The 52,447-nt window shown below is 73.1% G+C and carries 46 protein-coding genes and 1 pseudogene (1 of these 47 running past the window's edge); 29 read left to right on the top strand and 18 right to left on the bottom strand.

The genetic code is table 11. The annotated features are described in order from the left end of the window. On the bottom strand, positions 1 to 533 hold a 533-nt coding region (locus tag BLR33_RS16350), incomplete at its 3' end, for an FAD-dependent oxidoreductase (RefSeq protein WP_176930283.1). Between the two features lie 297 nt (positions 534 to 830). Here BLR33_RS16350 and BLR33_RS16345 point away from each other — a divergent pair. After that, entirely contained in the window at positions 831 to 1,739 is a 909-nt protein-coding gene (locus tag BLR33_RS16345) for an SDR family NAD(P)-dependent oxidoreductase (protein WP_093785172.1), read from the top strand. A gap of 218 nt (positions 1,740 to 1,957) precedes the next feature. Here the strand turns inward: BLR33_RS16345 and BLR33_RS16340 are convergent, their stop codons facing one another. Continuing rightward, positions 1,958 to 2,434, bottom strand: a complete 477-nt coding sequence (locus BLR33_RS16340; RefSeq protein WP_218136659.1) for an MEKHLA domain-containing protein — start codon at positions 2,432 to 2,434, stop codon at positions 1,958 to 1,960. Positions 2,435 to 3,048: 614 nt separating this feature from the next. Between BLR33_RS16340 and BLR33_RS16335 the strand changes: the two genes are divergently transcribed. Next, positions 3,049 to 4,011 (top strand): thaumatin family protein, encoded by a 963-nt coding sequence (locus tag BLR33_RS16335; RefSeq protein WP_093785171.1) that lies wholly within the window; start codon positions 3,049 to 3,051, stop codon positions 4,009 to 4,011. 94 nt (positions 4,012 to 4,105) lie between these two features. On the opposite strand, the gene lepB is transcribed toward BLR33_RS16335, so the two are convergent. Then, positions 4,106 to 5,026: a signal peptidase I gene (lepB, locus tag BLR33_RS16330; RefSeq protein ID WP_093785170.1), complete on the bottom strand. Its 921-nt coding sequence runs from the start codon at positions 5,024 to 5,026 to the stop codon at positions 4,106 to 4,108. A gap of 290 nt (positions 5,027 to 5,316) precedes the next feature. On the opposite strand from lepB, the gene BLR33_RS16325 reads away from it, so the two are divergent. Next, positions 5,317 to 8,154 (top strand): ATP-binding protein, encoded by a 2,838-nt coding sequence (locus BLR33_RS16325; protein WP_245771440.1) that lies wholly within the window; start codon positions 5,317 to 5,319, stop codon positions 8,152 to 8,154. Here the strand turns inward: BLR33_RS16325 and BLR33_RS16320 are convergent. Continuing rightward, on the bottom strand, positions 8,138 to 8,719 hold the full coding sequence (locus BLR33_RS16320; protein ID WP_093785168.1) for a TetR/AcrR family transcriptional regulator: 582 nt from the start codon (positions 8,717 to 8,719) through the stop codon (positions 8,138 to 8,140). The genes BLR33_RS16325 and BLR33_RS16320 overlap by 17 nt on opposite strands. A 133-nt stretch (positions 8,720 to 8,852) precedes the next feature. Here BLR33_RS16320 and BLR33_RS16315 point away from each other — a divergent pair, with 133 nt between their 5' ends. The 3 genes from BLR33_RS16315 to BLR33_RS16305 all read left to right on the top strand — a co-directional run bounded on the left by BLR33_RS16315 (position 8,853) and on the right by BLR33_RS16305 (position 11,148). Further along, the gene (locus BLR33_RS16315) at positions 8,853 to 9,701 is read left to right on the top strand and encodes an alpha/beta fold hydrolase (RefSeq protein ID WP_093785167.1); all 849 of its coding nucleotides are present in this window, start codon (positions 8,853 to 8,855) and stop codon (positions 9,699 to 9,701) included. Positions 9,702 to 9,804: 103 nt separating this feature from the next. Next, on the top strand, positions 9,805 to 10,284 hold the full coding sequence (locus tag BLR33_RS16310; RefSeq protein ID WP_093785166.1) for a RidA family protein: 480 nt from the start codon (positions 9,805 to 9,807) through the stop codon (positions 10,282 to 10,284). A gap of 84 nt (positions 10,285 to 10,368) precedes the next feature. Continuing rightward, entirely contained in the window at positions 10,369 to 11,148 is a 780-nt protein-coding gene (locus BLR33_RS16305) for an IclR family transcriptional regulator (protein WP_093785165.1), read from the top strand. 85 nt (positions 11,149 to 11,233) lie between these two features. Here the strand turns inward: BLR33_RS16305 and BLR33_RS16300 are convergent, their stop codons facing one another. After that, positions 11,234 to 12,085, bottom strand: a complete 852-nt coding sequence (locus BLR33_RS16300) for an alpha/beta fold hydrolase (protein ID WP_093785164.1) — start codon at positions 12,083 to 12,085, stop codon at positions 11,234 to 11,236. A 143-nt stretch (positions 12,086 to 12,228) separates the two neighbouring features. Further along, positions 12,229 to 13,050 (bottom strand): alpha/beta hydrolase, encoded by an 822-nt coding sequence (locus BLR33_RS16295; RefSeq protein ID WP_093785163.1) that lies wholly within the window; start codon positions 13,048 to 13,050, stop codon positions 12,229 to 12,231. Positions 13,051 to 13,783: 733 nt separating this feature from the next. Between BLR33_RS16295 and BLR33_RS16290 the strand changes: the two genes are divergently transcribed. The 4 genes from BLR33_RS16290 to BLR33_RS16275 all read left to right on the top strand — a co-directional run bounded on the left by BLR33_RS16290 (position 13,784) and on the right by BLR33_RS16275 (position 18,133). After that, positions 13,784 to 14,560: an SDR family NAD(P)-dependent oxidoreductase gene (locus tag BLR33_RS16290; protein ID WP_093785162.1), complete on the top strand. Its 777-nt coding sequence runs from the start codon at positions 13,784 to 13,786 to the stop codon at positions 14,558 to 14,560. A 45-nt stretch (positions 14,561 to 14,605) separates the two neighbouring features. Then, positions 14,606 to 16,105, top strand: coding sequence for a metallophosphoesterase family protein (locus BLR33_RS16285; protein WP_093785161.1), 1,500 nt, complete (start codon positions 14,606 to 14,608; stop codon positions 16,103 to 16,105). Between the two features lie 85 nt (positions 16,106 to 16,190). Further along, positions 16,191 to 17,153, top strand: a complete 963-nt coding sequence (locus BLR33_RS16280) for an RNA polymerase sigma factor (RefSeq protein ID WP_245771439.1) — start codon at positions 16,191 to 16,193, stop codon at positions 17,151 to 17,153. 83 nt (positions 17,154 to 17,236) lie between these two features. Further along, a complete protein-coding gene (locus tag BLR33_RS16275) occupies positions 17,237 to 18,133 on the top strand; it encodes an alpha/beta fold hydrolase (RefSeq protein WP_093785159.1) in 897 nt (298 codons plus the stop codon). 112 nt (positions 18,134 to 18,245) lie between these two features. On the opposite strand, the gene BLR33_RS16270 is transcribed toward BLR33_RS16275, so the two are convergent. Together BLR33_RS16270 and BLR33_RS16265 are read right to left on the bottom strand one after the other, a co-directional pair. Continuing rightward, on the bottom strand, positions 18,246 to 19,049 hold the full coding sequence (locus BLR33_RS16270; RefSeq protein ID WP_093785158.1) for a maleylpyruvate isomerase N-terminal domain-containing protein: 804 nt from the start codon (positions 19,047 to 19,049) through the stop codon (positions 18,246 to 18,248). An 8-nt stretch (positions 19,050 to 19,057) separates the two neighbouring features. Next, positions 19,058 to 19,822: an enoyl-CoA hydratase/isomerase family protein gene (locus tag BLR33_RS16265; RefSeq protein ID WP_093785157.1), complete on the bottom strand. Its 765-nt coding sequence runs from the start codon at positions 19,820 to 19,822 to the stop codon at positions 19,058 to 19,060. Between the two features lie 218 nt (positions 19,823 to 20,040). Here BLR33_RS16265 and BLR33_RS16260 point away from each other — a divergent pair, with 218 nt between their 5' ends. Further along, positions 20,041 to 20,937 (top strand): LysR family transcriptional regulator, encoded by an 897-nt coding sequence (locus BLR33_RS16260; RefSeq protein ID WP_093785156.1) that lies wholly within the window; start codon positions 20,041 to 20,043, stop codon positions 20,935 to 20,937. A 100-nt stretch (positions 20,938 to 21,037) separates the two neighbouring features. Here BLR33_RS16260 and BLR33_RS36155 read toward each other — a convergent pair whose 3' ends face one another. Then, on the bottom strand, positions 21,038 to 21,292 hold the full coding sequence (locus tag BLR33_RS36155; RefSeq protein ID WP_245771438.1) for a glycosyltransferase 87 family protein: 255 nt from the start codon (positions 21,290 to 21,292) through the stop codon (positions 21,038 to 21,040). A gap of 174 nt (positions 21,293 to 21,466) precedes the next feature. Here BLR33_RS36155 and BLR33_RS34380 point away from each other — a divergent pair, with 174 nt between their 5' ends. From BLR33_RS34380 to BLR33_RS16240, 3 genes are all read left to right on the top strand, one after another. Further along, entirely contained in the window at positions 21,467 to 22,360 is an 894-nt protein-coding gene (locus BLR33_RS34380; protein ID WP_107408888.1) for a hypothetical protein, read from the top strand. Beyond that, complete coding sequence (locus BLR33_RS16245; RefSeq protein WP_093785154.1) at positions 22,357 to 23,316, top strand: hypothetical protein; 960 nt, start codon at positions 22,357 to 22,359, stop codon at positions 23,314 to 23,316. The genes BLR33_RS34380 and BLR33_RS16245 overlap by 4 nt, the downstream gene beginning before the upstream one ends. Positions 23,317 to 23,556: 240 nt before the next feature. Further along, on the top strand, positions 23,557 to 24,300 hold the full coding sequence (locus BLR33_RS16240; protein ID WP_093785153.1) for a TetR/AcrR family transcriptional regulator: 744 nt from the start codon (positions 23,557 to 23,559) through the stop codon (positions 24,298 to 24,300). 48 nt (positions 24,301 to 24,348) lie between these two features. Here BLR33_RS16240 and BLR33_RS16235 read toward each other — a convergent pair whose 3' ends face one another. Continuing rightward, a complete protein-coding gene (locus tag BLR33_RS16235; protein WP_093785152.1) occupies positions 24,349 to 25,413 on the bottom strand; it encodes an alpha/beta hydrolase in 1,065 nt (354 codons plus the stop codon). A 100-nt stretch (positions 25,414 to 25,513) separates the two neighbouring features. On the opposite strand from BLR33_RS16235, the gene BLR33_RS16230 reads away from it, so the two are divergent. The 15 genes and pseudogenes from BLR33_RS16230 (at position 25,514) to BLR33_RS37140 (ending at position 43,135) form a co-directional block, all read left to right on the top strand. Then, positions 25,514 to 25,963, top strand: a complete 450-nt coding sequence (locus tag BLR33_RS16230; protein WP_093785151.1) for a MarR family winged helix-turn-helix transcriptional regulator — start codon at positions 25,514 to 25,516, stop codon at positions 25,961 to 25,963. 767 nt (positions 25,964 to 26,730) lie between these two features. Further along, entirely contained in the window at positions 26,731 to 28,278 is a 1,548-nt protein-coding gene (locus BLR33_RS16225) for a class I tRNA ligase family protein (RefSeq protein WP_093785150.1), read from the top strand. Between the two features lie 71 nt (positions 28,279 to 28,349). Beyond that, positions 28,350 to 29,441 (top strand): NAD(P)/FAD-dependent oxidoreductase, encoded by a 1,092-nt coding sequence (locus BLR33_RS16220; RefSeq protein ID WP_218136657.1) that lies wholly within the window; start codon positions 28,350 to 28,352, stop codon positions 29,439 to 29,441. Further along, the gene (locus tag BLR33_RS16215) at positions 29,438 to 30,790 is read left to right on the top strand and encodes an MFS transporter (RefSeq protein ID WP_093785149.1); all 1,353 of its coding nucleotides are present in this window, start codon (positions 29,438 to 29,440) and stop codon (positions 30,788 to 30,790) included. The genes BLR33_RS16220 and BLR33_RS16215 overlap by 4 nt, the downstream gene beginning before the upstream one ends. Then, on the top strand, positions 30,787 to 32,049 hold the full coding sequence (locus BLR33_RS16210) for an ATP-grasp domain-containing protein (protein WP_093785148.1): 1,263 nt from the start codon (positions 30,787 to 30,789) through the stop codon (positions 32,047 to 32,049). The genes BLR33_RS16215 and BLR33_RS16210 overlap by 4 nt, the downstream gene beginning before the upstream one ends. Positions 32,050 to 32,360: 311 nt before the next feature. Then, on the top strand, positions 32,361 to 33,674 hold the full coding sequence (locus BLR33_RS16205) for a lysine N(6)-hydroxylase/L-ornithine N(5)-oxygenase family protein (RefSeq protein WP_093785147.1): 1,314 nt from the start codon (positions 32,361 to 32,363) through the stop codon (positions 33,672 to 33,674). Then, on the top strand, positions 33,674 to 34,972 hold the full coding sequence (locus BLR33_RS16200) for an ATP-grasp domain-containing protein (protein WP_093785146.1): 1,299 nt from the start codon (positions 33,674 to 33,676) through the stop codon (positions 34,970 to 34,972). Before BLR33_RS16205 ends, BLR33_RS16200 begins: the two co-directional genes overlap by 1 nt. Next, positions 34,969 to 36,240, top strand: a complete 1,272-nt coding sequence (locus tag BLR33_RS16195; RefSeq protein WP_322987164.1) for an acyl-CoA dehydrogenase family protein — start codon at positions 34,969 to 34,971, stop codon at positions 36,238 to 36,240. Before BLR33_RS16200 ends, BLR33_RS16195 begins: the two co-directional genes overlap by 4 nt. Before the next feature lie 106 nt (positions 36,241 to 36,346). After that, entirely contained in the window at positions 36,347 to 37,555 is a 1,209-nt protein-coding gene (locus BLR33_RS16190; RefSeq protein ID WP_093785145.1) for an acyl-CoA dehydrogenase family protein, read from the top strand. 49 nt (positions 37,556 to 37,604) lie between these two features. After that, positions 37,605 to 39,329 (top strand): tryptophan 2-C-methyltransferase, encoded by a 1,725-nt coding sequence (gene tsrT / locus BLR33_RS16185; RefSeq protein WP_093785144.1) that lies wholly within the window; start codon positions 37,605 to 37,607, stop codon positions 39,327 to 39,329. A gap of 556 nt (positions 39,330 to 39,885) precedes the next feature. Further along, entirely contained in the window at positions 39,886 to 40,518 is a 633-nt protein-coding gene (locus BLR33_RS16180; RefSeq protein WP_245771437.1) for a LuxR C-terminal-related transcriptional regulator, read from the top strand. 387 nt (positions 40,519 to 40,905) lie between these two features. Next, a complete protein-coding gene (locus BLR33_RS16175; protein ID WP_093785142.1) occupies positions 40,906 to 41,289 on the top strand; it encodes a cupin domain-containing protein in 384 nt (127 codons plus the stop codon). Further along, positions 41,286 to 41,747, top strand: a complete 462-nt coding sequence (locus BLR33_RS16170) for a hypothetical protein (RefSeq protein WP_322987163.1) — start codon at positions 41,286 to 41,288, stop codon at positions 41,745 to 41,747. Before BLR33_RS16175 ends, BLR33_RS16170 begins: the two co-directional genes overlap by 4 nt. 2 nt (positions 41,748 to 41,749) lie before the next feature. Beyond that, positions 41,750 to 42,277 (top strand): annotated as a pseudogene (locus BLR33_RS37145) (FAD-binding oxidoreductase); the annotation flags it as partial. A gap of 663 nt (positions 42,278 to 42,940) precedes the next feature. Continuing rightward, entirely contained in the window at positions 42,941 to 43,135 is a 195-nt protein-coding gene (locus BLR33_RS37140; RefSeq protein WP_407639687.1) for a BBE domain-containing protein, read from the top strand. A 172-nt stretch (positions 43,136 to 43,307) separates the two neighbouring features. Here the strand turns inward: BLR33_RS37140 and BLR33_RS16160 are convergent, their stop codons facing one another. The 8 genes from BLR33_RS16160 to BLR33_RS16125 form a co-directional block, all read right to left on the bottom strand. Then, positions 43,308 to 44,681 (bottom strand): tryptophanase, encoded by a 1,374-nt coding sequence (locus BLR33_RS16160; protein WP_093785141.1) that lies wholly within the window; start codon positions 44,679 to 44,681, stop codon positions 43,308 to 43,310. A gap of 101 nt (positions 44,682 to 44,782) precedes the next feature. Further along, positions 44,783 to 46,051 carry a tryptophan dimethylallyltransferase family protein gene (locus BLR33_RS16155; RefSeq protein ID WP_093785140.1) on the bottom strand — a complete coding sequence of 423 codons (1,269 nt, stop codon included), beginning with the start codon at positions 46,049 to 46,051 and terminating at the stop codon, positions 44,783 to 44,785. Positions 46,052 to 46,402: 351 nt separating this feature from the next. Beyond that, positions 46,403 to 47,746, bottom strand: coding sequence for a cytochrome P450 (locus BLR33_RS16150; protein WP_093785139.1), 1,344 nt, complete (start codon positions 47,744 to 47,746; stop codon positions 46,403 to 46,405). Further along, positions 47,743 to 48,345, bottom strand: coding sequence for a GTP-binding protein (locus BLR33_RS16145; RefSeq protein ID WP_093785138.1), 603 nt, complete (start codon positions 48,343 to 48,345; stop codon positions 47,743 to 47,745). The genes BLR33_RS16150 and BLR33_RS16145 overlap by 4 nt, the downstream gene beginning before the upstream one ends. After that, a complete protein-coding gene (locus BLR33_RS36145) occupies positions 48,320 to 48,652 on the bottom strand; it encodes a DUF742 domain-containing protein (protein ID WP_245771456.1) in 333 nt (110 codons plus the stop codon). Before BLR33_RS36145 ends, BLR33_RS16145 begins: the two co-directional genes overlap by 26 nt. Before the next feature lie 374 nt (positions 48,653 to 49,026). Next, entirely contained in the window at positions 49,027 to 49,428 is a 402-nt protein-coding gene (locus BLR33_RS16135; RefSeq protein WP_093785136.1) for a roadblock/LC7 domain-containing protein, read from the bottom strand. Then, positions 49,425 to 50,546 (bottom strand): ATP-binding protein, encoded by a 1,122-nt coding sequence (locus BLR33_RS16130; RefSeq protein WP_093785135.1) that lies wholly within the window; start codon positions 50,544 to 50,546, stop codon positions 49,425 to 49,427. The genes BLR33_RS16135 and BLR33_RS16130 overlap by 4 nt, the downstream gene beginning before the upstream one ends. 667 nt (positions 50,547 to 51,213) lie before the next feature. Further along, positions 51,214 to 52,447, bottom strand: partial view of a vWA domain-containing protein gene (locus BLR33_RS16125; protein ID WP_093785134.1) — the 3' portion only. The gene runs 14 nt beyond the window's last position; the window shows 1,234 of its 1,248 coding nt (coding positions 15-1,248); its start codon lies beyond the right edge, outside the window; its stop codon occupies positions 51,214 to 51,216.

The raw sequence follows: 52,447 nt of genomic DNA, 5'->3' as shown, positions 1-52,447 counted from the left end.
ACCGTCGTTTCGAGTGCGGGATGGGCCCGCAGGAAGGTGCCCAGCGGGCGGTCGGCGCCCAGGATGAGGAGACAGCCGGGCCCGGTCTCGGGGGCCTTCGCGCCCCACAGGGTGGGCAGAGCCACCCCATCGGCAGCGGTCAGCCAGGAGGCGTCTTCCACAGCGAGCGGGCCTACGCCGGTGGCCACCACCGCATAGGGTGCGGTCAGCCGGGGACCGCTGTCGAGGGTGACGGTGACGTGGTCGTCGGAGGCGTTGATCTCGGTGGCGCGTACGCCGAGTTCGACACTGCAGAGGCTGGCACGGGTGACGTCCTTGGCGATCGCGGCGGCGAGTTCGGGTCCACTGGCGTGGCCGCCGACCACGTTGGTGACCGCCGCGATGTGCTGGAGCTTGGCGCAGAGAGCGTCCGCCTCGATCAGGACCGAGCGCATGCCGACGCTCGCAGCCATCAGCGCGGCGGCGCAGCCGGCCGGACCGCCGCCGACGATGATCAGATCGGTGCTGTCGTCGCGGGGTGCGTTCGCTGCCATGGCGTCTATTCCAGCACCGGTTCCTGGAGGTCTGTCGCGGAACACCGACGTCGCTACGGCGTGCAGCGGCTGTGCATCGTTGTCCTCCCGATCCTGCTTCTGCTATCGGCATGTCGCGGCCGCCCTCCGTCGCGCGGCCGGAGCCGTGGTGCTGCTCACGGCGACGGCAAGGACGGACACATCTCGTGGATGTTCGGACCTGGCGCCGGGGCGAGGCCACCGCGTCGGGGGACGGGCGGGCAGGGTGGGGGAGGGCCGCACGGGCGCGGCCCGCGCAATCCCCCGAAAGGATCGGACATGAACAAGACGGTCGTCGTCACGGGTGCGGGGTCGGGCTTCGGGCTGCTCACCGCCCAGGCGCTGGCGCGCGCCGGACATGTCGTCTACAGCGGCATGCGGGAAACCCGGGGGCGCAACGCCGGGGCGGCGGAGCAGGCCGAGGCCTACGCACGCGCACACGGGGTGCACCTGCGCCCGGTCGAACTCGACGTGAGTTCGGAGGAGTCCGTGGCGGCGGCGATCGGCACGGTCATCGGTGAACAGGGTGCTGTGGACGTGGTCGTCCACAACGCGGGACGTCTGATGGTGGGACCCGCCGAAGCCTGCACCCCCGAGGAGATAGCCGCGGTCCTGGACACGAACGTCCTCGGGCCGCAGCGGGTGAACCGCGCGGTGCTCCCGCACATGCGGGCCCGGGAGCACGGCCTGCTCGTGTGGATCGGGTCGTCCAGCACCAAGGGCGGCACTCCGCCCTACCTCGCTCCCTACTTCGCGGCGAAGGCGGCCATGGACGCCCTGGCGGTCTCCTATGCCGCCGAGTTGGCCCGCTTCGACATCGACACGTCCATCGTCGTCCCCGGTCCGTTCGCCCGGGGCACCGACCTGTTCGCGAAAGCCGCCCGCCCCGCGGAGCAGGACCGGCTCGCCGCATACGACGCGCGTTATCCCCGGCTGGCCGAGCACGTGGGTGCCAGGCTCGCGGCCCTGTCACCCGAGGATGCCGATGTGGCGCAGGTGGCGGCGGCCGTGGTCGAGGTCGTCGGCATGCCGCACGGCCGGCGGCCCTTCAGGGTGCACGTCGACCCGGTGAACGACGGTTCGGAGGAAGTCAGCAAGCTGGCCGACGAGAAGCGGGCCTGGTTCCTGGAGCGGATGCAACTCGCCGATCTGCTCGCGCCGCACCGGGGGATCAGCGATCCCGCCTAGTGGGGGCCGCAACCGAAGCGGGACTGCCCAGTTCCGACGAGGGCGACGTCCACGCGGTGGTCCGGGGCAAGGGGCAGAGGATGGTGGAGACGCCGGAGCCCGATGCCGTGTCGAAGTCCGGCGTTCCCAGGGGCATGAACCTGCTTCGTTCGCCTGGCAGCCGCTTCGCCCCCGCCGTTCACGGCCGACGGGAGGGCGGGCCCCGCGGCCGGACGTCCTCAGCCGTCGGACCAGGAGCGGATGAGCGCGGCCTGCCCGTGCACTTCGCCGTCCGCGTCGGCAAGGTTCCAGATGGTGACGTCCTCGATCCAGAACCGCTTGCCGGTGCCGGACTCCCGCAGCCCGCGGTAGCCCTCGGCGTAGCCCTTGCTTCTGACACCCGCCATGAGACGGTCCCGCGACTCCCGGTCGGCGACCGGGGCGGACAGGCGGGAGGGGAGACCGACGAACTGCTGCCACGTGTACGCGAACAGCCGTTGCGCCGTGGTGTTGGCGTAGACGAAGGCCGGATCCTCGGCGGCGTCCTGGGCGAGGACCGCGTACGGCGCGTCCCGGTACAGCCAGTCGGCGGCCTCCGCGTCATCCGGCAACCCGGATGTCAGAGGCCTCCCGCACAGTCGTTGATGACTGCCGCTCAGCAGGGAGAAGAACGCGGTGTCAAGCGGTGATGCAACGGATATCACGCTGTTCCTCATGGCGTCGGGATTCACCGTTCGGAGAAAAATACCCTGCCACTCCGGAGCGCGGCTCACCGCCGGAGGAGGTGGCTCGGCTTCCTTCCTCCGCCTGGAAGGGGCGGACGCCGACTGCCTGCTGCACGATGGCGCACCGTCGTGGGCGCCGCATGAACCTCGGCGAGTCAGGACAGCACCCGCCTGGCCGCGGAGAGCGATACCCCATGCCGGCCGGACTGTCGACGGGCCCGGCTGTCGTGGCGGCTGCGGTCCGGTGACGGCTGGTCCTGGGGGACGTGCCGGTGCTGGTGCCAGCGCTGCGCGACGACGCCGCACACGGCCCCGTTCGGCCTCGCCGCCGACGAAACCGTTATCCGGCGGCGCCGGGGACCGTCTCCGAAGGGAAGCCCTCACCGGCTCGGGCCGTCGCGGAGCGGTACCCCGAGTGGTGGGAGGGAGCGACGTCCGGGAGTGGTGGGATGCATCGTCGTGAGGCGCGGGGCCGTGGGCGGGAGCCGGTGACGGGACGGCGCGGGAGTGCGCGCCGGAGCAGGGGACGGCGAAGGTCGCCGCGCGGGCTTTGGGGGCGCGGCGGGATACCCGTCCTCGGGGTCGTCCTCTTCGCGTGCCTCGCCGTGGTCACCGGGGTGCTGGTGGCCGGCCTGCAGGGCAACGGCGGCACCACGGCGGCGGACGCCGCCGGGCCGCGGCCCTCTGCCGCCCCACCGGCGGCCACGCCGCCGGCGGACGCCACGAGCACCGCCGCGGCGAGCCCGACGCCGGCCCGTACGTCGACGCCCTCGCACGCGGCAACCGCCTCCCCCAAGGCCACGGCCGGCGCCCGCCCGCACCAGCCCGCCCCCGCTTCCGGCAAGGCCCCCGCGCCCGCGGGGAAGGGGAAGCGGACCATGACCCTGGTCAACCGGCTCGACCAGACCATCTGGCCGGCCATCGCAGCCGACCCCAACCACCCGGTGGCCGCCACCGGTTGGGTGCTGAAGCCCGGTGCCAGCCTGTCGTTCGCGATCCCGGACCACTGGGACGTACGGGTGTGGGCCCGGAACGGCTGCTCCTTCGACGCCGCGGGCAACGGCCACTGCACCAGCGGCGACTGCGGCCATTTCCAGTGCGGCAGCACCTGGGGCGAGTTCCCCTCGACGCTGGCCGAGTTCAATCTCAACGCCTGGAACGGCATGGACTTCTACGACGTGAGCCTCGTGGAGGGCAACAACCTGCCCATGTGGATCAACAGTTCCGGCGGCTCGTCCACCGACAAAATCGATTCCAGGGGCTGTTCGGCGGCCGGCTGCACCCACGACGCCAACGCGTCCTGCCCCACCAAGCTGCAACGGGTGCGCGGCGGCAAGGTCGTGGCCTGCCTCAGCGCCTGCCTGGCCTTCGGCACCGACCAGACGTGCTGCACCGGCGCCTACGCCGCCCGCTCGGCCTGCGTCCCCTCCTCCTGGCCGATCGACTCCGCCGCCGTCTTCAAGAAGGCCGAGCCCTTCGCCTACTCCTACGTCAACGACGACGCGACCAGCGTGCTGACCTGCTCGGGCGAGTGCGACTACCGCATCACCTGGGGTGTCAGCCCATAAAGGCCCTGGTCGTCCCGCAGCCGTCCCGCTCAGTGCCGGTTCCCGTCGGCGGCCCGCCCCCGGCACGCCGGACGGCCGGCATCCGCTCGTCCCGTCAGAGCTTGCGCCTGCGTCGCCACAGCACCAGGGGGACCGCCCCCGCCACGCCCACCGCGGTCGGGGCAGTCGCGGCCGCCGCCGAGATGCCCGGCTGGCTGAAGGTGTGGGGGACGGGCAGGGTGGACCACCGGTCGAGGGGCCAGGCGACGACGACGGCGCGGCCGACGACGTTGCCGACGGGGACGAAGCCGTGCGTGGTGTCCTGCTGGTGGTAGCGGGAGTCCAGGGAGTTCTGGCGGTGGTCCCCCATCACCCAGATCGTTCCCTTGGGCACGGTGACCTTGAACTGGCCGCCCTGGCCGTCCTCGGTGCACGGGGTGTTGCCGGGCATCAGGTACGGCTCGTCCAGCGGCCTGCCGTTGACCTTGACCGGGCCCGTCCCCTGGCACTCCACCGTGTCGCCGGCGACGCCGATGACCCGCTTGATCAGGTCGCGCTCGCCCGCGGCCGGCATGAGGCCGATGAATCCGAGGGCCTTCTGGATGACGTTGGGGTGCGGGGCTTCCTCGTCGCCCAGCCAGTCGGCGGGGTCGTGGAAGACGACGACGTCGCCGCGCTCCGGCTTCGACCCGAACCACGGGGTCAGCTTGTCCACCAGGACACGGTCGCCCGGCTGCAAGGTGTTCTGCATCGACTCCGAGGGGATCGAGAACGCCTGCAGCAGGAACGTCTTCACGATCAGCGCGAGCACCAGGGCGACGACGACGAGGACCGGCAACTCCTTCCACAACGGGCGCTGCGGGCGCCCGCCGCCCCGCTCCCGCGGGGCCCGCCGGCGCCGACCGCGCCCGCCGCGATGCCCGGACGCGCCCTGCTGCCCGGCCGCCCCGTCCTCCTCGGGCGCCCCCGCATCCGTCCCGGCCGGCCCGGAAGCCTCGGCCGCGGGCCCGCCCCCGGCCTGCGCGGCCCCGTCCATCCCCAATGCGTCCACCCTCGGCTCCCTCGTCCGCGGGTCCGGCCGTGCAGCCGGCCGGCACCCGGCGTGCCCGTGCCGTGCCCGTCGTCTTTTCCGTATCCTGCCACGTTCCGCGCCCCGCCCGGTGCTGTGCACAAGGCGTACCCGGCATCGCCACTTTCACCCAGTGAAAGTTTTTTGCCGTCCTGCGGGCCGGCGGTACCCTACGCACATTCGTATTCCCCTCCGGGAGCGGAGCCGGGCTTCAGTGGATTTCGTGCACGGTCGTGGTGGCTGACTGGAGTGTGACGGTGGAAGGTTTTCCGGAGGAGAATTTCTCCCCTTCCCTGGTGGGCCGTGAGCGGCAGGTCAAGGACATCTGCGGCTTCCTGGCCACCACCCACCGCAGTGGTGCGCTCCTGCTGTCGGGACAGCCCGGCGTGGGGAAAACCGCTCTGCTCGACGCCGCGGCGGAAACGGTGTCCGCAAAGGGGACGCGCGTGGTGCGGGCCGCCGGAGTCGAATTCGAAGCCGATGTGAGCTACTCCGGACTCCACCAGCTCCTTTTCCCTCTCACTGAATTCTTCGGCCGGCTCGACGACGTGCACGGCGGGGCGCTGCGGACGGCGCTCGGCCTCGACAGCGGGCCGCCACCGGACCGCCTCGTCGTCTCCAGCGCGACCTTGCTGCTGCTGCGGCGGGTGGCCGCCGAGAGTCGGCTGCTCCTCGTCATCGACGACCTGCCGTGGCTCGACCAGGCCAGCGCGGCCGTTCTCGGTTTCGTCGCACGCCGGCTGGAGGGCAGTCCGGTCGGCTTCCTGGGAGCCATGCGGTCGGGGAGCCCCACGCTGTTCCACCGCCTCGGGCTCCCCGAGTACGAAGTCCCGCCCCTGGACCGGACAGCGTCGGGGGAACTGCTCGACGCCCGCTTCCCCAGCCTCGCCGACCAGGTACGGGAGCGGTTGCTGGTCGTGGCGGAGGGCAACCCCCTGGCGCTGATCGAGCTGCCGACGGCGCTCAGCGGGCAGCAGCTCGCGGCCACGGAGAGCCTTCCGCCCCTGCTGCCCCTCAGCCGGCGGCTGCAGGCGCTGTTCGTCTCCCGGGTCTCGGCACTTCCCGACGCCGCACGGCGCCTGCTGCTGGTCGCGACGCTCGACGGGACCGGCGACCTCGGTGTCCTGCAGGCATCGGCGCGGGAGGCCGGGTGCCCCGCCGGTATCGAAGCCCTCACCCCCGCCGAGGAGGACAGGCTGGTGCGCTTCGACGAGGGCACCAGACGGCTCGTCTTCCGGCACCCCCTGATCCGCTCGGCGGTGATGGAGGCGTGCACCACCGCCCAGCGCCGTGCCGCCCACCGGGTCCTCGCCCAGGTGCTGCTGGACCACCCGGAGCGCAGGGCCTGGCACCTCGGCGAGGCGACCGTCGAACCGGACGAGGACGTGGCCGTCCTGCTCGAACGCTCCGCTCGCCTCATCTCCGCCCGGGGCAACGCCCGCGGCGCCGTGGCGGCCCTCGTCCGCAGCGCGGACCTCAGCCCCCGCGGCGAGGACCGGGCCCGCAGGCTCAGCGAAGCCGCGTACATCGGAGCCGACGCCACCGGGGACCTGCTCGGCGTGTCGGACCTGCTGGCCCACGCGCGCCGGGCGGATCCGGATCTGACGGACTCCCTGCACTCCGCCGCCGCTGCCGTCTACCTGACCATCAACGGCGGCGGGGACATCGACACCGCCCACCGCGTGCTCGTCGGCGCGATCGAGTCCGGCGCCCACCGCTACGACGCCAGGGACGCGGCCCTCGTCGACGCGATCCACCTGCTCCTGCTGTTGAGCTTCTACAGCGGCCGCGCCGAACTCTGGCCGCCCTTCTACGCCGCGCTCGCCCGGTTGCGCCCGGAGCCGCCGCCCCTGCTGGCCGTGGCCGGCCGGACCTTCTCCGACCCGGCGCGCACGGGAGTCGCCGCACTGGAGCAGCTGGAGCCCCTCCTGGACAGCCTCCCGCAGGAGAGCGACCCCGGGCGGATCGTGCGGATCGGGACCGCGTCGCTCTATGCCGACCGGCTGGCGGACCTGCGCGAGCCCTCCTGGCGAGTCGTCCTCCAGGGGCGGGACGGCGGGCCCCCGCGGAGGACCATCGGGGCGCTGATGCACCTGTGCCTGGGCGACTACCTGAGCGGCAGGTGGGACGAGTGCGACGAACTGGCCACCGAGGGGCTGCGCTTGTGCGAGGACTCGGGATACCGCTTCTTCACCTGGTACTTCTGGTACTGCCGGGCCGTCGTCGCGGCCGCGCGCGGTGACGACGGCCCGGCCGGTCGTCTCGCCGACCGGATCAGCGCTTTCGCCACCCCGCGGGGCGTCGGGACGGCACTGCACTACGCCCGGCACGTGCGCACGCTCGCCGGCATCGTCCGCGGTGACTTCGAGGCCGCCTACCAGCAGGCCGCGGCCGTCAGCCCCCCGGGTGTCTTCGCCTCCCATGTACCGCACGCGCTGTGGGTGGCGATGGACCTCGTCGAAGCGGCGGTGCGTACCGACCGCCGTGCCGAGGCGGCCGCGCATGTGCGCGCCATGGCGGACATCGGCATGGCGGAGCTCTCACCCCGGCTCGCCCTTCTCGCGGGCGGCTCGGCCGCCCTGTGCGCCGAGAGCGACGAGGAGGCGGTGCGCCTGTTCGCCGAGGCCCTGGCGGTGCCGGGCGTCGAGCGCTGGCCGTTCGACCTCGCCCGGGTGCGACTCGCCTACGGCGAACGGCTGCGGCGGGCCCGGGCGAACGCGGACTGCCGGGGGCAACTGAGCCAGGCCCACGACGCCTTCGCCCTGCTCGGGGCGGGGCCCTGGAGGGAACGCGCGGCCAAGGAGCTGCGGGCCTCGGGCTGGACCGCCCCGCGGACCGGTACGGCGGAGCGCTCGGTGCTCTCCCCGCAGGAACGGCAGATCGCAGAGCTGGCCGCATCCGGCCTGAGCAACAAGCAGATAGCCGAGCGGCTCTACCTCTCCCACCGGACCATCGGCGCGCACCTCTACCAGATCTTCCCGAAGCTCGGCATCTCCTCCCGTGCGGCGCTCCGCGACGCACTCGCCGCACTGGACGAGCAGGACGGGCCGGACGGGCAGGACGTGACCGGCGGCGGGTTCAGCGGTCGTCGGTGAGGGACCGCAGGAGGGTGTCGAGGGTGGCCTCCAGGGCGGTGTGGGCGTCGTCACCCGGGGGGAGGGCGCGGGCTATCGTGACCGCGCCGACGATGGAGGCGATCAGGGCCCAGGCGTGCCGGGTCTGCTCCTCCGGCGTGCCCGGCATCGCCGGGGCCAGGTTCTCGACGAGGTCGACCATGCGACTGCGATAGGTCTCGCGGACGGAGTCCCCCGCCCGTGCGACGTCGGCGCTCAGCGACGGCATCACGCAGCCGGTGGCGACGTCGGTGCGGTGATCGTCGCTGAGGTAGAGGCGCAGGACGTCGACGAGCCGGCGGCGCCGCTCGGCGGGGTCGGGGTCGGCTATGCCGGCGAACTGCAGGCCCACCTCGTGGGCGACGACCTCTTCGAGCAGCCCTTCCTTGCCGGCGAAGTTGGAGTAGAGCGCGCCTGAGGTGACGTGGGCGGCGGCGGCCAGCGCGTCGACCCCCACGGCGTGGAAGCCCTTCTCCTTCAGCGTGCCGGACGCCTCCCGCAGGATCGCCGCCTTCGCGTGGACCTTGTGGTCCTTGGGGTATCGCATCGCGTCTCACTCCTCCTGGTCCGGGGCGCCGGCCGTCCCTTGCCTGTTATAGGGTAGCGGTCGTTATATAGCGAGCGCTATCCTAAGAACGTCCGGCGCCCGCCGGCACCCATCGCGAGGGAAGGACTCCACCATGTCCGCAGCAACCGCAAGCTCCGCCCCCACCAAGACCGTCGACGTCGCGGGCACCCCCTTCGCCTACCGCGAGGTGGGTACGGGCGAGGGTGTCCCGCTCGTCCTGCTCCACCACGTCACCGCGGTGCTGGACGACTGGGATCCCGCCGTGGTCGACGGACTGGCGGCCGAGCGGCGCGTCGTCCTGGTCGACCTGCGCGGGGTCGGCCGCTCCGGCGGGACCACCCCCGACACCTTCGAGGCGATGGCCGACGACACCGTCGCCTTCCTCGACGCCCTCGGCCTGGGCGAGGTCGACCTGCTCGGCTACTCCTTGGGTGGCATCGTCGCCCAGGTCGTCGCCCAGCAGTACCCGGACCGCGTCCGCCGGATGATCCTGGCCGCCACCGCGCCCGCCGGCGCCGAGGGGCCGGCCGCCACCGGCGCCACCCTCCAGGCGGCCGTCCAGAAGGCGACCGAGCAGGGCAAGCACCCCAAGCACTTCCTGTTCTTCGAGCCCTCACCGGCCGGCCAGGCGGCAGCGGACGCCTTCCTCGCCCGCCTCGACGAGCGCACCGCCGACGACCGCGACACCCCCATCTCCGACCAGGCCGTCGGCGCCCAGCTCACCGCACTCACCGCATGGGAGCAGAACACTTCGCCGGCCGGCCTGGCAGCCGTGAAGCAGCCCGTGCTCGTCGTCAACGGCGACCACGACGCGATGTGGCCCACGGAGACCGGCACCCTCCGCCTCGCCCAGTTGCTGCCCCACACCAAGCTGGCCGTGTACCCCGACTCCGGGCACGGCGGCATCTTCCAGTACCACGAGGTGTTCGTGCGGCAGGCGCTGGACTTCCTGCGCGACTGAGTACGCACCACGCCGGCGTCCGTACAGTCCCCGGCGACAGGCCAACGGGGGCCGACAAGGGACGACGCGGAAAGAGGTCGGACGACGTGGGAAGGGGAGGACGATGAAGATCGAGAAACGCCTGGAGGAGCTGGGGTTGCACCTTCCCGAGCCGATGCGGCTTCCTCCAGGAGTCAGCCTGCCCTTCCCCTGGGTGAGGATCCACGGCGACCGGGCCTTCGTCTCCGGGCACGGGCCGCTGACGCGGGACGGGTCGCTCCCCTCCCTGCTGGGCAAGGTCGGCGCGGAAGTGTCGCTGTCGGACGCCTACGACGCCGCACGCTCCACCGCCCTTGCCGTGCTGGCGAGTCTGCGGGCGGCGCTCGGCGACCTGGACCGCGTCACCGCCTGGCTCAGGGTCTTCGGCATGGTCAACGCCGCGCCCGGGTTCACCTCGGCACCGGCGGTGATCAACGGTTTCTCCGACCTGGTCCTGGAGCTGTGGGGGCCGGAAACCGGCAGTCACGCCCGTTCGGCAGTGGGCCTCGCGGAGCTCCCCTTCCGTATCCCGGTGGAGATCGAAGCCGAGGTCGCGATCCGCTGAGCCGGGCCGCGGGTTGCACCGCGCACCGGGGTACGCGCACCTCGTGGCGACCCCGCAAGCAACGACGTACGAAGGGTGATCAGGATGCCGGGCGAGGAGAGCATGTCGGTCACGGGCAAGGCCCTGGCCCTGCTGGAGGCTTTCTCCTACGAGAACCCCGCGCTGACACTCACCGAACTGTCGCGCCGGACGGGGCTGTCGCTTCCCACCGTGCACCGCCGTGCCGCCGAACTCGTGGCCTGGGGTGCTCTCGAACGGGGCGTGGACCGGCGGTACAGGGTGGGCCTGAAACTGTGGGAGCTGGCCACCCTCTCCCCGCGCGGCCACGGCATGCGGGACATCTCGCTGCCGTTCATCCAGGGCCTCTACGACGCGGCGCGCCAGCAGCACATCCACCTCTCGGTCCGGAACCACCTGGACGTCGTCATCCTGGAGCGGCTCAGCGCGCCCGGGGCTCCGCAGGCCGTCGGCCGGGCGGGCGGGCGCTTCGGCACCTTTGCCACCGGGGCCGGACTGGTGCTGCTCGCCCACGCCCCCGAGGAGGTGCGCGAGGAGTACCTGCGGGGCCCGCTGCCCCGCCACAGCGAGAACACGGTCACCGACGCCGGCCGGCTCCGGTCGATCCTGGCCACCGTCCGCAGGCAGGGGTATTCCTCCAGCGAGAAGATGATGGGCCCGGACATCCACTGCGTGGGCGCTCCCGTGTACGGACCGGACGACTCCGTGGCGGCTGCGGTCTCCATCTGCTTCCGGGCCGGCACCCGGTCCGTCCAGGACGTCGCCCCTTCCGTCCGGGCGACCGCCCGCCGGATCTCCCGGGCCCTCGCCGAGCCGTTCCCCGGGCCCACGCTACCCTCGGCGTGACCCGACGCGACCTGTGCGCGCACCACCGGGCGGCGGGGTGACCCCGGCCGCCCGGCGGTGCCGTCGCGGGTTGCGTCGCGGAGGGTCAGCCGGTGGCGCGGGCGGCCTGCTCGATGAGGCCGGTGACGGTGCCGGGGTCGGTGACCTGCGCGGCGTGGGGAGTGTCGGCCTCGACGGTGTGGGCGTGGGCGCGCTCGGCCATGAAGCGTTCGGCGGCCGGCGGGATCACGTGGTCGTCGTCCGAGACGAGGTACCAGGAGGGGATGGTCCTCCAGGCGGGGGTGCCGGAGGGTTCGCCGAGGGCCTGCGGGGTGGCGGGGCTCTGGGTGGCGGCGAGTTCGGCGGCGGTCGTGGTGCTCACGCGGTTGCTGAAGAACAGGCTGCGGTACTGGTCGGGCTTGGCGTAGAGGTCGACGCCGGTGGTGCCGTCGGCCTTGGTGAAGGGGACGGGGGTGAGGGCCGTGGGGATGGCGGCGGTGGGGTCGTCGGTGATCTGCGTGCCGGGGAACTTCGCGGTCAGGGTGTTGGCGTCCTCCCCCTTGTCGGGTGCGAAGGCGGAGATGTAGACGAGCGCCTTGACGTTGCCGTTGCCGGTGGCGGCATCGGTGATCACCGAGCCGCCGTAGGACTGGCCGACCAGGACGACCGGGCCCTTGACGGTCTTGAGGTAGGAGGCCAGGTAGGCCGAGTCGTCGGACAGGCTGCGCAGGCCGGTGGGCGGCGCGGCGACCGGGTAGCCGGCGGCCTGCAGACGCTCGACGACGCCGCTCCAACTGGCCGCGTCGGACCAGGCGCCGTTGACGAGGACGACGGTCGGCTTGGGCGCGGCCGCGTTCCGGTGGAAGGGTGCGGCCGCGGCGATCGTGGTCACACCTGCGGCCAGGGCGACGGCAGTTGCGCCGAGAACGGCGATACGGAAGGTACGACGGGTGGACATGACTCTTCTCCTGATTGCGGTAGTACGGCCCTGAGCGGGCCGGGTGGGGCGAGGCGGGCTCGATGGGCGCGATGGGCGCGATGGGCTCGGCCGGGGGCGGGCGCGCCGGTCCGCGGAGGCGCGGCGGCGGAGTCGGCCGGTGGTCAGGCGTGGGCGAGGAGGTGCGCCTCGGCCCAGTCCAGCGCGTAGTCGGCGACCTCCTCCCAGCCCTTCTGGCCGACGGTGAAGTGCGAGCGCCCGGCGAACTCCCGGTAGTCGGTGACGGCGGGCGACTTGCGGTAGAGGCGCCAGTTGGCCTTGTTCACCTTGGGCGGCACGATGTGGTCGGCACCCCCGGCGATGAACAGCAGCGGCGCCCGGCGGCCGTTGCGGAAGTCGATCCGGGTGGCCGCCTTGGGATGGAAGTTGGCGAACGCCCCCTGGAAGAGGACCCGGGCCGAGCCGGGGACGGCGTACCGCTCGTACTGGGCGGCCGACTCGGACGCGCTGAGGGTGTTGGTGACGGCGTAGTGGAACTGTTCTGCCGTCAGCGGGACCGCCTTGTTCCGGTTGGCGGGGTTTCCCAGCACCGGCCAGGTCGATCGGAGGGTGGACAGGGGCAGCGGGAGCACTCCCTTGACCGCGGCCGAGTCGATGGCGACCCCGGCGCTGCCCAGGCCGCGGTCGAGCAGGATCTGCACGATCGTGCCGCCGAACGAATGGCCCATGATGACCGGCGGCCGGTCCAGGGCGCGGATGATCCGCTCGTAGTGGTCCGCCACCTCCCGGACGCCGACGCCCGCGATGCCCGCGGGGTCGCGCCGCAGGTCCTCGACCTCGCGGTCGAGGCCGGGCCAGGCCGGGGCGAGGACCCGGTAGCCACGCGTCTCGTAGTGGTGTCTCCACCCCTCCCAACTGCGCGGGTTCACCCAGAGGCCGTGGATGAGCACGATCGTGCCGGCCTCGTTGTCGGGGGACTCGTTCACGCGGAACTCCGTTCTGCAGGGGTCGTGTGCGTCCGGCGGTGGGCCCGAAGGCGGCGCCGGGGTGCGGACGGCGGGGGACGGCGGGGGGACGACGGGGAAGGGACGCGCGTCCCCCCCCCCCGCTGTGTCGCCGTGCGGGGCGGCCGGTCCGTCGCGGTGCCGCACGCTTCGCGGTCGGACGGTCCGGAGCCGCGACCCGACGATCCCCCGGCCACGCCGGGCGCCGCATCGGTCGATCGACCGTCGCTTCGTCACCTGGGCGGCAGCCGTTTGCCCGGCCACGGCGCGCGGCGGTTCCCGTTGGCGTAGGTAGCGGGCGGCCCGGACGCCTTCCTCCGCGCGGAAGCAGAACGTGGCTGGTGCCGTCCCGGCCGTCGCCGCCGGGGAGGGCCGCCGGGACCGTCCCCACGCCGCGGACAGCGGTGGGCAGCCCTCCGCGCGAGGCGACGCTGCGACCCGGGGGCTCTGCCCGCCGTGCGCGGGGGCGGTGCCGGGGCGGGGCGGCGGAAGACGACGAAGACGCGGAAGACGAGGAAGACACAGTCATGCGGAAGACACAGTCACGCGGACCGTCATTCGACCGAGGCGGAAGGGCACGGCTCACGGCGATGCTGGCCATCTGCTGGCCATCTGGTCAGGTGCGTCCCGCACCTTCGCAGCCCGGCCGGTACCCGCGGCCCGACCTCCACCCGCCGACGCGCCCCACCGCCCGCGTCATCCGCAGAGGAGCCCGATGTCGAAGACCGTTCTTGTCGCCGCGGCTGCCACGGGACTCGGCGCGACGACCGCGTTGGCGCTGGCCCGCGCCGGTCACACCGTGTACGCCGGGTTCGGGCCCGTCCGCGCGGTGCTGCCGGACGCACTCACCGCGCTCGGGGACCAGGTGCTGCCGCGGGACGCCCGCCTCCACCCCCTCGCGCTCGACACCGCCGACCAGCACTCGGTCTCCGCCGCGATCGGTGAGATCACGAACCGCTGCGGCCGCGTCGACGCCGTGATCCACGCGCCCGGACCCGTCCCGCGCGGACCGGTCGAATCCTTCACCCCTTACCAACTCGCGCAGATCTACGACGCGCACGTGCTCTCCAGCCAGCGGATCAACCGCGCGGTCCTGCCGGCGATGCGCGAGCGGCAGGAGGGGCTGCTCGTCTGGGTAGTGCCGGCTCCGCGCCGCGACGAAGCGACTCCTTACCTGGCGCTGTACGCGGAGATCACCGCGGTGGTCGACCACTTGGCGGCGAGCTACGCGCGGGAACTGGCCGGCTTCGGCGTCGAGGTCTGCACCGTCGCGTGCGGATCGCTCGCAGCCGACCCCGGCCGGTACCCCCGGCTGATCCACCCCGACGACACCGAGACGTTCGCCGCCTACGACGCCCGGCACCCCGGCCTCGTGGACGGCGCGGACGCCGTCCTCGCGCCCCGGGCGGCCGGGGACGCGGAGATCGCGCGGACGGCGGAAACGATCGTGCGGGTGGTCAACGACCCCACCGGAACGGGGCAGTTCACCTGAGCACGGCCCGGTTGCGCCGCGCACGTCCCTTGTTACAGTGCGCCGGTGCCTGCCTCATCTTCCCGCGACTCCGCGGCCGGCGCCGGATGGCGCAGCGAACGCCCCGGCGCGTACCGGCAGTTGATGCCCAGCCGGGTCCGCAAGGTGTTCTGGCTGAACCCGGCCACCCTCTGGGCCGCCCGCAACGGCCCGCTCGCCTCCCTGTTCGGCGACCCGACCGGCGCCGACCGGAGCCGCTGGGTCCGGGCGCAGGCCGAGCGCGGCGCCGATCCCGCCCGCCCCATCCGGCGCGAGGACCCCGAGCACTACTCCTTCCTCCTGCTCGGCGACACCGGCGAGGGCGACGACCCGCAGTACGCCGTCGTCCCCGGCATGCTCGCGGCGGGCGCCGGCACCCGCTTCGCCCTGATCTGCAGCGACGTCCTCTACCCGGTGGGCAGCGCCAACGAGTACGGCACCAAGTTCTTCCGCCCCTACCGGGACTACGCCGCGCCGATCTACGCGATACCCGGCAACCACGACTGGTACGACGGCCTGGTCGGCTTCATGCGCGTCTTCTGCCGCGCCCCGCAACTGCCGCCCGGCCCCAAGCCCCGCGCGCTGACCGCCGCCTGGTGGCGCGGCCTGCTCTGGAAGAGCCCCGACACACCCGACGACGCCGCCCTCGACCGCCCCCGGCAGATGCGCGCCGCTCCCGAGCAGGCCGCCGAACAGCCCGGCCCCTACTGGGCGATGGACACCGGCCCGCTGCGCATCATCGGCATCGACACCGGCCTGCTGGGCGACCTCGACGCCGAACAGGGCGCCTGGTTGCGCGAGGTCGCCCGCGGCCCGCGCCCCAAGATCCTCATCACCGGCTCACCGCTCTACGTCGACGGCGAGTACCACCCCTGCGCCATAGCCGGCGGCGGCACCGTGGACGACATCGTCCGCGACCCCGCCAACACCTTCGTCGCGGCCATCGGCGGCGACATCCACAACTACCAGCACTACCCGGTCGACGTGGACGGCCGGCGCATCGAGTACGTCGTCTCCGGCGGGGGCGGCGCCTTCATGCACGCCACCCACACCATCCCCAAGGTGGCCGTCGGCGGCGTCGGCGAGGACGACTTCCGCTGCTATCCCATGCGCGGCGACTCCCTCGCCTTCCACAGCCGGCTCTACGCCCGCCGCCTCCACCTGCCGATGCTGGAGCTCACCCCCGAGGAGGCCACCGCCGTCATCGCCCGGCGCCTGGGCACCACGCCCGTGCGCGCCACCGACGCCCCCGTCACCTTCCGCGCCCACCTGGTCGCCACCCTGCTCGGTGTCGCCCACCGGCCCGACCGCGGCGCCCGGCTGCGCCTGCCGGTCCGCAAGACCTACACCCAGGTGCTCTCGCCCGGCTCCGCCACCTACAGCCCGCCGTTCTTCAAGAGCTTCCTGCGCCTGGACGTGACTCCCACCACCGTCCGGGTGCGCTGCTTCGCCGCCACCGGCATGCGCGAGCAGGAGCTCGACCCCCCGGTCGAGGACGACTTCACGATCACCCTCCCGGCGGCCTGAAGGCGTCCTCGCCCGGGAGGAGCCGGCGAGGCGTCGTATGCCCGGGGCGCAGAAGCCCCGGGGCGGACCACGTACCCTGGGGCCGGTGGGGAGTGCGGGGTTCGGGAGTCCGTCCGACGGCGAGCTGGTGCGCGGTGCGCGCACCGGGGACGCGGCGGCTCTCGGGGCACTGCTCGGCCGGCACCGGGCCGGGATGCAGGCCGTGGCGCTGAGCGTGCTGGGCAACCGGCCCGATGCCGAGGACGCCGTCCAGGACGCCTGGCTCATCGCCTTCCGGCGGATCGGCGACCTGCGGGACCCCGAATCCGCGGGCGCCTGGCTGCGCATGATCGTGCGCAACGTCTGCCGCTCGCGGTTGCGCTCGGCACCCCCCACGACGCCGTTCGTGGACCTGTCCCTGCCCGTGACGGAGTCCGGACCCGAGCAGGTCGTCGACCGGCATGCCCTGCGGGACTGGATCTGGCAGGCGGTCGACCAGCTGTCCCCCACGCTGCGCATGACCGTCATGCTGCGGCACTTCAGCCCGCGCAGCCCCTCCTACGCCCAGATGGCAGCCCTGTGCGGCGTCCCCGTCGGCACCGTGCGCAGCAGGCTCAGCGAGGCCAGGAGGAAACTCGTGGAGGCGATGGCCGCGACGGCGGACGCGGCGCACGCCGATGTCCTGGCCGCGTCCCGGCGAAGCGCCCGGGAGGCGGTGGAGACGCTGGCCGCGGCCGAGCAGGGGCGGTTCGCGGAGCTGACGGCCGAGCGCTGGACCCCGGACGCCGCCTACTACGTGGGGCGGCAGCGCGTGGGCGACCAGGACTTCCTGATCCGCGGTATGGCGTGCGATCTCGAAGCAGGGGTGCGCCAGCGTTTCGTGAGCGCCGTCACCAGCCGGGACACGACCATCTGGGAAATGGACCTGGTCAGTCCGCCGGACGCGCCGGACCACTGCCCGCCGGCCGTGGCCTGGGTCATGACGACGAAGGACGGCCGGATGCACCACCTGCGCCTCTTCCACGCGAGCGGGGTCCGCGACGAGCGGACACCGCCCCAGGACGCGTGACCCGCATCACCTCTCCGTGGTCGAACTTCTCCGGACGCACTGCGTCTTGCGGGTGTTTTCAGCCCTACCCACACGGAGAACCGATGCAGAACGAAACGGCCGGCCTCCTGTCGCCCGGAGCCCACGAGGTCGTGGTGGACGGCCTGGACCAGCGCTACCACGTCCACGGCTCGGGCCCGGTCTGCCTGGCGCTGCCCGGCGGTCCTGGCGTCGTCTGGCAGTCCCTGCGGGCACCGGCCCTCGAAGAGTCCCTGACCATGGTGTACGTCGAGCCGCTGGGGACCGGCGGTTCGCAGCGCCTGCCGTCCCACCCGCACGGCTACACCCGCGAGCGCCACACACGCGCGCTGATCGGGCTGCTCGACCGGCTGTCGCTGCCCCGGGTGTTCCTGCTCGGGCACTCGTACGGCGGTTTCGTGGCCCAGTACGCGGCGCTGCACCACCCGGACCGCCTCCGCGGGCTGGTGCTGTACGAGAGCGCCCCGGTGACCGGGCCCGAGCACATGGCCGAAGCCGCGGCCAGGGTCGAGGAGTTCGTCCACCGCAACGAGGGCCGCGAGGAGCTCCCCGTGGCGCTCGCGGCGCTCCAAGGCGTCGGAGCCGCCACCGACGACGAGACGGTCACGGCAGCATTGCGCGGCCTGGTGCCGATCTACTTCGCCCGCTACTGGGACCGCGAGGAGGAGTTCCGCGGGTTCCGGGAGATGCTCACCTGCACCTACATATCGTCCCTCGACGAGAACGGCGAACCCGACACCATCGACGACCGGGCGACCCTCCCGGGGCTCGACCTGCCCACCCTGGTCGTCGTCGGGCGGCATGACGTGATCTGCGGACCGCGGTGGGCCCAGGAACTCCACACGCTGATCCCCGGATCGCACCTGGTCGTTCTGGAGGACAGCGGGCACTTGGGCCACGTCGAGGAGCCGGAGGCGTTCGCGGACGCCGTGCGCGCATTCGTCGCATCGGCATCCGCGTAGCGGCGGTCCGTCCGGCATGAGGTCCGCCGACGCAGTCGGCGGACCTCCTCGGACACCTCCCGGGAGGCCGGGAGCCGGCAGCGCCGACTCCTTTCGCCGTGCGTGGCGGGCATCAGAACCCCGGGAACAGCGCCCGGAGGTCCGCCAGGGAGGCGGCGCCTGTGACTTGGACGTGGTCCGCGTCCTGGCTGCGGCCGTAGACCAGGCGCAGTACCGCCTCGGCCGTGCCCGACACGGTGCCCGCCGGTTGCGCGGGCTCGCACGGATACAGGTGCAGTTCGGCGTCCAGGTCGAGCAGGACCACCCCCGGCGGGCCGGTGAGGTCGAGCGCCAGCTGGGCCGGTGCCAGGCGGCCGAGGGTCACCGGATCGCGGAAGCGGGTGGCGACCAGGTCCAGCCGCCGCCACAGCAGCGCCACCTCGCCGGCCGGGATCACCGCCGCCGCGTCGAGAGCAGCTTCGACGTCCCAGGCGTGCACCGACTGCTCCGAGAGCCGGTAGCCGGCGTACGCGGGGAGGTCGAGCAGGCCGGCGAAGTACGGAACCCGCACCTCCTGCCCGGGTCCGCCCCGCAGGGAGTCCAGCAGTTGCAGGTGCCGCGCGTCGGCGCTCCGCCACGCTTCGCGCCGGGCCGGTGCTGTCATGGCGTCCCAGCGGGCCCACACCGGCTCCACCTCCTCCCGCGTGGGCCCGCCCGTACCGCCCGCGACACCGCGTTCGAGCAGGCCCGTGCAGATCTCGGCGGCGCTGCCCAGGTGGGACAGGACCTGCGCGATGCTCCAGCCCGCGGCGCGCGAGGGACTGCTCAGCTCCCTCTCCGGCAGCGCGTCCACGACGGCAGCCAGGCGCTCGGAGGCGGCGTGCAGTGCCGCGAGCCAGGGCCCCAGACCACCGGGGGCCTCCGTCTGCGCCCGCATGCCGTCCCTCACTTCCCCTGGTACGCGAGGTCGGCCGCGGTGAGCCCCTCCAGGGCCATGCCGAGCTGCACGCCCTCGGCCATGCGGCGGCTGATCCGCTGGCGGAGCGTGACGGCGAGGTAGCGGGTCAGCAGCTGCGGCCTGGCCGCCAGTTGCTCGGCGAGCTCCTGCGCCCGGGGCAGCACCTCGGCCGGCGGCAAAACCTCGGCGACGGCACCCCAGCGCTCGGCCTGCTCGGCGGTGAAGGACCCCTGGGTGAGGGTCAGGTAGCGGCTGCGGTTCAGGCCCAGCGCCTCCTCCCAGACGATCTGCAGACCGTCGCCGGGGACGATGCCGAAGGTCAGGTGGGGGAAGTCGGAGAAGACGGCGGTCTGCGCGGCGATGACGATGTCGGCCAGCAGCACGTACTCGCTGTGCACGGAGGCCGGGCCGTTCACGGCGGCGACGATCGGCATCTCCAGATCGACCAGGCGCTGCAGCACCCGCCGGCCCTCGCCGAGGGTGCGGTCCCAGACGGCCGGCTTGGTGATGTCGCCGAGGCTGGCGCCGTCGATGTCGGTCATGAAGCGGTCGCCCGTCCCGGTGAGGACCAGCACCTTGTTGGCACGGTCCTCGCCGATCTCGTACAGGGCGCGGGGGAAGTCGGTGTGGGTCTCGCCGGTGAAGGTGGCCGGCCCGCCGTCGGTGTGGAAGCGGAGGGTCAGCACACCCGATTCGGTCCGGCTCATCGCCAGGTTCTTGAAGGCCGTGAAGTAGGACGGGGTCTCGGACATGGAAGGTGCTCCTCGTGCGCCGGGCGGTCGTTCCGCCCTGGCGCCCTCCATTCGACCGCCACCGCCCGGGGACGCAAAGCGCCTGGCCAGACGGGCCGCCGGGGGGTGTCATAAGCCGCGGAAATAGGTCCTGGCAGGGGGCCCGGAATGTGCCGGACCGCACACGGCCGCCCCCGCCGGGGGCACGCGGCGTCCCGGGGATGTGGTGCGATGGAGGCATGGAGATCCGCACGATGCGCGCGTTCGTCGCGGTGGTCGAGGACCAGAGCCTGTCCGCCGCGGCCCGGCGGATGCATCTCAGTCAGCCCGCCCTCTCCCAGACGATGAACGCCCTCGAGCGCGAGTTCGGCGTGCAGTTGCTGAACCGCGGCCGCTCGGGGGTCCGGCCCACCGAGGCGGGTACGACCCTGCTCACCGAAGCCCGTGCCGTGCTCGCCCGCTACGAGCGCGCGCTGACCGCCATGGCCGCGCACACCGCCTCCGCCGGCACCGTGCTGCGCATCGGCATCCCCCTGGAGCTGCCGACCGACCTGCTGTCCAACGCGCTGCTCGACGTCGTCGGCGCCCATCCCGGCACCCGGATCCAGGCCCAGCACCTGTCCACCACGGCCCAACTGGCGGAGCTGCGCCGGAACGGGCTCGACCTGGCGCTGGTGCGGGAGCGCCCGGTGGGCAACGAGTTCGACGCCATGCTCGTCGTGGAGGAGCATCTGGGCGTCCTGCTCGCGGCAGAGCGCGCCGCCGAGTTGGGGAAGGAGGAAGGCGTCCGGCTGGACGCCCTCCAGGGACTGGAATGGGTGGGATTCCCCCGCTCCGGCAGCCCGGCCTGGTACGACGAGCTCACCGCCGTCCTGCGCACCCACGGCATCGACCCCGGCCCGGTCGTCCCGGACGGGCAGACCCTCATCGCGGAGGTGAAACTCGCCGCAGTCAGCGCCGACCGCGCCTTCGCCCTCGCCCCGCCGGACTGGTCCCAGCCGCTCCCGGACACCGTCACCTGGCTCCCCCTCGTCGGCCGGCCCCTCACCCGCCGCACCTGGGCCGTGTGGGACGCCGCCTCCCACCGCCGCGACCTGGCGCACCTGGTCTCCGTGCTGAACCGGCCTGCCGGTTAGCCCGAGCGCTACCGGGCCACCCGCGGCCGCACGGACGGCCGCGGGCGTCAGGGGGTGACGGTGCTCGTCTCCGCCGGGGCGGTCACGCGGGGGCGCAGCGTCACCACGGCGGTCGCGGCGATGAAGGCGAGCCCGGCCAGCGGGTAGATCGCGGCGACCCGCACAGCGCGACCGCCACTGCGGCGGCCAGCCACAGCGGCGTCGGGTGCGGCGTGTGCTGCAACCGGGCGACGACACCGCGCAGGGACTGGTTGGCGATGTTCACCGCCGAGCCGGACCGGTCGGGGTCGAAGGCGCAGCCGGTCCAGTAGCGGAACGAGTCGTACGGCAGCAGAACGGCGGTCAGCAGGGCCACGCATGCTGCCCGTGCACGGCCCCCCGGGCGGCCACTACGGCGCCGAACTGTTCTCCTCCTGCGGGGTGGCCGGGGGCGTGCTGTACTGGGCAAATGGAGCGCATGTCTGGGAAGGCGCCTGCCGGCCGGGTCGGGCAGCGGGGGCGCGCCGCCGGGCACCGGGGGCCCCGTGGCGTGTCCGGCGGGATCGGGCGGGCCCTTCGCGGCGCGCACGCCGTACCCGCCGGGGAGGAGGCGCGGGCCGACGAGATGCGGACCCGCGTGCGGCTCATGATCGAGATCACCGCCCGGGCCGGGGAGTACCGGCGGGGGCTGGTGAAGGCGGCCGGCCGGCTCAGCCCGGAGGAGGCCGTGATCCTCGCCGACCTGGAGCAGCACGGGCTCCAGGTCCCCCAGCTGCGGGACGTCCTGCGCGGCGGCCACGTCCTCGTCGACGAGCCCGCCCTCTACGAGAAGTGGCGGGCCGGCAAGGGCAGCCACCCGCGGCTGTCCAGCCACCACCGCGACATCGACAAGAAGCGCTACCCGGACTTCGGCATGCGCGGCCACGTGGTGCGCGAGAAGCTGCACGGGCGCACCGCGCAGGGCACCTGGGTCCAGCTGGAGAAGACGCCGGCCGCCTTCGGCGGGAGCAAGCTGCCCAGCGTGGACGACCTGCGCCACCTGTGGGACTACCTCGTCTACCGCTTCACCGGCAGCAACGTCGGCCCCTGGGGCCTGTCGCGGATGACCGAGCGGCGCCCGATGTACCTCTCGCCGATCGTTGCCGTCCCCACCACGCTGACGCCGCCGGTCGCCCGTCAGCTCACCCAGGCGCTGCGCCGGATCGAGGCGGACGACGACACCACCGCCGTCTCCCGTGAGCTGGCCGCCCGCTTCCCGCCGCCCGACCGGCCGGACCTCGGCGGCGAACTCGGGCAGGCGCTGTCGGGCCGCGGCGGGCGCGGCCTGTTCGGCAACTCCGAGGTGTGGGTCACGCAGGCGCCCTCGCGCACGGCGGCCGCGGTGCTGCGCGAGCGGCACGAGCCGCTGACGCGGGAGCACTGGCGGACGGGAGGCACGCGGTGAGCGAGGAGCAGCAGGGCGGGGGGAGCGGGTCGCCGCGGGGCGAGGGCGACCGGTACGGCGAGGCGACACCGGCCGACGCGTCGGGCAACCGGAACGGTCCCGGCGGCGACGGTCCTGGCAAGGGCTCCGGTGAGGGTGCTGGCTCCGGCGGCGGTCCGGGTCCCGGTTCCGACGACGGTAACGGCTCTGGCGACGGCGGCAGCAACGGTCGCGGTTCCGGCAACGGCGGCAGCAACGGTGACGGCAACGGTCCCGGTCAGGCGTCCGTCCCCGAGGGGCTCGTCGCCGCCGTGGTGAACCTCGTGCACACCGGACCCGTGCTGCTCGGCGCCTACACCATCGCGGAACTCACCGCGGTGGACGCCATCGTGGACTTCCTGGAAGCGCGCCCCTCGGACGACGAACTCGCCGAGGCCGTACGGTCGCTGGCCGCCCGCGAACTGCTCCTCGCGGGGGACGGCGACGAGGTGCAGGTCCGCGGGGACCTCGGCATCGCCGTCGCGTTCCAGCAGCGGGCCCGCAAGGTACTCGACGCCCGGACGACGGGTACGCAGGCGGGCGAACCCTGGCGCATCCTGGTGCTGCCGCAGCCCGAGCGGATCTGCCTGATGGTGCGGATCGACGCGCTCGGCGTCCACCAGATGGGCCTGTACAAGCTGGACGAGGCGGTGCGCATCCTCGTCGACTGGCTGCCGCGCGGCCAGTCCGCCGAACCCGAGCCCGACTCCGACGCCGTGCTCGACGGCGCGGAGCGGGCCGCGCTGCTCACGGTCACCGAGTACACGGCGGAGGGCTCGGCCGAGATCGCGGGCGCCAGTACCGACATGGTGCTGGCCCGCAGGGACGGCCGGCTGCACCTGTACACACGGGAGCCGGAGCAGGGGGACCGGCTGGTGCCGGGGGCGGTTGAGGGCAAGGAGGAGGTCCGCGAGCGGCTGGCGCGACTGCTGGCGTAGGACGGTGGGGTGCGGGGGACGCCCGTACGGCGAAGGGTGGTGGCGTAGGGCCCTGGGATACGGGGGACGGGCCCGTACGGCGAGGAGTGGTGGCGTAAGGCGCCGGAGCAGCCGAGCGGCGGGGACCCTGGAGCGCCGGACGTGGGTGCCGGCCGGGGCGGGCAGCGCTCACTGCCCGGCGGGGCGAACACTGTCCGCCGGCCGCGGAACACCGTTCGTACCGCTCGGTACACTGCCCGTATGCCACCCACCCCGCAGGAGCGGCGCGCCGCCCGGCACCGGGCCGACACCGGCGCGAGCGCGCCCGCGGGCCGGCGCGGTCCCTCCGGCGGCCGCAAGAAGCCGATCACGGTCGACGCGATCGTCGACGCGGCTCTCGCCCTGGTGGAGCGCGAGGGCTACGAGGCCCTGACGATGCGCCGGGTCGCCACCGCGCTGGAGACGGGCCCGTCCTCGCTCTACGCGCACGTGGTCAACAAGGAGGACCTGGACGAGCTGCTGATCGGCCGGCTGTGCGCCGCGATCGACCTGCCCGAGCCGGACCCCGCCCGCTGGCGGCAGCAGATCGTGGACGTCTGCACCCAACTGCGCGACCAGTACCTGCGCTACCCCGGTATCTCCCGAGCCGCCTTCGCCGCCGCCCCCTCCAACCTGGACACGCTGCGGGTGACCGAGGGCATGCTCGCGATCCTGATCGCCGGCGGCGTCGAGCCGCAGACCGCCGCGTGGGCGATCGACTCCCTCACCCTCTACGTCAACGCGCACAGCCTCGAAGTCGCCCTGGCGGACCGCCGCAGCACCCGCGCCGACGACGCGTGGGTGGTGAGCCGCGACGAACTCCTGCGCCGCTTCGCGGCGTTGCCCCCGTCCTTCCCCCACACCCGCCACTACGCCCGCGAACTCACCGCGGGTACCCCCGAAGACCGCTTCACCTTCACCCTCACCCTCCTCACCACCGCCCTCCCCACTTCCACCGCCCCCTGATCCGGCGACGGCGGTTCGCCGCCGCAGCTCCCTCAGGAGCCGTTCGCGTCAGCGGAGGTGGGTGTGGAGGAAGGCGGCGGCGCGGGTGAGGGCTTCGGCGGCCTCGTCGAGGATCGAGGCGAAGGCCTGGAAGACGTGCGGGACGTGGGGGGTGACGTCGAGGGTGACCTGGACGTGGTGGGCGGCGGCGCGGGCGGCCAGGCGGATCGCGTCGTCGCGCAGGTACTCGGCCGAGCCGGCCTGGATGAGCAGCGGGGGCAGGCCCGTGAGGTCGGCGTGGACGGGGCTGGCCAGGCCGTCGTGCGGGTCGGCGCCCTGGAGGTAGTCCCGCGCGCGGGTGCGCAGGGCCCGCGCGGTGATCACCGGGTCGAGCCCGGGGTCGTCGGGCAGGTCGGGGACGGTGAGGTCGGCCCAGGGGGACAGGAGCACCGCGCAGGCCGGTTGCGGCAGGTCCGGCTCCTCGCGCACGGCGAGCAGGAGCGCGGCGGCCAGGTTGCCGCCCGCCGACTCGCCCACCACCGCGATCCGCCCCGCCCCGCCCTGCTCGCGGACCAGGGCCCGGTAGGCGGCCAGGGCGTCCTGGAGGGCCGCGGGGTAGGGGTGCTCGGGGGCGAGGCGGTAGTCCACGGACAGGACGCGGACGCCTGCCGCACGGGCCAGGTGGCCGGCCAGCCCTATCGAGGACTCGGCCGACCCGACGGCGAAGCAGCCGCCGTGGAAGTACAGGACGGTGCCGTCCGCCGTGTCCGCCACTGGGTCGGGCCCCGCCGGGCCCGAATCAGCCGGTACGGACCCCGCCGGATCGGGCCCCGCTGGTACGGAGCCCGCCAGGACCGAATCAGCCGGGACGGACCCCGTCGGGAGGGACCTCACAGAAACGGGCCCCACCGAAACGGGCCCCACCTGTACGGGCCCCACCGAAACGGGCCCCACCGAGACCGACACCGCCGGGACGCCGCCGAGCACGGCGGGCCCGACCGTGACGTCCTCGGGGACGGGCTCCGCGCCGATCAGCTCGCGGAAGAGTTCGCGCTGCTCGGCCACCTCGCCGCCGAGGTCGATCGGGGACTCGCGCAGGATCCGGGCCACGATGTCGCGCTGGAGTTCGCTCATGGATGCTTGCCTTTCGACACGGCCCGCCCGAGGGGCGGACCGGAGAAGTAGATTACTGCTAATCTAGTTAGAGCTTACTCATGTGGCAAGAGGAGGCGTGGTGGAGCTGCGGCAGGTGTTCGACGACCTGGTGCGTTTCGAGACGGATCTGTGGAACGCGATCGACGCCCGGCTGCGGCGGGACGGCGAGGTGCCGCTGGGCAGCCTGAACGTGATGCTCGTCGTGGAGCGCACGCCCGACTGCCGGGTCAACGACATCGCCGCCGCGCTGTCGATCACGATCGGCGGCGCCAGCCAGGCCGTGGACCGCCTGGAGAAGCGGGAGTTGTGCGCCCGGCAGCCCAACCCCAACGACCGCCGCTCCTCGATCGTCCGCCTCACCGCCGAGGGTGCCCGCCTCACCCGCTCGGCCGCCCGCCTCTTCGACGCCGAGTTGGCCGCCCGGCTGGCCGCGCCCCTGTCCGAGCCCGAGTTGGCCGCCTTCGCCTCCGCCCTGACGGCGCTGCGGGCGGCCGGCCCGGGGACCGCCGGGACGGGCAACACGCCCTGATGCACGGGTAGTCGACGCCAAACGGAACCCAGGAGTCACTTGCCGCCGCACCAGCACCAGGGCACTCCTCCTGGAACTCCGGGCACATCCGGAGGGGAACCGGGGCCCGCGGCACCCCCGAACGGGGGCTGTTCCCCGGGGAGTTCCCGTACGGCGGCGCCCCGGCCGCGGGGAAAGCGGTGAACCGTTCGCCGCAGGGGGCAACCGGGGCCCGTGAGCTGGGAGTTCGCGGCGGGTCCTGGACGGTGCGGACGCGGGGCCGTATGCCCGGGTGGCACTGCCGGACGGGGTGCGGCGGCGGAGATTCCCCGGCTCGCGGGAAGAGTTCCCCTACCGACCGGGAAGCCGCGAACCCTAGCCTCGTGCCGCGGTCCTGCCGAACTCCGGGCCTGCGCCTGCTCCGTCGCACCACGCACCATCGCAATTCCCTGGGAAGCGGAATCACACGAGGGGGGCAGTGTGGCCGGCTGCGACGCGGGTGTCCCGGTGGTCCTTCCGGCACCCTTCAGGGCAACGCCCCCGCCAACTCGCGGGACGCCCCCGGCACTTCACCCGGGCCGCGGGCGGGCACGCCGGCAAGCGGCCGGCACCGCGAGCCCGCCCGCCGCGTAGGCCGGGCCCCGCAAGCCGCCCGGAGCACCCCGAAACCAGGGCCGCCCTGTGGGCCCCGGCGCCCCCGAGGCCAGGGGCCAAGATGCCGAGGCCCGCCCCGGAGCAGCACCCGTCCCACCACCGCGCACCCCACCCCACCAGCAAAGGACCGCCTGATGGTACGCACGATGGTGATCGCCCCCGGCCCCACCGCCAACGGTGACCTGCACCTCGGCCACCTGGCCGGGCCGTTCCTGAGCGCCGACGTCTGCGCCCGGTTCGCCCGCGCCGCCGGTCGCGACGTGCTCTTCGGCACCGGCGTGCACTTCACCCAGAACTACATCGTCACCACCGCCAGGCGATTGGGCGTCCCGCCCGAGGAGTTGCGCACCCGCTCGGGCGCGCAGGTCGAGGCCACCCTCGCCGCCCTCGGCATCGCACCCGACGGCTTCGTGCACTTCGACGACCGCTACGTCAAAGGCGTGCAGGCGTTCTTCGACCGCCTCCACGGCGTCGGCGCGCTGAAGCGGCGCGCGGTCCCCTTCCCGTACGTGGCCCGCACCGGCGAGTTCCTCACCGACGCCTATGTGCGCGGCGGGTGCCCCGTCTGCCTGTCGGAGGGGTGCGCGGGCCTGTGCGAGGGGTGCGGGCACTGGAACGGCTCCGGCGAGCTGCTCGACCCGCGCTCCACCCTGGAGCCGGAGGACGAGGTAGAGGTGCGCGAGGCGGAGGTGCTGGTGCTGCCGCTGGAGGAGTACCGCCCGGCGCTGACCGCGTACTTCGCCGGGCTGAGCGCGACCATGCGGCCCCGGCTGGCCCGCCTCGTGGAGGAGCTGCTGGCGCGGCCGCTGCCGGACTACCCCGTCACCCTGCCGATCTCCTGGGGCATTCCGGCGCCCTTCGCCGAGACGCCGGGCCAGGTGCTCTACGCCGACGCCGAGGTCGTCGCCTGGAGCATGCACACCTCGGCGCTGGCCGCCGAGCACCGTGGCGAGGTGACGGCCGCGGACGACGCGCTCTGGTACGCCGAAGCCGCCCCCGAGGTGGTGTACTTCTTCGGCTCCGACGCCAGCTTCGCCTTCGCGCTCGTCGGCGTGGCCATGCTGATGGCGCTGGGCGGCTACGCCCTGCCCGCGCACTTCGTCACCAACGAGTTCTACGAGCTGGACAACGACAAGTTCTCCTCCAGCCGCGGCCACGTGGTCACCGGGCAGGAGCTGGCCGCACAGGTGCCGCGCGACCTGATCCGCTACTACCTGGCCGCCACCGGGCCCGACTTCCAGCGCACCAACTTCACCCGCGACGCCATGGCCAAGGTCACCGGCGAGCGGCTGCTGGACCCGTGGAACCGGGTGGCCGAGAAGGCCGGGCGGTTCGCGGGCGGCGGGGCACTGCCCGTCTCCGAGGCGTCCCGGCAGGCGGCCGCGCGGATGGTGGAGCGGTTCGCCGGCGGCTACGACCCGCGCCGCTTCAGCCTCACCGCGGCCGCCTTCACCCTGACCGAGCAGCTCGCCCGGCTGGACCGCTGGGAGGTGACGGCGGCCGACGCGGGCGACTTCTGCCACCAGGTGGACGTCTTCCTGCGCTGCGCGGCCCCGCTGCTGGTCGACCTCGCCGGCAAGGCGCTGCCGGACCTCGCGATCCCACAAAAGGGCACGGCGGGCGCGGCGGTGGAGCAGATCGTGCCCCGGGTGCTGCCGCGGCTGACCGGGACGGTGCGGTGACGGCGGCAGGGGATGTGACGGGCGCGGGGAAAGGGGAGTCGGCGGGGGCAGGAGCAGGGGCCGGGCAACGGGTGGCGGGAGCAGACCGCCGAAGCCGCAGGGCCCCCGCCACCCGGGCCGCCGCCCGCGTGCTCGTCGTGGGCGCCGGGGTCACCGGGCTGCTCACCGCGGTGGAGTGCGCGCTGGCCGGCCACCGGGTGACGGTGCTGGAGCGCGGCACCGTCCCCGACCCGGCGGCGACCTCCCACGACCAGCACCGGGCGCTGCGCACGCTCGCCGTCGGCAACCCGGGGCGCAGCCGGGAGCTGGCCGGGGCCGAGCGGCGCTGGCGCGAGCTGGCGGCCGTGCTGGGCGGCGGTTTCTACCGCCGGGTCGGTGTGGTGACGGCCTGGCCGCGTGAGCGGGTGGCCGAGGTGCTGGCCTGCGCGCGGGCGGCCGGGCTGCCGGTGACGGCGGAGGCGGAACTGCCGCCGGTCGGCGCCCCCGAGGGCACCGTGGCGGTGCGCGAGGAGGCCGCTGGGGTGCTGCTCGCCGAGCAGGTGCTGCGGTCGGCGGCCGCGTGGCTGGCCGGGCACCCCGCGGTGGAGCTGCGCCCCGGCTGCGAGGTCGCCGCGGTCTCCGCCGACGACGGCCGGGTGCGGCTGCGCGGCGGCGAGGTCGTCCACGGCGACCTGGTGCTCGTCGCGGCCGGGCCGTGGACGCGCGAGCTGGCCGGCCACCCGGTGGTGGTGTACCGGCAGACGATGCTCTACCTGCGGCCGCCCTCCGCCCTGGCCGCCCGGTGGCGCGGGGCGCCGGCCGCGGGCGGCCTCGGCGCCGACGGGCGCGGCTGGGCGCTGCCGCCGGGCGGGGGCGCGCTGCTGAAGATCAGCTCCGACGCGGTGTGCCGGGCGGTGCCCGGCACAGGGGGCGCCGCGGAGGAGGACCAGGAGCCCTGGGCGCTGCGGCTCGCCGGGTCCGGGGTGCTGCCGGACATCGAGGCGTACGAGGTGGTGGGCGCGCGCGCCTGCCACTACGCCGCCGACGCCCGCGACGGCGGCGCCCACCTGGCCCGGATCGGGCCGCGCCTGTGGTCGCGCCCGGCCTGCGGGGGCACCGGCTTCGCCGAGGCGCCGCTGGTCGCACGACGGATCACCGAAGCTGCCAGGGAGGCCGCGGCATGACGGACGACGCCCACGTCGGCGTCCTGGAGACGCTGAAGTCCACACCGCTCGCGGTGCGTTACCTGCTGGGCGGCATGCTGGTGAACCAACTGGGCGCCTTCGTCCAGACGTTCCTGGTGCTCTACCTGACCCACCGCCACCTGTCGGTGGACGACGCCGGCCTGTCGCTCGTCGCCTACAGCGCGGGCACGGTGCTGGGCACCATGCTGGGCGGGGAGGCCACCTCGCGGTTCGGGCCGCGCGCCACCATCGTGATGGCGATGGCCGGCTCGGGCCCGCTGGTCGCGGTGATCCCCGCGCTCAGCCGCTCCTCGCTGCTGGCCCCGCTGCTGGTCGTGGTGGCGCTGGCCGGGCTGCTCGCGCAGGCGTACCGGCCCGCGGCCTCGGTGCTGCTCAGCGACCTGATGCCCGAGCGGCAGCAGGTGATGGGATTCTCCATGATGCGGATCGCCATCAACACCGGTGCCGCGCTGGCCCCGTTGATCGCCGCGGGCCTCATCCTGGCCGATTGGGACGCGCTGTTCTGGCTCGACGGCGCCACCACCCTGCTGTGGGCCCTGCTCGCCTTCGCGCTGCTGCCGCGCCACGCCGGGCCTGCGGAAGCGGCGACGGCCACCGAGGAGACCGAACAGGTGGCGGCAGAAGTCGAGTCGGCGAAGAAGGACGGCGAAGGCACCCCGGAACCTGCCGAGTTGACCGGACGCGCCGCCTACGCCGCCATGCTGCGCGACCGCAAGTACGTCTTCTACCTGCTCGCCGTGCTGCTCGGCACCATCACCTATGTGCAGTCGATGATCGCGCTGCCGCTCCAGGTCCGCGCGGACGACTACCCGACCGGCCTCTACAGCGCGGTGCTCACCGTCTCCTCGGTGGTGCTGATCACCTGCGAGCTGAAGGTCACCACGTACATCCTGCGCATCCCCACGCACACCGCGGTGATGATCGGGCACCTGGTGAACTCCGCCGGCTTCGCGGTGTACGCGCTCGTCGCCCACTCGCCGGCCTTCTTCCTGATCGGCGCGGTGCTGGAGGTCGGCGGGCTGATGATCGCCGGGCCCAGCATGTTCGCCCACCCGGCGACCTTCCCGGCGGCGCTGAAGGCCCGCTACATCGGCACCATGCAGGCCATGGCCGGGCTCGCCTCCGCGGTCGGGCCGCTCTTCGCGGTCTTCGTGTGGACCCGGCTCGACCACGGCTTCTGGGTGCTGTGCGCGGCCGTGAACGCGGTGGCGGGGCTGCTCGCCATGGCGGGGCTCAACCGGGGAGCGCGGCCGCGCGACCCGGAGCAGAAGATCGCCCCAGGAGGGGGCGGCCAGGGCGAACCCGAAGTCGTGGGAGGTACGGCATGAGCACGCAGCACACCCCGAGCGGACCGGCGGTGGTCGTCGGATTCGTCGGCCTGGCCATCCCGTTCATCGAGCGGTTCCAGCCGCCCGGCTCGGTGGTCTACGTCGAGGAGCCCGATGTGGCCCGCAAGCGGCAGGCGGCCGAGAAGCTCGCCGAAGTGCCGTACGCGCGCGGGCTGATCGCGTGGGAGTACCACCGACAGGGGCAGGCGGACGCCTTCTTCCACGCCCACCGCGACCTCGACCCGGCCGCGATCGTGCCCGCCGTGGAGTACGCCACCCCGTTCGCGGCCCGCCTCGCCGAGCGCTACGGGCTGCCGGGCGCGAGCCTGGGCGCGGCGCAGATCCTGCGTGACAAGGCGCTGCTGCGGCAGGTGACCTCGGCGGCCGGGATCGCGAACCCGGCCAGCCGCCGGGTCGAAGGGCCCCAGGACGTACGGGCGTTCATGGCCGAGCACCCCGGTCCCGTGGTGCTCAAGCCCGCCAACCGGCAGGCGTCGATCGGCGTGCAGGTGCTGTACGGCGGCCCGGCCGAGGCGGAGGCCGCCTGGGCGCACTGCGTGGTCCAGGACGAGGGGATCTTCGTGCCCGACCGGCCGATGGAACTGGCCATGCTCGCCGAGGAGTTCGTCCAGGGCCCGGAGTTCAGCGTGGAGATGCTGGTGGGCGGCGGCGAGCCGCTGTTCACCAACGTCACGCGCAAGGAGCTCTATCCCGGGCCCTACCCGGTGGAGTTGGCGCACGTCGTGCCGGCCGACATCCCCGCCGAGCTGACCGCGCTGCTGGGCGAGCGGACCGCGGCCGTCGTCGAGGCGACCGGCTTCCGTGACGGTGTGGTGCACTGCGAGTGGATCGTCTCCGGTGGGGAGCCCCACCTGGTGGAGTGCGCCGGGCGGATGCCGGGCGACGCGATCGTGGACATCATCGAGGCCGCCTACCCGGTGGAGTTCTTCCGCGCCTACTTCGCCGTCATGAAGGGCGAGCGGCCGGACGACCTGCCGGAGAAGGCCGAAGGCGGCGCCGCCGTACGGTTCCTGGCGCCGCCGCCCGGCACGGTGGTCGCCGTCGAGGGCGTGGCCGAGGCGGCGAAGGCCGAGGGCGTCTTCCACCTGGACTGCGGGGTGCCGCCGGGCACGCGCGCGACCGGCGTGCGCAACTCCTGGGACCGGGTGGGGATCGTGATGACGCGCGCGGGCAGCCCCGCCGAGGCGTACCGGCTGGGCGAGCAGGCCGCGGCGCTGGTGCGGATCGAGACGGAATAGCGCACGGGCCCCACTCAATTCACCGGCCATTCACAGGAATTCACCGAAGGGAAGCGGCAGGGCGTGGGTCCGGCAGACCGGAGAACCGGTGGTGCCGGCGCCGCGTCCTGCCCTTTTCCGTATTTCCGGCCACGGCTTCACGGGAGAGAATTCCGGCGTCTTCGCCGGGTGTTCCACGCGCCACCCCGAATTTCCCCGCCGACCGGGAATTTCGCCCCTAGGGGCCGGGAACGGCGGCTTCCTATGATGAACTCCGGTTCGATCTCGTTGCTTCGTTCCATTAAAGGGATCACTGTCTTCGAGGGGGAAGTGTGGCTGACCGCGAGGTTGGTGTACTGGCGATCGGTGCGGGGCCGGCGAACCTGGCCCTGGCTGCCGCGATCGAGGAGTCCGGGTCGCCCGAACTTGCCGAGGGCACCCTGCTGCTGGAGCAGGCCCCGGACATCAAGTGGCAGCGCGACCTGCTGATGCCGTGGGCCCGCAGCCAGGTGTCGTTCCTCAAGGACCTGGTGACGCTGCGCAACCCGCGCAGCCGGTTCTCGTTCCTGAGCTTCCTGCACGACCAGGGCAGACTGGACGCGTTCGTCAACCTGGGCACTTTCCACCCCTACCGGTGGGAGTTCTCCGACTACCTGCAGTGGGTGGCCGCCTCCCTGGAGCGGGTGCGGATCCGCTACAGCGCGCGGGTGACCTCGGTCGTCCCGCAGTACGACGGGCAGGGCCTGCTCACCGGCTGGAAGGTGCAGCTCGCCGACGGCGACACCATCGCCTGCCGGGACCTGGTGATCGGCGGCGGCCGCGACCCGCGGGTGCCCGAGGTCTTCGCCGGCCTGCCCGCCGAGCGGGTGGTGCACAGTTCGGCGTACCGCTCGCGGATCGCCGGAATTCCGAAGGACGACCCGGTGCGCGCGGTCGTCGTCGGCGGCGCCCAGTCGGCCGCGGAGATGTTCTACGCCCTGCACGAGAACCTGCCCAACAGCCGTATTCTCATGGTCGTCCGCTCGGTCGGCCTGCAGAACTACCAGACCAGCAAATTCGTCAATGAGCTGTTCTTCCCGTCCTTCGTGGACGAGTTCTACGACGCGCCGAAAGACGTGCGCGCCCAGGTGCTGGACGAGATGCGGCTGACGAATTACGCCGGCCTCGCCCCGCCGTTCCTCGACCAGCTCTACGAAATGCTGTACCGGCAGCGGATGCTCGGCGGCGGTGTGGCCCGCTCCGAGATCCGGGCGATGACCGAGGTGGTGGACGCCCGCGTCGAGGACGGCGAGGTGGTCCTCGACCTGCGCGACCGCAGGACCGGCAAGGAGTGGCCGCACCGCTGCGACCTGGTGCTGCTCGGCACCGGGTTCGACGGGCGGATGCCCGCCCTGGTGCGCGACCTCGCCGAGCGGGCCGGCCTGGACGAGGTGGCGGTCAGCCGCAACTACCGGGTGGACCTGGGCGCGGCCACCCCCGGCGCGCTCTACCTGCAGGGCGTCAACGAGGCCACGCACGGCATCGCGGACTCCCTGATCAGCGTGCTCGCCAACCGCAGCCACGACATCGTCACCGACCTGCTGGCCCGCCGCACCCCGACCGCCGTGCCGGCCGCCGTCCCCGCCGCCGAGCAGGGGGTCGCCTGATGGGCCGGGCCACCCTGCTCGTCATCGGCAGCGGGCTGAAGGTCTACCGGGAGTATCTGGTCGCGCCCATCAGCCGCCGGGCCCGCGCGGCGGGCCTGGACCTGGTGCTGCTCAACAACCTCAAGCCGACCTGGCAGAAGGAGTACTTCGACGAGGTCGTCGTCGCCAATGTCTTCGACTCCGAGGTGATGGCGCGGGCGGCCCGCGAGGTCGCCGCCCGCCGCGATGTCGTCGCCCTGATGTGCTGGGACGAGCCGCTGGTGCTCGACGCGGGGCTGCTGGCCGCCGAGTTCGGGGTGCCGGGGCTGTCCGCACGCGGGGTGCGCGGCTGCCGCGACAAGGAGCTGACCCGGGCGGAGCTGACCGCAGCCGGCCTGCACCAGCCCGGCTTCGCGCTGACCACCACCGTCGCCGAGGCGCGGGCGGCGGCCGCGCGGATCGGCTACCCGGTGGTGGTCAAGCCGCGGGCGATGGGCGCGAGCATCGGGGTGGTGTTCGCCGCGGACGAGGCCGAGCTGACCGGTGCCTTCCGGGTGGCCCTGGCCGCGAGCGAGGTGGACCCGGGGCCCTACCGGGCGAGCGTGATGGTGGAGGAGTACGCGCCGGGGCCGGAGATCAGCGTGGACGGCGCCGTGCACAAGGGCGAGTACCTGCCGCTGTTCGTGGCCCGCAAGTACAGCAGCGACCACCCGTACTTCGAGGAGGTCGGCCACATGGTGGACGCGGCCGACCCGCTGCTGCACGACGCCGAACTGGTGCGCACCCTGGCCCGGGCGCACCAGGCGCTCGGCGTCGAGGACGGCATCACCCACAGCGAGGTCCGCCTCACCGACCGCGGCCCGCTGATCATCGAGGTCAACGGCCGGCTCGGCGGCGACCTCATCCCCTTCCTGGGCCGGATCGCCACCGGCATCGAGCCGGGCGAGGTGCTCTTCGACGTGGCCACCGGCCAGCGCCCCGACACCGCCCCGACCCGCCGGGCCGTGGCCGGCATCCGGTTCGGCATCCCCGACCACGACTGCCTGCTGCGCGCGATCCACCTGCCCGCGCCCGGCGCCTCCCCGGGCCTGGTCACCGCGGCGGCCATGGCCGACCCCGGCACGGTGCTGCGGCTGCCACCCGGCGGCTACCTGGCCCGGCACTCCTTCGTGGTGTGCGAGGCGGAGGACACCGCGGGCTGCCAGGAGCGGCTGGCGCGGGCCGCGGCCCTGGTCGAGCCGGTCACCGAACCGGTCGGCCCGGCCGACCCGCGGGCGCCGTTCGCGATGCCCGCCGGACTGCTGGACGTGGACGAGTGAGCGGCCTGAACGGCGGGGTCGGCGCCGCCCGGACGGACAGCGGGGGCGCGCGCGGGGACGAGAGGCAGGCGGTGCCGGCGGACGCGGTGCCCAACACCGCCGCCGGCATCCTCAAGGCGGCCGAGCAGCTGGTGCCGGTGCTGCGCGAGCGCGCGGACGAGATCGAGCAGGCCCGCACGCTGCCCGCCGAGGTGGTCGAACTCCTGCGCGGCACCGGGGTGTTCCGGATGGGCTGGGCCCGCGAGTGGGGCGGGCCGGAGCTGACCTCCATGGAGCAGACGCACGTGGTCGAGACCCTCGCCCGCGGCGACGCCTCGGCCGCCTGGGCCGCGGTGATCGGCGCCAACACCGGGCTGATCGCCAACTTCCTGGACCAGGGCGTGGTCAAGGAGGTCTACCCGCGCCTGGACATGGTCACCGCGGGCGTGCTGGCACCCGCCGGGCACGCCGAACGGGTGCCGGGCGGCTACCGGCTGACCGGCCGCTGGTCGTTCGGCAGCGGCATCGCGCACAGCGACTGGGTGACCTCCGGTGCCTTCGTCTTCCAGGACGGGGAGCCGTATGCGAGCCCGGACGGCAGCAACCCGCACGAGTCCCGGCAGTTCATCGTGCCCTGCGTGAACGTCGAGGTCGTCGGCAACTGGGACACCACCGGCCTGCGCGGCACCGGCAGCAGCGATTACACGATGACGGACGTCTTCGTGCCGGAGAGCCACACCTTCACTTTCTGGGAGGCCCGCGGCAGGCGCAGCCCGCTCGCCCAACCCGAGTCCTACATGCGGCCGTTGTGCGGGGTCCCGCTCGGGACCGCCCGGGCCGCGCTGGACCACGCGCGGGAGGTGGCGCTGAGCCGGGTGGACCGGATGACGGGCACCGCGTGGAAGGACAGCCGGCGTGTGCAGGTGGCGCTCGCGGAGTGCGAGGCGGACCTGAACGCCAGCCGCGCCGGGGTCTACGGCGCCATGTCCCGGCAGTGGGAGGTGCTGGCCGCGGGCGGCACCCTGGACGACCTGACGGTGGAGGAGCGGGCCGCCTCCCCGCTGGCGTGGCGGCATGCCTTCCGCACCGCCCGCTCGGTGGTCGAGCGGCTCTACGACCTGCTGCAGACCTGGTCGATCGGCCACGGCTCGGTGCTGGACCGCGCGCTGCGCGACACGGCCACGATGTGCCAGAACCTCACCGCGCAGGAGGCCGTCCTGGAGTCGGTCGGCGCCTACCTGCTGGGCGGCACCCCCCGCTTCCGCATCAGCCTCGGCCTCGACGTCTGACCACGCGGGCCCACCGCCGACGCGCCACCCCGCACCGACCTCGCGCACCCGTGAGCACTGTGCGCGCAGCCTGTGCGACCCGACCTACCACCTGAGGGGCGATGACATGACGTTGAGCCGGGCCTCGGCCGCCGAGGAGCAGAGCGGCGCCGGGCGGATCCTCGCGGCGGCCGAGCGGCTCGCGCCGGTGCTGCGCGAGCGGGCCGGCGAGATCGAGCAGGCCCGCCGGCTGCCCGCCGACGTGGTCGAACTCCTGCGCGGCACCGGGGTGTTCGGCATGTGCTGGGCCCGCGAGTGGGGCGGCCCCGAGCTGACCTCCATGGAGCAGACCCAGGTCGTGGAGGCGCTGGCGTACGGCGACGCCTCGGCCGCCTGGTGCGCGGTGATCGGCGCCAACAGCGGTATCTACGCCAACTTCCTCGACCAGACCGCCGCCAAGGAGATGTTCCCGCGGCCCGACATGGTCACCGCGGGGCTGCTGCAGCCCTCCGGCCGGGCCGAACGGGTGCCCGGCGGCTACCGGTTGACCGGCCGCTGGTCCTTCGGCAGCGGCATCACCCACGCCGACTGGGTGACCTCCGGCGCCTTCGTCTTCCAGGACGGGCAGCCGTATGCCAGCCCGGACGGCAGCAACCCGCACGAGTCCCGGCAGTTCATGGTGCCCCGCGAGCAGGTGGAGGTCATAGACACCTGGCACACCACGGGCCTGTGCGGCAGCGGCAGTTGCGACTACACGATCACGGACGTCTTCGTCCCCGAGAGCCGCAGCTACACCTTCGACACCGTGCACGGCCGGCCCTCGCCGCTCGCCCAGCCCGACTCCTTCACCCGCGCCATGTGCGGGGTGCCGCTCGGCGTGGCCCGGGCCGCGCTGGACCACGCGCGGGAGGTCGCGCTGACCCGGGTGGACCGGATGACGGGCACCGCGTGGAAGGACAGTTGGCGGGTCCAGGTGGCGCTCGCGGAGTGCGAGGCGGACTACAACGCCACCCGCAGCGGTGTCTACCGCAGCATGACCCGGCAGTGGGAGGTGCTGGCCGCCGGCGGCACCCTGGACGACCTCACGCCCGACGAGCGGGCCGCCTCCCCGCTCGCCTGGGTGCACGCCTTCCGCACCTCGCGCTCCATCGTCGCCCGCCTCTACGACCTGCTGCAGACCTGGTCCATCGGCCGCGGCTCGGTGCCGGACCGGGCGCTGCGCGACACCACCACCATGTGCCAGCACCTGGTGGCCCAGGACCGCATCCTCCAGTCGGCCGGCGCCTACCTGCTGGGCGCCCGGCCGGAGTTCGGCATCGCGCTCGGCATCGTCTGACCGGGCCCGCAGGCGCCCGCCCCCCTCTGACACCCCTTACGGAGACCCGATGAGCAGAGGTCTTGTGCTTCTGGTCAACCCCAACAAGGTGCACCCGCCGATCGCGCCCTACGCGCTCGACGTGCTGACCACCGCGCTGGAGGCGGACGACTTCGAGGTCGAGGTCGTGGACCTCACCTTCCACCGCGCGGACTGGAAGTCCGTCCTCGCCGAGTACTTCGCGCTGCGCAGCCCGCTGCTGGTCGGCGTCACCGTCCGCAACACCGACACGGTGTACGCCTTCGAGCAGCGGCCCTTCGTCGGCGAGCACAAGGAGATCGTCACCGAGGTCAAACGGCTCACCGACGCGCCCGTGGTGGCCGGCGGCATCGGCTTCTCCACCATGCCCTTCGCGCTGGTCGAATACTTCGGCGTCGACTACGGCGTGAAGGGCCCCGGCGAGCGGATCCTGTGCGACCTCGCCGACGCCCTGGCCACCGGCCGCGACCCGGGCACCGTGCCCGGCCTGCTCGTCGCCGGCCCCGACGGCGTGACCCGGGTGCCGCCCGCGGTGCTCGCCACCCGGCACGGCAAGCCCGCGGTCCCGCTGCCCACGGGCCAGTTCGAGCCGCGGGTCTGGCAGGTGGACGGCACCGCGAGCTACGTACGGCGCTCGGCGACCCCGTACAAGGTGGACAACCTGCGCTACTACCGGCACGGCGGCCTCGGCAGCATCCTGACCAAGAACGGCTGCGCCTACCGCTGCTCGCACTGCGTGGAGCCCGACGCGAAGGGCACCGCCTTCGCCCAGCGCTCGGTGGCCGCGGTGGTGGACGAGATGGAGTCGCTGGCCGCCCAGGGCGTGCTCGACCAGCACACCACCGACAGCGAGTTCAACCTGTCGATCGCGCACGCCAAGAGCGTGCTGCGCGAGGTCGTCCGCCGCCGGCACGCCGACCCGGCGGGCCCGCTGGCCGCGCTGCGGCTGTGGGTCTACTGCCAACCGAGCCCGTTCGACGAGGAGTTCGCCGAACTGCTGGCCGAGGCCGGCTGCCGCGGGGTGAACGTCGGCTCCGACCATGTCCGTCCCGACCTGCTGGCGGGCTGGAAGGTCACCGGGAAGGGCACCGCCTACTACGACTTCGCCGACACCGAGCGCCTGGTGCGGCTGTGCCGGCAGCACGGCATCCTCACCATGGTGGAGGCCCTGTTCGGCATGCCCGGCGAGACACCGCGGACCATGCGGGCCTGCGTGGAGGCGTTCATGGCGCTGGACGCCACCGTCACCGGCTTCTCGCTGGGCCTGCGGCTCTTCCCGTACACCCCGATGGGCATGGCGATGGCCGAACGCAGCGGCGGGGTGCGGCAGGTGCCCGGGGTGCAGTCCGACACCGCCACCGGGCCGATCCTGCTCAAGCCGCTCGCCGCGTGCTCGGGCCCGGCGGAGTACGAGCGGCAGTTCATGTTCGACGAGCACGGCGACTTCCGGCTGGTGTGCTACTTCTCCCCGGACCTGCTGCCCGCGGGCGCCGACGCCAACGGCCCCTCCGCGCTGTGGGGCGATGCGGTGCGGCAGCTGTGGGACCTGGTGCCCGAGGGGGAGCGGCACCGGGTGATGCTGCCGACCCTGGCCGGCATGAGCGAGCACGACAACAACTACGCCGACAACCCGTTCCTGACCGGCCTGGCCGGGCTCGGCTACACCGGCGCCTTCTGGTCGCACTGGCGGGAGCGGGAGGAGATCATGCGGCAGGCCGCGGAGCGCGCCGCGGCGCCGGACCCGGCGGGCACATGAGCGCGGCGGAATTCGGATCGGCCCGGTAACAGAATTCGGTTGAACCGTGGACCAGTCCGGTGGAGAACCGCGGGCCATTACCACGGAACTCCGCCGGCAGGGGCACAATTCCCTGCCACGGGGGCCTTTTCTACGTCGCCGAACGGGCGCTTTCCGGGCGCCCGGCGTATCCCGGAGGGCACCCGTGGCCCATTGCGGTCCGCTGTTCCCTGCCCCATCCTGGTACGTGGCCGACAAGTGCCGCCGTGACCGGTCGCATTGGTGGTTATCCATTGTCGAGGGGCAGATGAACCAGCAGGAGAACATCAACAGATTACATCGGCCACTCTCGTCACACCAAGAGGTGCGGCAGGAGAATAGCGAAGGCCGATCCGGGAACGGTTCGGGGAACCAGCCCGGGAACGGCACCGGGAACGGCACTGACCACCACGCGGAGAACGGCGCTGAGAACCATGCCGGGAACCGATCGGCACACCGGTTCCCGGACGGCTCCGGCGGCGGGGGCGAACTCCCCTCCGGCGCGCGGGAAGACGCGCCGCACACCCGCCCGCTCACCGTGCTGCTCGCCGACGCCCAGCCGGCGATCCGGCACGGCGTGCGCTCGGTCCTGGAGGGCCCGGGCGGCATCCGCGTGGTGGGCGAGGCGGCCACCGCCCAGGAGGTGCTGGCCGAGGCCGCGCGCTGGCGGCCCGACGTCCTCGTGCTCGACCCGCTGATGGACGAGCCCGCCGGCACCCAGCTCATCGCCCGGGTGCTGCGGCTGGTCCCCGAGACCGGCGTCCTGGTCTTCAGCTCGGTCGACGACGACAAGGCCATCACCTCGGCGCTGCACGCCGGCGCCCGCGGCTACATCGTCAAACGGGCCAGCGCCGAGCAGATCCTGCGCAGCATCCAGGCCGTGGCCGCCGGCGACGCCATCGTGGACCGCTCGATCGCGGGCCGGCTGAGCGCGCTGATCCGCCCGGCCACGGGACAGTACTACTACCCGTTCCCCCAACTGACCAACAGGGAGCGGGACGTGCTGGAGCGCATCGCGGCCGGGAAGTCCAACTCGGCCATCGCCCGCGAACTCGCCCTCGCCTCCAAGACGGTGAGCAACCGCGTCTCGGCCATCTTCGGCAAGCTCGGCGTGGCCGACCGGGCGCAGGCAATTGTACTGGCCAAGGACGCCGGACTCGGGCACGGCTGACCGCGGGGGCGAATTCCGGGCCGCGCGGCCCGATCCGCCCCGCCGTGCCGCCGCGGCAATGGCGCCGCGGGAGAGCCTCGGTGCAATTGCTCGCGGATTTTCCGGTGAGTTGCCGGTCAGTTGCCGGTGACGTGCCGGTGCGCCGACCGGAGTTGCCGGTCCGCTGCCGCTGAGCCGGCTGTGAGTTGTCGGCGAGTTGTGGGTGAGTTGCCGGTGGGCTGCCGGAAGAGCTGCCGGGATGCTGCCGGTCCGGACGGGAACTTTTCCCGGCGCAGATTCCCGTGCGGGAGGGAAGAGTTCCCCTGTCGGGAGGGAGCCGGCGGAATCTAGCCTGAAAGCCATCGCGCACGGCCGACCCCAAACGAACACGTCGATCGGAGTGGGACGTTGACCGACCACGAGCACCCCGGCGTGACCATCCGCCCCCGCGAGCCGGAGCGCCTGGAGCGCGCGCACGGCCTCGACCTGTCGCTGCTGCACCCCTGGCCCGGCCTCAACACCCCCTTCCGCGGCGCCTGGTGCGTGCTGCGCCCGGGCGACGTGTCCGAGGCGCACGCCCACCACGACCGGGAGATCTTCATCGCCATGTCCGGCCGCGGCGTCCTGCTGGCCGGCGGCGACCGCCGCGAGATCGCCGCCGGCGACCTCGCCCTGCTGCCACCCGACGTGGAGCACCGCGTCGCCAACGAGTACGACGAGGACTTCTCCTACTACGCGATCTGGTGGGAGCCGGGGATGTCCGAGCAGTACCTCGCCGAGGAGCCCGCGTGACCGGCCGGGCGGGCGCGGCGGAGGCGAACGGCCCCACCGGCACCGAGTCCGGCACCGGGGCCGTGGGCGCCGGGCGCGGGGACGGCGGCCCCACCGGCAGCGCGTCCACCGGCACGACGCCCCCCGGAGCCGGGCCCGTGGACTACGAGGGCCGCCGGTTCCGGCAGCCCGGCGACGACGCCGGCACCGTCGCCGTCTACCACCAGCAGGACGACCTGGTGTGGGGCGAGGTGGCCGGCGGCAGGGTGCGGCGCGGCTGGACGGCCGGCACCCGCAACCCCGACGGCACCCTGTCGATGGGCTACACGATCGTCTTCGCCACCGGCGAGGTCGTCTGCGGCCGCAGCGAGAACACGCCCGAACTCACCGGCGACGGCCGGCTGCGGCTGCGCGAGACCTGGGAGCGCTACGGTCCGCACGCCGCGACCGGCGTCTCGTACATCGAGGAGGTGGCCTGAGCGTGGCAGCGGTGGACACCGCCTCCGAGGCGGACTGGCGGCACCTGGAGCGGTCGGTCTCCGGGCGCGTGCTGCGGCCCGGCGCGGCCGGCTTCCAGGACGCGAGCGCCCCCTTCAACAAGCGCTTCCCGCACGGCGGTCCGGCCGGCGTGGTGAGCGTCGCAAGCGTCGCCGACGTGCAGCGGGCGGTGCGGTGGGCGCGCGCGACGGGGACGCCGATCGTGCCCCGCGGCGGCGGCCACAGCTACGCCGGCCACTCCGTCAACGACGGCCTGGTGGTGGATGTGCGGGCGCTGTCCGCGGTCACCGCGGACGGCTCGGCCGGCCGGGTCACCGCGGCCGGCGGCGCCTCCATGGCCGCCCTGTACGCGGCGATCGAGCCCGAGCAGATCGCCTTCGCGCTCGGCAACGGCGCCTCGGTCGGCATCGCGGGCCTCACCCTGGGCGGCGGCTCCGCGGCCACCTCCCGCTCCTTCGGCCTCACCGCCGACGCCCTGCTGAGCACCACGCTGGTCACCGCGGACGGCGAACTCGTCACGTGCGACGCCGAGCACCACCCGGACCTGTTCTGGGCCTGCCGCGGCGGCGGGGGCGGCAACTTCGGCATCAACGTCTCCTTCACCTACCGGGCCTTCCCCGTCGCCGACTGCGCCACCTGCCTGCTGCTGTGGGACGGCGCGGACGCGCCCAAGGTGTTCGCGGTGCTCCAGGACGTGATGCGGCACGCCCCCGACGAGCTGTCGATCCGGCTCGGCGCGAGCACCGCGGACGGCGCGCACATCACCGTCTCCGCGATCGGCCTGCACCTGGGCCCGGCCCGCGAACTGCGCGAACTGCTCGACCCGGTGCTCGCCGTGGCCCGCCCGGTGCGCGAGGACATCGCCGACCGCACCTTCTGGCAGGCCCAGCAGTACCTGCTGCACGAGACCTCGGCGGGCGCCTTCGCCGTACGGACCAACTTCGCCGCCGAGCCGCTGCCGCCCGAGGCCGTCGCCGAGGCGCTGGCCCACCTCCACCGCTGGCCGGGCGGCACCAACCCCGACGGCGGCGGCCTGGCCCTGTTCGGCTGGGGCGGCGCCGTCAACAAGGTGGCGCCCGACGCGACGGCCTTCCCGCACCGGGACGCGCACTTCCTGGTCAACATGGACACGTCCTGGGGCGAGCAGGACGGCCCCGCCGCCGTGCCCGCCCATCTGCGCTGGCTCGGCGAGCTGCGCGAGATCGTCGCGCCCCACGTCCTGCCGGGCGCCTACGTCAACTTCGCCGACCCCGACCTCGCCGACTGGCGCACCGCCTACTACGGCGCCAACTACCCGCGTCTGGTGGAGGTCAAGCGCCGCTACGACCCCGACGCCCTGTTCACCTTCGCGCAGGCCGTCGGCTCGTGAGGCGGTCGCCCTTCGGCCTCGTGGGTCAGGGGGCCGCCGGGCCGACGTGGAAGAAGCCCGCCGTGCGGCTGTCGCCGCACGGCGGCGCGGCCGCGGGAATGCCGCGGCCACCTCGCGAGGGCGGCGAGGTGGCCGGAGGGGGGAGGCACGTGGGGTCCGGTGTCGGGTCGGGTCAGTAGCCGAGCGGCACCGGCTCCAAGGTGGCGCGGAAGTGGCGCAGGATCGGCGACTGCTCGGTGATGCGGAAGCCCTGCACGCTGCCGGCGTGCTTGGCGATGACCGCCAGGGTCTCCCCGACGTGGTCGTAGTGGCTGCGGGTGTAGACCCGGCGCGGCAGCGCGAGGCGGACCAGCTCGTAGGGGGCGCTCTTGGTCGGGTTGCCCGCCTCGTCCTCCTCGCCGAGGTACAGCGAGCCCAGCTCCGCCGAGCGGATGCCGCCCACCAGGTAGAGCTGCACGGCCAGGGCGTGGCCCGGGTAGTTGTGCGGCGGGATGTGCGGCAGCAGCCGGCCGGCGTTGAGGTAGAGGGCGTGCATGCCGGGCGGCTCCAGGATGTCCACGCCGGCCGCGTGCACCCGGTGCGCCAGGTAGGAGGCGATCTCCGCGCGCTCGGCGAGGTAGGAGGGCTCGGTGACCTCGGTCAGGCCCTGCGCCATCATGTCCAGGTCGCGCCCGGCGAGACCGCCGTAGGTGGCGAAGCCCTCGGTGGCGATCAGCAGCAGCTCGCAGCGCTGGGCGAGTTCGCCGTCGTTGAGCCCGATGAAGCCGCCGATGTGGACGATGCCGTCCTTCTTCGCGCTCATCACGCAGCCGTCGGCGAGCCGGAACGCCTCCTCGGCGACCTGGCGCGGGGTGCGGTCCTGGTAGCCCCACTCGTTGCGGGTCACCAGCCACGCGTTCTCGGCGAAGCGGGCCGCGTCCAGGAAGAAGGGGACGCCGTGCGCCCGGCACAGTGCCGAGGTCTGCTTGATGTTCTCCATCGAGACGGGCTGGCCGCCGCCGCCGTTGTTGGTGATGGTGGTGACCACCATGGCGACCCGGTGGCCCTCGGGGCCGGTGAGTATGCGGCGCAGCTCGTCGATGTCGATGTTGCCCTTGAACGGCGAGGGGCTGTCGATGTCCTTCGCCTCGGGGCACGGCAGGTCGCGCGCCTCGGCGCCGGCCAGCTCCACGTTCGCCCGGGTGGTGTCGAAGTGGGTGTTGGACAGGGCGAGTTTGCCGGGCTCCAGCAGCGTGGAGAACAGCACCCGCTCGGCCGCGCGCCCCTGATGCGCGGGCAGGATGTGCCGGTACCCGGTGAGTTCGGTGACCACCTCGTGGAAGCGGTAGAACGAGCGGGAGCCGGAGTACGACTCGTCACCCGCCATGCCCGCGGCCTGCTGGGCCGCCGACAGCGCACCGGTCCCCGAGTCGGTCAGCAGGTCGATGGTCACCTCCTCGGCACGCAGGTCGAACAGGTTGTAGTTCACTCGCCGCAGCGCCTCTTCGCGCTGCTGCCGGGTCGTGAAGGGGATGGGCTCGACAACCTTGATCCGGTACGGCTCCATGCTGACGGCTACTCCTGTCTTTCCGTGGTACGGGGGTGTTCCGGGCGCGGCTCCCGGCGGCCGGTGGGCCCCGGGGTCCCGGAGGTGCGCGGGGAGGCGGGTCAGCGCCCCACCGGGTGGCGGGCGCGCGCGGCACCCGTGCGCGGTGGCTGGACCGCGTACGCCTCGGAGGAGACGTAGACGGTCGCCCGGGGCTGCCGGCCGCGCTGGTGGACCAGCGCGACGTAGGCGACCAGTCCCACGCCGTCGCTCAGGCGCCGCGAGGTCACGGCGGCCAGTGCGCGGTCGAGGGCGTCGGCGTCCATCCCGTGCGAGCGCAGTACGGCCACCGTGCGGTCCCGGGCCAGGGCGTCGTCGCCGACGTACTCGCGCAGGGGCACGTGCAGGGTGTAGCCGCTGGGCAGGCCGGTAACGGTTTCGGTGAAGGCATGGCAGGTCAGGGCGCGGCCGCGGAAGAGGCGGTCGGCGTCGTTGCCGGTGGCGCCCAGGAGGTCCAGCGTGGACGGCCCGGCCGGATCGAGGGATGCGGCGAAGTCCCCGCCGGGGGCGGGGAAGCCGCTCACGGTGCGGAAGAACGCCCGCATCCGCTGCTGCTCCTGCGGGCTCGCTCCGGGGGCCAGCGAGCCCGCGTCCTCGGCTGTCAGGGCGCGGTGGGCGACGTACACCTTGACCCGCGGGGTCTGCCAGTCGCCGAGGTCGAGCGCGAGGAAGGGGTAGCCGTCACCGGCCGGCAGGGTGTCGAACGCCTGGTGGTGGCCGAGCCGGTCCAGTGCCTCGCGCAGGGTCTCCGCCGCCCGGTCGGCGCCGTTGGCGGCCGGGTTGAGGTAGACCTTGACGCCCGGCACGCCGCCGGGCCGCAACTCCAGGGCGCACCACAGCGCGAGCGGCCCTTCGGGGTCGGGCGGCAGGAACAGGTCCGCCAGCAGGTCGAGTTGGCCGGTGCCGAACTGCCAGCGCTCGGCCATGGCGTGGATCGCCGCCAGCCCGGCCCGACCGTTGCCGGCCAGATCGGGGCTGGCATGGCCGGGTTCGAGCAGCACGCGTAGACCGGGCGCTTCGCCGGGGACGAACGCCAGGGAGAACTCCACCGGCGTGTGGTCGTCGGACAGGAAGCTCGGCGAGGCGGGCGGAAGGGCGAGCGACCGCTCGGCGACCGGGCCCAGCGCGTCCGCCACCGCCCCGGTGTAGGTCTCGGCGTCCGCCGGGGGGAGCCCGGCCACCTCGGCCAGCCGCTCCAGCTGACCGGACACCAGGTCGCGCAGGCGCAGGGAGCCGTGCCGCGCGTCCTCCACTTCCGCCGTCCCCGCCGCGGTGCCCGCCGCTCCGAGTGGCCCGCGCTGTCTGCCGACCAGGGGGTACCGGTCCGTCATCGGACCTCCCGGGGCAGCAGGGGGAACCGTGGGAACAGGGGCCGCTGGGGCCGACGACAATCGCGCGAAATGAATGAGGGCATGCGAAGACGTACCCGCCCCTCGGGGGCGGGTACGGATTCTCCTGTCAGACAGAGGCTGTTGTGGGTGGAATCTGTGTCACGTATTCCGTTGCGGTTGTGTAGTCCCGAGTGGATTAAAGCTGCGATTCGACGGTGGGCGGGGCTGTCGACGCCGGGACAGACCACGACTACTCCTTTTCGTCCTGGTCGACATGAAATTCCGCCCTACTCACTACCCATTCGATGGAATGGTCATGTGAACATAGAACAATCTACGCTGTGACCTGGGTCACACCTTCCACCAGGCGAGGAAGGAGCTCCACAAACCGCCCTTTTCCTGCTTTGCCGACGGACGGGGGTGATTGTCCGGCGCTGCCTGCTGTCCGACGCCCTGCGGTCTTTGCGGTCCCTTGTCCGTGCGGACCGGGGAGAAACGGGCGGGGAGCGCGGCGAGCGCGCGGTTGAAGGGGCCAGGGCGCCAGGTGAGGCTGTCGGCCGGCACCGCCAGCTCGATGTCGGGCAGCGCGTTGAGCAGGTTCTCGATCGCCGAGATGGTGATGAGCTGGGCCGGGTCCTTCGCCGGGCACCCGTGCGGGCCGGTGCTCCAGGCCAGGTGGGCGCGCTTGCTCAGCATCTGCCGGGACTCCGACAGGGCCGGGTCGGTGTTGGCCGCGGCGAAGCTGACCAGCACCAGTTCGCCCGCGTCGATACGGCGGCCGGCGAACTCGATGTCGGCGACCGGATAGTGCGGCGCGTAATTCGACATCGGCGGATTGTTCCACAGCACCTCGTCGATGGCGTCTTCCACCAGCAGCCCGCCGCCGGAAAAGCGATCGTCCGAGAGAATGAGGCAGAGGCTGTTTCCGATGAGGTTCCGCAGGGGTTCCGCTCCGGCGCCGAGAAGGAGCACCAACTGGTGCACCATCTCTTCGTCGTCGAGATTTGCGGGGTGCTGCATGAGCCAGGACGTGACATCGTCGCCCGGCTTTGCCCGGCGCAGTGCGACGAGTTCCGCGACGCTCTGGCCGAGCACCTCGTTCGCCTTTTCCGCGTTGATGCCGTCGAAAATACCGTTGATGCCGAAGATGACCCGGTCGCCGATATCGGCGGGGCAGCCGAAGAGTTCGCTGAAGACGAAGAGCGGCAGCAGTTTCGCGTAGTCGTTGAGCAGGTCCACCGAACCGCGGGAGCTGAACTGCTCGATGAGGTAGCGGGATATGCGGTCGACGTTCCGGCCCAGCTGGTAGGAGTCCACCCGGGCCATCGTGTCGGTGACCGCCTGGCGCAGCCGCAGGTGCTCGGCGCCGTCGGTGAACATGCAGTTGGGCCGGTAGGCCAGCAGCGGCACCACCGGGCTGTTCGGGCTGACCTTGCCCTCGTTCAGCGCCCGCCAGCGGCGGGAGTCCTTGCGGAAGGTGTCCGGGTCCTGGAGCAGTTGCAGCGCGGCCGTGTAGTCGGTGACCAGGGTCGCGTTCACCCCCGGGGCCAGCTCCACGGGCGCGGTCGGCCCGTAGTTGCGCATCCAGGCGTAGTAGGCGTCGGGGTCGGCCTGGAACTCCGGACCGTACATGGGAACCCGCCCGTGGGCGGGGCAGCCCGGGGGCGGGGAGGGGAAGCCTGAGTCGGTGCTCACGTCGTACTCCTTGCAGTACGCGTCTGCAGATACCGGACCAGGGTGATCAAGGCGTCGGCGGATGACTTCTGGTCTCGGGCATCGCAGGTGACGATGGGGGTTTCGGGCAGCAGGTCGAGCGCTTCGCGCAACTCGCTGTCCGGACGGATCGGCGTGTCGTCGAAGTGGTTGACGGAGATCGCGTAGGGCAGACCGTACTGCTCGACCAGGTCGATGATCGGGAAGGATTCCTTGAGCCGCTCGGGGTCGACCAGGACCAGTGCGCCCAGCGCCCCGCGCGTCATGTCCTCCCACACCTGGACGAACCGTTCCTGCCCCGGTGTGCCGAACAGGTAGAGGACGAGCTTCTCGCTGAGCGTGATCCGGCCGAAGTCCATCGCCACGGTGGTGGTGGTCTTGTCCGGGACGCCCTTGAGGTCGTCCAGGTGCGCGCCCGCCTGCGTCATCTGCTCCTCGGTGCGCAGCGGCGGAATCTCGGACATGGTGCCGATGAACGTCGTCTTTCCGACCGCGAAGTGCCCCACGACCAGGATCTTGGCCGCGGTCTTCACCGCGTCGTCCAGGTAGACGCCGTCAGCCGAAGCGGGCCTGGAGCCCATCCAGCACCTCCTGCAGGAGCGAAACGTCCGCGAGCTGGGCGCGCGGCACGGGCGGGCGGACGACCAGGTAGCCCTCGGTGGACAGGTCGGAGAGCAGCACCTTGACGATGCCGATCGGCAGCCGCATGTGACCGGCGATCTCGGCGACCGACAGCATGCCGCCCCCGCACAGGTCGAGCAGCCGGTGCTTCTCCGGGTCCAGGTGGGCCGGGCGCGGCCGGTCCGCGGCGGTGACGAGGGTGATCAGGTTGAACTTCTCGGTGCCCTCCAGCCCGCGCCCGTTGGTGATCACGTACGGGCGGACCAGTTCGGGCGACTCCCCCGGGGAGCCGGCCGCCTCGGCGAGGTCGAGCGGCTCGTCGGGCGCCGGCGTCGCCGGCTCGACGGCTCCGGGGACACCGAAGGGCTCGAACGGCCCGGGCGGGACGGGCGGTTCGAACGACTCGAACCCCTCGAACGACCCGCCGGCCTCGAACGATCCCGTGGCCTCGAAGGAGCCGGGGGCCTCGAACGGTGCCGGCGGGGCGAACGGCGCCGGGGACTCGAAGGGCCCCGGCGGGTCGAAGGACGCCGGGTCGAACGGGGCCGGCGGCGGGTCGAACGACCCGCCCTGCTCGGGGGACTCCGCGGGCTCGGACGGGCCCGAGGAGTCCGCGCGCTGGTTGCGGCGCCTGAACCCGTTCATAGCTGACTGCCGGAGTTCTCGCGCGGCGGCGCGGTCAGCGCCTTTCCGAGCTGCCCGACGAGCTGCTGCATCCGGAAGGTGATGGCGGCCATGTCGACGTCAGGCGCGGAGGACACGGCGAGGTAGGCGCCGGCGCCGGCCGAGATGAGGAAGACCCAGCCGCCGTCGAACTCGACCAGGGTCTGCCGCCAGTGCATCTGCGGGTCGCCGCAGAAACCGGCCATGGTGCGGCTGAGCGACTGGATGCCGCTCATCGCCGCCGCGATGGTGTCCGCCTCGTCCTTCTTGACGTCCTGGGAGCGGGCCATCAGCAGGCCGTCCGCGGAGATCAGGATCGCGTGGCGGGCCCCGGGGACCTCGAGCGCGCTACTGAGCATCCATGACAGGTCGTTGTTCACTGGGGATCGTGCCCTTCCCTGTGTGCTGAGCGCCCGGACTGGGTGCCGAGCTGGAAGGCGCCCATGATCGAGGCCGTCTCCTCGTACGTCCGGGTGGGTGCGGGGGTGGAATCTGGCGTCGGCACGATGGAGATCGAGCCCTTTCTGCTGCGCTTCGGCAGCCCGCCGGCGGTGGAACCGTTCTGCAGCGGCCGGGGCTCGGGCTGCGGTGCGGGCGTCGCGGTGGCGCGCGCGGCCGGCGGCTGCTCCTTCGGCTCGGGCATGGAGGTCAGCAGCTCATCGGGAAGGAGCACAACCGCACGGACACCACCGTAGGGAGAGGACGAATCGACGGACACGCTGAAGCCGTAGCGGGCGGCGAGGACGCCGATCACGGCGAAGCCGAACTGCGGGGGGCTGCCGAGGCCCGCCACGCCCGGGCCCTTGCCCGACAGCAGCTCCTCGGCGCGCTTCTTCTCCTCCTCGTTCATGCCGACGCCGGCGTCGTCGATGATGATGCAGACGCCCTTGGGGACGGCGCGGGTGGTGATGTCGATCGGGGTGTCCGGGGCCGAGTAGCTGGTGGCGTTGTCCAGCAGCTCGGCGAGCGCGAGCGCCACCGGCTCCACGGCCCGGCCGACCATGGCGAAGTTGGTCTGCGAGCGGATCTCGACGCGCTGGTAGTGCCGGATGCGGCCCTTGGCGCTGCGCACCACGTCGTACAGCGACGCGGCCGTGCGCTGCCGGCCGAGCCAGCCGTCGCAGAGCACGGCGATGGACTGCGCACGCCGGCTGAACTGCGAGTTCATGTGGTCGATCTCCAGGAGGTCCTGGAGGACGTAGTGCTCGCCGTGGGCGTCCTGGGCCTTGGAGATGGCCAGCTGCTGCTCGTTGGCCAGACCCTGCAGGGTGCGCATGGCGGACTTCAGCGCGTTCTTGGTCGCGTCCTCGGCGCGGATCTGGGCGGCCTGGACCGAGGCGGCGAAGTTGCTCTCGAGGTCCGCGTACCGGTTCTCGAGCTCCACCTTCTCCTTCTGCACTCTGGCTCTCGCCTTGCGCTGGCGCAGCAGAGCGGTGGCGGCCGCGGGCGCGCCGGCGATCAGAGCCCAGAGCGCGGGATCTTGTATGTAATGCGTCATGAGACTCTCTTTAAACGACTAGACGACCGCCAGGGACGGAAAGGGCTGTGCCGGCGCCTCGGGTGCTTTTCGCGTCCCGGGCTGCCGCCGGGTCCGGGGCGTCGTACACGTGTTGCCGGCGGCAGCGCAGAGGCGCTGATTGCCGATGGGTCCCCGTATGCCCGACTGCGGCATGGTGCTCCTCGGAGTTGGACCCTCTCGATCGGATCGCCGTCTGTCCTGCGCGCTTTTGGCTGGCCTGGCAAGCCGGGTGATCATATCACCGCCGTCGCGACTGCCGAGGGCAAGTGACAGCCGGGCGCGGGAATTTGAGAACACATCAGGAATAGGTGGTAGGATCCGCCGCCCTGCCTGCGGGAGGGGGGCTTTTGCGTGCGACGGTGCGAAATTGCCCCGCTCGTCGCGGGCGTGTGCGCAGGTTGTGCGCCGGAGTGCAATTGCCCTTGCGTCGCGTGCAGGGTGCACACGTGACCGAATCCGGGTGCGGTATGACGGCATACGGCCGGAGTTCGGCCGGGGCATTGTTGCGGCACGCCGGGGGGTGCGGAGGGGGCGTGGCGGTGTTGTGGGGGTCCTGTGGGGACAGTGTGGTAAGACTGGTCGGTTGAGCTCCTGCTGATTCCCGGGCGGGGGCACGACCAGGGGTTCGGCAGCCGGGCCGGCCCGGTCAGGTGCCGATCGTGACGACTTTCGCCCAGGACGGCGGTTCGGCGGGGACGTAGGGCACGTTCTCGGAGACCGGGCGCGGGAAGAGCCCCACGACCGTGCGGCACGGCGGGCGGCGCCGCGGCCACGGTGTCTGCCCGTCGGTGAGGACCACCACGACGTCCGGCACCGGACGGGTCCGCACCGCCCGCTCGATCCCCGCCCGCATGTCCGTGCCGCCGCCGCCGACCAGCGGGATGTCCCTGGCGTCGCACACCGCGCGCACCGAGCCCGCCGAGGCGTCGCAGGAGAGCACCGAGACCAGGTCGCGGCGGCCGCCGACGGCGCGGGTGATCGCCGCCACCTCGTTGAGCGCGGCACCCAGTTCGGCGTCGCTCACCGAGCCCGAGGTGTCCACCACCACCGTCACCCGCGGCGGCCGCCGCCGCAGGCTCGGCAGCACCGCGCCGGGCACGGCGGCCGACCGGCGCGAAGGGCGGCCGTAGGAGTAGTCGTCCGCACAGCCGGCGGCCGCGGCCGCCGCGCGCACCGCGGAGCCCAGCAACTCCCGCCAGGGCTGCGCCGGCTGGACGACCTCCTCGGCCCACCGGCGCCACCCGCTCGGCGCGGTCCCCGGCGCGCCGACGATGCCGCGCGCCACCCGGAACCGCACCGCGTCCCGCTCCTGCGCGCTCAGCCCGTGCGCCCCGTCGGGGCCCGCGTCCCAGCCGCGCTCCAGCCCGTCGGCGCCGCTGCCGCAGTCCAGCCAGGCGAGGTGGTCGGTGAGCGGCCCCAGCGAGATGTGCGGCAGGTACTCCTCCATCAACCTGCCCTCGGGCAGGCGCAGATGCGCCGGCTGCACGGCGCCCTCGGGCCGGACCAGGCCGTCGCCGTACACGTCGTCGTTGATCTCGCAGTCCGCCGCGATGTTCATCCGCAGCCGGTCGGCCCTGCTGGTCAGCCCCTGCTCGTCGGCGACCCGGTCGCCGCGCCCGTGGTGGTCGCGCAGCAGGTGCGACGCCTCGTGCACCCACACGCCCGCCAGCTCCGCCACGGGGGTCCGCGCCACGAAGCCGGCCGACACGTAGCACCGCCAATGGCGGTCCACGGCCATGGTGGGCACCCGCGCGGACTCCACGACGTGCAGCGCGAACAGCGCGGTGGCCAAGTACGGCCGGGCACGTACGGCCTGCAGCCGGGCGGCATAGAGCTTCCCGAGGTCCACGCGGGTCGCGGGGGCGGTGGGTTCGGGGGTG

This window comes from Actinacidiphila guanduensis, from assembly GCF_900103985.1.
Lineage (GTDB): Bacteria > Actinomycetota > Actinomycetes > Streptomycetales > Streptomycetaceae > Actinacidiphila > Actinacidiphila guanduensis.
The sequence above is the reverse complement of the archived record's forward strand: the minus strand, read 5'-3'. Positions and strand labels throughout refer to the sequence as shown.

What these genes read in the sequence shown, in the direction of transcription:
- BLR33_RS16345 (WP_093785172.1), top strand. Translation starts at nt 831, where the DNA reads ATGAACAAGACGGTCGTCGTCACGGGTGCGGGGTCGGGCTTCGGGCTG.
- BLR33_RS16340 (WP_218136659.1), bottom strand. Translation starts at nt 2,434, where the DNA reads ATGAGGAACAGCGTGATATCCGTTGCATCACCGCTTGACACCGCGTTC.
- lepB (WP_093785170.1), bottom strand. Translation starts at nt 5,026, where the DNA reads ATGGACGGGGCCGCGCAGGCCGGGGGCGGGCCCGCGGCCGAGGCTTCC.
- BLR33_RS16320 (WP_093785168.1), bottom strand. Translation starts at nt 8,719, where the DNA reads ATGCGATACCCCAAGGACCACAAGGTCCACGCGAAGGCGGCGATCCTG.
- BLR33_RS16315 (WP_093785167.1), top strand. Translation starts at nt 8,853, where the DNA reads ATGTCCGCAGCAACCGCAAGCTCCGCCCCCACCAAGACCGTCGACGTC.
- BLR33_RS16310 (WP_093785166.1), top strand. Translation starts at nt 9,805, where the DNA reads ATGAAGATCGAGAAACGCCTGGAGGAGCTGGGGTTGCACCTTCCCGAG.
- BLR33_RS16305 (WP_093785165.1), top strand. Translation starts at nt 10,369, where the DNA reads ATGCCGGGCGAGGAGAGCATGTCGGTCACGGGCAAGGCCCTGGCCCTG.
- BLR33_RS16300 (WP_093785164.1), bottom strand. Translation starts at nt 12,085, where the DNA reads ATGTCCACCCGTCGTACCTTCCGTATCGCCGTTCTCGGCGCAACTGCC.
- BLR33_RS16290 (WP_093785162.1), top strand. Translation starts at nt 13,784, where the DNA reads ATGTCGAAGACCGTTCTTGTCGCCGCGGCTGCCACGGGACTCGGCGCG.
- BLR33_RS16275 (WP_093785159.1), top strand. Translation starts at nt 17,237, where the DNA reads ATGCAGAACGAAACGGCCGGCCTCCTGTCGCCCGGAGCCCACGAGGTC.
- BLR33_RS16270 (WP_093785158.1), bottom strand. Translation starts at nt 19,049, where the DNA reads ATGCGGGCGCAGACGGAGGCCCCCGGTGGTCTGGGGCCCTGGCTCGCG.
- BLR33_RS16265 (WP_093785157.1), bottom strand. Translation starts at nt 19,822, where the DNA reads ATGTCCGAGACCCCGTCCTACTTCACGGCCTTCAAGAACCTGGCGATG.
- BLR33_RS16260 (WP_093785156.1), top strand. Translation starts at nt 20,041, where the DNA reads ATGGAGATCCGCACGATGCGCGCGTTCGTCGCGGTGGTCGAGGACCAG.
- BLR33_RS16240 (WP_093785153.1), top strand. Translation starts at nt 23,557, where the DNA reads ATGCCACCCACCCCGCAGGAGCGGCGCGCCGCCCGGCACCGGGCCGAC.
- BLR33_RS16235 (WP_093785152.1), bottom strand. Translation starts at nt 25,413, where the DNA reads ATGAGCGAACTCCAGCGCGACATCGTGGCCCGGATCCTGCGCGAGTCC.
- BLR33_RS16225 (WP_093785150.1), top strand. Translation starts at nt 26,731, where the DNA reads ATGGTACGCACGATGGTGATCGCCCCCGGCCCCACCGCCAACGGTGAC.
- BLR33_RS16215 (WP_093785149.1), top strand. Translation starts at nt 29,438, where the DNA reads ATGACGGACGACGCCCACGTCGGCGTCCTGGAGACGCTGAAGTCCACA.
- BLR33_RS16210 (WP_093785148.1), top strand. Translation starts at nt 30,787, where the DNA reads ATGAGCACGCAGCACACCCCGAGCGGACCGGCGGTGGTCGTCGGATTC.
- BLR33_RS16200 (WP_093785146.1), top strand. Translation starts at nt 33,674, where the DNA reads ATGGGCCGGGCCACCCTGCTCGTCATCGGCAGCGGGCTGAAGGTCTAC.
- BLR33_RS16190 (WP_093785145.1), top strand. Translation starts at nt 36,347, where the DNA reads ATGACGTTGAGCCGGGCCTCGGCCGCCGAGGAGCAGAGCGGCGCCGGG.
- tsrT (WP_093785144.1), top strand. Translation starts at nt 37,605, where the DNA reads ATGAGCAGAGGTCTTGTGCTTCTGGTCAACCCCAACAAGGTGCACCCG.
- BLR33_RS16160 (WP_093785141.1), bottom strand. Translation starts at nt 44,681, where the DNA reads ATGGAGCCGTACCGGATCAAGGTTGTCGAGCCCATCCCCTTCACGACC.
- BLR33_RS16155 (WP_093785140.1), bottom strand. Translation starts at nt 46,051, where the DNA reads ATGACGGACCGGTACCCCCTGGTCGGCAGACAGCGCGGGCCACTCGGA.
- BLR33_RS16145 (WP_093785138.1), bottom strand. Translation starts at nt 48,345, where the DNA reads ATGGGCTCCAGGCCCGCTTCGGCTGACGGCGTCTACCTGGACGACGCG.
- BLR33_RS16130 (WP_093785135.1), bottom strand. Translation starts at nt 50,546, where the DNA reads ATGACGCATTACATACAAGATCCCGCGCTCTGGGCTCTGATCGCCGGC.